This window comes from Ruegeria sp. B10, assembly GCF_056539825.1.
In genome coordinates this window covers 1-57,671 of record NZ_JBQFVP010000004.1, presented here as the reverse complement: position 1 = coordinate 57,671, position 57,671 = coordinate 1, and the positions used below count along the sequence as shown (strand labels likewise).

General features: G+C 55.9%; 46 protein-coding genes, 2 tRNA genes and 1 pseudogene (1 of these 49 running past the window's edge). 22 read left to right on the top strand and 27 right to left on the bottom strand.

Going from position 1 to position 57,671, the window contains the following annotated elements; translation table 11 throughout:
- A protein-coding gene (locus tag ACR0J4_RS06625; protein ID WP_170642718.1) for a hypothetical protein crosses the window boundary here: on the top strand, nucleotides 1–165 show its 3' portion. Its footprint begins 366 nt before the window's first position; 165 of the gene's 531 nt are visible here — the last part of the coding sequence; its start codon lies off the left edge, out of view; its stop codon occupies nucleotides 163–165.
- Nucleotides 166–213: 48 nt separating this feature from the next.
- Here ACR0J4_RS06625 and ACR0J4_RS06620 read toward each other — a convergent pair whose 3' ends face one another.
- From ACR0J4_RS06620 to pgsA, 3 genes are read right to left on the bottom strand one after another with little or no spacing between them, the layout of a single operon-like run.
- The gene (locus ACR0J4_RS06620) at nucleotides 214–657 is read right to left on the bottom strand and encodes a molybdenum cofactor biosynthesis protein MoaE (RefSeq protein WP_170553826.1); all 444 of its coding nucleotides are present in this window, start codon (nucleotides 655–657) and stop codon (nucleotides 214–216) included.
- A 1-nt stretch (nucleotide 658) separates the two neighbouring features.
- A complete protein-coding gene (moaD, locus tag ACR0J4_RS06615) occupies nucleotides 659–904 on the bottom strand; it encodes a molybdopterin converting factor subunit 1 (RefSeq protein WP_170553829.1) in 246 nt (81 codons plus the stop codon).
- A 3-nt stretch (nucleotides 905–907) separates the two neighbouring features.
- Nucleotides 908–1,576 carry a CDP-diacylglycerol--glycerol-3-phosphate 3-phosphatidyltransferase gene (pgsA, locus tag ACR0J4_RS06610; RefSeq protein WP_170553832.1) on the bottom strand — a complete coding sequence of 223 codons (669 nt, stop codon included), beginning with the start codon at nucleotides 1,574–1,576 and terminating at the stop codon, nucleotides 908–910.
- A gap of 183 nt (nucleotides 1,577–1,759) precedes the next feature.
- Between pgsA and ACR0J4_RS06605 the strand changes: the two genes are divergently transcribed.
- The gene (locus tag ACR0J4_RS06605) at nucleotides 1,760–2,644 is read left to right on the top strand and encodes a DMT family transporter (protein ID WP_170642717.1); all 885 of its coding nucleotides are present in this window, start codon (nucleotides 1,760–1,762) and stop codon (nucleotides 2,642–2,644) included.
- Here ACR0J4_RS06605 and uvrC read toward each other — a convergent pair.
- The 7 genes from uvrC to ACR0J4_RS06570 form a co-directional block, all read right to left on the bottom strand.
- Nucleotides 2,641–4,515: an excinuclease ABC subunit UvrC gene (gene uvrC / locus ACR0J4_RS06600; RefSeq protein WP_170642716.1), complete on the bottom strand. Its 1,875-nt coding sequence runs from the start codon at nucleotides 4,513–4,515 to the stop codon at nucleotides 2,641–2,643. The two genes, ACR0J4_RS06605 and uvrC, sit on opposite strands and share 4 nt — an antisense overlap.
- A 290-nt stretch (nucleotides 4,516–4,805) precedes the next feature.
- A complete protein-coding gene (locus tag ACR0J4_RS06595; protein ID WP_170642715.1) occupies nucleotides 4,806–5,585 on the bottom strand; it encodes an SDR family oxidoreductase in 780 nt (259 codons plus the stop codon).
- 20 nt (nucleotides 5,586–5,605) lie between these two features.
- A complete protein-coding gene (locus ACR0J4_RS06590; RefSeq protein WP_170747352.1) occupies nucleotides 5,606–6,577 on the bottom strand; it encodes a calcium/sodium antiporter in 972 nt (323 codons plus the stop codon).
- Nucleotides 6,574–6,744 (bottom strand): hypothetical protein, encoded by a 171-nt coding sequence (locus ACR0J4_RS06585; RefSeq protein WP_170553847.1) that lies wholly within the window; start codon nucleotides 6,742–6,744, stop codon nucleotides 6,574–6,576. Before ACR0J4_RS06585 ends, ACR0J4_RS06590 begins: the two co-directional genes overlap by 4 nt.
- Nucleotide 6,745: 1 nt before the next feature.
- Entirely contained in the window at nucleotides 6,746–7,543 is a 798-nt protein-coding gene (locus ACR0J4_RS06580) for a S49 family peptidase (protein ID WP_170642713.1), read from the bottom strand.
- Nucleotides 7,544–7,746: 203 nt separating this feature from the next.
- Entirely contained in the window at nucleotides 7,747–8,508 is a 762-nt protein-coding gene (locus ACR0J4_RS06575; RefSeq protein WP_170379180.1) for an ABC transporter permease, read from the bottom strand.
- Nucleotides 8,505–9,434: an ABC transporter ATP-binding protein gene (locus tag ACR0J4_RS06570; RefSeq protein WP_170553853.1), complete on the bottom strand. Its 930-nt coding sequence runs from the start codon at nucleotides 9,432–9,434 to the stop codon at nucleotides 8,505–8,507. Before ACR0J4_RS06570 ends, ACR0J4_RS06575 begins: the two co-directional genes overlap by 4 nt.
- A gap of 126 nt (nucleotides 9,435–9,560) precedes the next feature.
- Between ACR0J4_RS06570 and ACR0J4_RS06565 the strand changes: the two genes are divergently transcribed.
- Nucleotides 9,561–10,670, top strand: coding sequence for a CaiB/BaiF CoA transferase family protein (locus ACR0J4_RS06565; RefSeq protein ID WP_170642712.1), 1,110 nt, complete (start codon nucleotides 9,561–9,563; stop codon nucleotides 10,668–10,670).
- 57 nt (nucleotides 10,671–10,727) lie between these two features.
- On the opposite strand, the gene hemE is transcribed toward ACR0J4_RS06565, so the two are convergent.
- Complete coding sequence (hemE, locus tag ACR0J4_RS06560) at nucleotides 10,728–11,762, bottom strand: uroporphyrinogen decarboxylase (RefSeq protein WP_170642711.1); 1,035 nt, start codon at nucleotides 11,760–11,762, stop codon at nucleotides 10,728–10,730.
- A 105-nt stretch (nucleotides 11,763–11,867) separates the two neighbouring features.
- Between hemE and hemC the strand changes: the two genes are divergently transcribed.
- The gene (gene hemC, locus ACR0J4_RS06555; protein WP_170642710.1) at nucleotides 11,868–12,830 is read left to right on the top strand and encodes a hydroxymethylbilane synthase; all 963 of its coding nucleotides are present in this window, start codon (nucleotides 11,868–11,870) and stop codon (nucleotides 12,828–12,830) included.
- A gap of 214 nt (nucleotides 12,831–13,044) precedes the next feature.
- Here the strand turns inward: hemC and ACR0J4_RS06550 are convergent, their stop codons facing one another.
- The 6 genes from ACR0J4_RS06550 to ACR0J4_RS06525 are packed head-to-tail and all read right to left on the bottom strand — an operon-like array spanning nucleotide 13,045 to nucleotide 18,491.
- Complete coding sequence (locus ACR0J4_RS06550; RefSeq protein WP_170642709.1) at nucleotides 13,045–14,316, bottom strand: aminotransferase class III-fold pyridoxal phosphate-dependent enzyme; 1,272 nt, start codon at nucleotides 14,314–14,316, stop codon at nucleotides 13,045–13,047.
- 33 nt (nucleotides 14,317–14,349) lie between these two features.
- A complete protein-coding gene (locus ACR0J4_RS06545; RefSeq protein ID WP_170747353.1) occupies nucleotides 14,350–15,453 on the bottom strand; it encodes an enolase C-terminal domain-like protein in 1,104 nt (367 codons plus the stop codon).
- Nucleotides 15,450–15,707 carry a cupin domain-containing protein gene (locus ACR0J4_RS06540; RefSeq protein WP_170553940.1) on the bottom strand — a complete coding sequence of 86 codons (258 nt, stop codon included), beginning with the start codon at nucleotides 15,705–15,707 and terminating at the stop codon, nucleotides 15,450–15,452. Before ACR0J4_RS06540 ends, ACR0J4_RS06545 begins: the two co-directional genes overlap by 4 nt.
- 23 nt (nucleotides 15,708–15,730) lie before the next feature.
- The gene (locus tag ACR0J4_RS06535; protein WP_170642707.1) at nucleotides 15,731–16,837 is read right to left on the bottom strand and encodes an enolase C-terminal domain-like protein; all 1,107 of its coding nucleotides are present in this window, start codon (nucleotides 16,835–16,837) and stop codon (nucleotides 15,731–15,733) included.
- The gene (locus tag ACR0J4_RS06530; RefSeq protein ID WP_170642706.1) at nucleotides 16,834–17,412 is read right to left on the bottom strand and encodes a dimethylsulfonioproprionate lyase family protein; all 579 of its coding nucleotides are present in this window, start codon (nucleotides 17,410–17,412) and stop codon (nucleotides 16,834–16,836) included. Before ACR0J4_RS06530 ends, ACR0J4_RS06535 begins: the two co-directional genes overlap by 4 nt.
- On the bottom strand, nucleotides 17,409–18,491 hold the full coding sequence (locus ACR0J4_RS06525; protein ID WP_480541094.1) for an alcohol dehydrogenase family protein: 1,083 nt from the start codon (nucleotides 18,489–18,491) through the stop codon (nucleotides 17,409–17,411). Before ACR0J4_RS06525 ends, ACR0J4_RS06530 begins: the two co-directional genes overlap by 4 nt.
- Before the next feature lie 137 nt (nucleotides 18,492–18,628).
- Between ACR0J4_RS06525 and ACR0J4_RS06520 the strand changes: the two genes are divergently transcribed.
- From ACR0J4_RS06520 to ACR0J4_RS06470, 11 genes are all read left to right on the top strand, one after another.
- Nucleotides 18,629–19,516: a MurR/RpiR family transcriptional regulator gene (locus tag ACR0J4_RS06520; RefSeq protein WP_170553877.1), complete on the top strand. Its 888-nt coding sequence runs from the start codon at nucleotides 18,629–18,631 to the stop codon at nucleotides 19,514–19,516.
- Between the two features lie 182 nt (nucleotides 19,517–19,698).
- Nucleotides 19,699–20,361, top strand: a complete 663-nt coding sequence (locus ACR0J4_RS06515) for a DUF4129 domain-containing protein (RefSeq protein ID WP_170642705.1) — start codon at nucleotides 19,699–19,701, stop codon at nucleotides 20,359–20,361.
- Complete coding sequence (locus ACR0J4_RS06510) at nucleotides 20,358–21,668, top strand: hypothetical protein (protein WP_170642704.1); 1,311 nt, start codon at nucleotides 20,358–20,360, stop codon at nucleotides 21,666–21,668. Before ACR0J4_RS06515 ends, ACR0J4_RS06510 begins: the two co-directional genes overlap by 4 nt.
- A complete protein-coding gene (locus tag ACR0J4_RS06505; RefSeq protein WP_170642703.1) occupies nucleotides 21,658–22,614 on the top strand; it encodes an AAA family ATPase in 957 nt (318 codons plus the stop codon). The genes ACR0J4_RS06510 and ACR0J4_RS06505 overlap by 11 nt, the downstream gene beginning before the upstream one ends.
- Nucleotides 22,615–22,649: 35 nt before the next feature.
- Nucleotides 22,650–23,894, top strand: a complete 1,245-nt coding sequence (locus ACR0J4_RS06500) for a DUF58 domain-containing protein (protein ID WP_480668342.1) — start codon at nucleotides 22,650–22,652, stop codon at nucleotides 23,892–23,894.
- On the top strand, nucleotides 23,894–24,889 hold the full coding sequence (locus ACR0J4_RS06495; protein WP_170642702.1) for a stage II sporulation protein M: 996 nt from the start codon (nucleotides 23,894–23,896) through the stop codon (nucleotides 24,887–24,889). Before ACR0J4_RS06500 ends, ACR0J4_RS06495 begins: the two co-directional genes overlap by 1 nt.
- Complete coding sequence (locus tag ACR0J4_RS06490; RefSeq protein ID WP_170642701.1) at nucleotides 24,886–25,779, top strand: RDD family protein; 894 nt, start codon at nucleotides 24,886–24,888, stop codon at nucleotides 25,777–25,779. Before ACR0J4_RS06495 ends, ACR0J4_RS06490 begins: the two co-directional genes overlap by 4 nt.
- 117 nt (nucleotides 25,780–25,896) lie before the next feature.
- Nucleotides 25,897–26,700 (top strand): hypothetical protein, encoded by an 804-nt coding sequence (locus tag ACR0J4_RS06485; protein WP_170379212.1) that lies wholly within the window; start codon nucleotides 25,897–25,899, stop codon nucleotides 26,698–26,700.
- Between the two features lie 146 nt (nucleotides 26,701–26,846).
- Nucleotides 26,847–30,032 carry an adenylate/guanylate cyclase domain-containing protein gene (locus ACR0J4_RS06480; protein WP_170642700.1) on the top strand — a complete coding sequence of 1,062 codons (3,186 nt, stop codon included), beginning with the start codon at nucleotides 26,847–26,849 and terminating at the stop codon, nucleotides 30,030–30,032.
- A 484-nt stretch (nucleotides 30,033–30,516) separates the two neighbouring features.
- Nucleotides 30,517–32,148 (top strand): sigma-54-dependent Fis family transcriptional regulator, encoded by a 1,632-nt coding sequence (locus ACR0J4_RS06475; protein WP_480668341.1) that lies wholly within the window; start codon nucleotides 30,517–30,519, stop codon nucleotides 32,146–32,148.
- Between the two features lie 148 nt (nucleotides 32,149–32,296).
- On the top strand, nucleotides 32,297–34,096 hold the full coding sequence (locus ACR0J4_RS06470; protein WP_170642699.1) for an NAD(P)/FAD-dependent oxidoreductase: 1,800 nt from the start codon (nucleotides 32,297–32,299) through the stop codon (nucleotides 34,094–34,096).
- A gap of 101 nt (nucleotides 34,097–34,197) precedes the next feature.
- Here the strand turns inward: ACR0J4_RS06470 and ACR0J4_RS06465 are convergent, their stop codons facing one another.
- From ACR0J4_RS06465 to ACR0J4_RS06445, 5 genes are all read right to left on the bottom strand, one after another.
- Nucleotides 34,198–36,717: a cation:proton antiporter gene (locus tag ACR0J4_RS06465; protein ID WP_170642698.1), complete on the bottom strand. Its 2,520-nt coding sequence runs from the start codon at nucleotides 36,715–36,717 to the stop codon at nucleotides 34,198–34,200.
- 396 nt (nucleotides 36,718–37,113) lie between these two features.
- The gene (locus ACR0J4_RS06460) at nucleotides 37,114–37,416 is read right to left on the bottom strand and encodes an SH3 domain-containing protein (RefSeq protein WP_170553906.1); all 303 of its coding nucleotides are present in this window, start codon (nucleotides 37,414–37,416) and stop codon (nucleotides 37,114–37,116) included.
- A 786-nt stretch (nucleotides 37,417–38,202) separates the two neighbouring features.
- Entirely contained in the window at nucleotides 38,203–39,096 is an 894-nt protein-coding gene (locus ACR0J4_RS06455; protein ID WP_170642697.1) for an NAD(P)-dependent oxidoreductase, read from the bottom strand.
- A 439-nt stretch (nucleotides 39,097–39,535) separates the two neighbouring features.
- Nucleotides 39,536–39,685, bottom strand: a complete 150-nt coding sequence (locus tag ACR0J4_RS06450; RefSeq protein WP_480668340.1) for a hypothetical protein — start codon at nucleotides 39,683–39,685, stop codon at nucleotides 39,536–39,538.
- A gap of 999 nt (nucleotides 39,686–40,684) precedes the next feature.
- Nucleotides 40,685–40,774: transfer RNA gene (locus tag ACR0J4_RS06445), tRNA-Ser, on the bottom strand.
- Between the two features lie 724 nt (nucleotides 40,775–41,498).
- Here ACR0J4_RS06445 and ACR0J4_RS06440 point away from each other — a divergent pair.
- Nucleotides 41,499–42,291: pseudogene (locus tag ACR0J4_RS06440) on the top strand (IS5 family transposase).
- A gap of 4 nt (nucleotides 42,292–42,295) precedes the next feature.
- On the opposite strand, the gene ACR0J4_RS06435 reads toward ACR0J4_RS06440, so the two are convergent.
- The 4 genes from ACR0J4_RS06435 to ACR0J4_RS06420 all read right to left on the bottom strand — a co-directional run bounded on the left by ACR0J4_RS06435 (nucleotide 42,296) and on the right by ACR0J4_RS06420 (nucleotide 48,856).
- Complete coding sequence (locus ACR0J4_RS06435; protein ID WP_170747355.1) at nucleotides 42,296–42,997, bottom strand: hypothetical protein; 702 nt, start codon at nucleotides 42,995–42,997, stop codon at nucleotides 42,296–42,298.
- Between the two features lie 172 nt (nucleotides 42,998–43,169).
- On the bottom strand, nucleotides 43,170–44,027 hold the full coding sequence (locus ACR0J4_RS06430; protein ID WP_170747356.1) for a LysM peptidoglycan-binding domain-containing protein: 858 nt from the start codon (nucleotides 44,025–44,027) through the stop codon (nucleotides 43,170–43,172).
- A 48-nt stretch (nucleotides 44,028–44,075) separates the two neighbouring features.
- A complete protein-coding gene (locus ACR0J4_RS06425; RefSeq protein WP_170747357.1) occupies nucleotides 44,076–47,453 on the bottom strand; it encodes a FecR domain-containing protein in 3,378 nt (1,125 codons plus the stop codon).
- A 23-nt stretch (nucleotides 47,454–47,476) separates the two neighbouring features.
- Nucleotides 47,477–48,856, bottom strand: coding sequence for a tetratricopeptide repeat protein (locus ACR0J4_RS06420; RefSeq protein ID WP_480541041.1), 1,380 nt, complete (start codon nucleotides 48,854–48,856; stop codon nucleotides 47,477–47,479).
- Between the two features lie 127 nt (nucleotides 48,857–48,983).
- Here ACR0J4_RS06420 and ACR0J4_RS06415 point away from each other — a divergent pair, with 127 nt between their 5' ends.
- From ACR0J4_RS06415 to ACR0J4_RS06390, 6 genes are all read left to right on the top strand, one after another.
- Nucleotides 48,984–52,037, top strand: coding sequence for a CHAT domain-containing protein (locus tag ACR0J4_RS06415; protein ID WP_480541039.1), 3,054 nt, complete (start codon nucleotides 48,984–48,986; stop codon nucleotides 52,035–52,037).
- A 687-nt stretch (nucleotides 52,038–52,724) separates the two neighbouring features.
- Complete coding sequence (locus tag ACR0J4_RS06410; RefSeq protein ID WP_170747359.1) at nucleotides 52,725–52,937, top strand: helix-turn-helix domain-containing protein; 213 nt, start codon at nucleotides 52,725–52,727, stop codon at nucleotides 52,935–52,937.
- 168 nt (nucleotides 52,938–53,105) lie between these two features.
- A complete protein-coding gene (locus tag ACR0J4_RS06405) occupies nucleotides 53,106–53,561 on the top strand; it encodes a hypothetical protein (RefSeq protein WP_480668338.1) in 456 nt (151 codons plus the stop codon).
- Nucleotides 53,552–54,766: a tyrosine-type recombinase/integrase gene (locus ACR0J4_RS06400; protein WP_480668337.1), complete on the top strand. Its 1,215-nt coding sequence runs from the start codon at nucleotides 53,552–53,554 to the stop codon at nucleotides 54,764–54,766. Before ACR0J4_RS06405 ends, ACR0J4_RS06400 begins: the two co-directional genes overlap by 10 nt.
- Nucleotides 54,759–55,841, top strand: coding sequence for a site-specific integrase (locus ACR0J4_RS06395; RefSeq protein WP_170747361.1), 1,083 nt, complete (start codon nucleotides 54,759–54,761; stop codon nucleotides 55,839–55,841). Before ACR0J4_RS06400 ends, ACR0J4_RS06395 begins: the two co-directional genes overlap by 8 nt.
- A 133-nt stretch (nucleotides 55,842–55,974) precedes the next feature.
- Nucleotides 55,975–57,624, top strand: a complete 1,650-nt coding sequence (locus ACR0J4_RS06390) for a recombinase family protein (RefSeq protein ID WP_170747363.1) — start codon at nucleotides 55,975–55,977, stop codon at nucleotides 57,622–57,624.
- Here the strand turns inward: ACR0J4_RS06390 and ACR0J4_RS06385 are convergent.
- Nucleotides 57,581–57,657: transfer RNA gene (locus ACR0J4_RS06385), tRNA-Met, on the bottom strand. The two genes, ACR0J4_RS06390 and ACR0J4_RS06385, sit on opposite strands and share 44 nt — an antisense overlap.
- Nucleotides 57,658–57,671: the final 14 nt, after the last annotated feature.

Here is a 57,671-nt window from a genome sequence, read left to right as displayed (position 1 = left end):
GGAGGCTACATTCTGGCCAACAACCCGCAATTCGTTGAGGACGTCATGAAAAAGTACGACATGACAGTCTTCCCGGAAAAAGAGAGCGGGTTTACCGTAAGTCTTGATGGTACCTTGAAAGCGATCGAGGCGGCGCGGACCTGTAATACGGAACAGAATAGCTAAGCTATCCCGTTTGGCCCGGCACTTGGAAACGGGTGCCGGAGCCGACCTCTACCACCGCGTCAGCGCGTCTTCGTCTTCGTCCTTGGCGGCCACCCATTCGGCACCTGACTTGGTGATCTCTTTCTTCCAGAACGGTGCACGGGATTTCAGGTAGTCCATCAGAAATTCTGCCGCTTCGAACGCATCCTTGCGATGCGGTGCGGCTGTCGCGACCATCATGATCCGGTCGCCCGGAGCCAGCCTGCCGTGGCGGTGGATTACCAGAACATTGCCCAAAGACCAACGCTGCTTGGCCTCTTCCGCGATCTTGGTCAGCGCGCGTTCGGTCATGCCGGGGTAATGTTCGATCTCCATCACATCCAGATCGCCCGAGGCCAGATCGCGCACGACACCCGTAAAGGTCACGATCGCCCCGTTGGCGTCGTCGCCCGCTGCAAAAGCGTTGGCTTCGGTCCCCAGATCAAACGCCTCTTCCTGAACCGCGATCCGCATCTCAGCCGCCCGTCATCGGCGGGAAGAACGCAACCTCACGCACACCGTCCAGAGGGGCGTCAAAATCGGACAGCTCCTGATCCAAGGCCACCCGAAGCGCTGAAAGATCAGCAAAGGCCGCGGCATAGCGATCCTCGCGTGCGCTGAGTTCGGCTACCAGATCGGACACGGTCGCAGCTTGTGTTTCGACCTTTTCTTTCGGCAGGCCGATGCGTTCGCGAACCCAGGCGAAATACAGCACGTCCATCGGTTAGCTCTCCTTCAGATGCGGCATGGCTTTACGTAGGTAGTCATAGCCGCTGATCAATGTCAGCGTGGCGGCAATCCACAGCAGCCACAGGCCAATGCGTCCTGACCAGAACGTCCCCTCAAGGTGCCAGCGGATGTTGTTGATATCCTCAGCCTCTCCGGTCAAGACCTGATCTATAATCGTGGGATCCATGCCGAAGGTCGCCATGACGAAGTTGTGCTCAAAAATCCCCTGCGAGAACAGTATGGCGATGGCAAACATCTGGGCCGTGGTCTTCCACTTGGCCAGCTTCGTCACCTTGAGCGTTCCGGCAACATCACCCAGATATTCACGCAGGCCTGAGACGAATACTTCGCGAAACAGGATCACGGTGGCCGGCAGCACTAGCCACGGGGTCCAATGCTCGGTCGAATAGCCAACAAGGATCATCAGCGCGATCACCACCATGGCTTTGTCGGCAATCGGATCCAGCATCGCGCCCATCTTGGTTTCCTGCTTCCAAGCCCGCGCCAGATAGCCATCGAACCAGTCGGTGATCGCGGCGGACATGAACAGGATCAGGGCAAACCAGTCCGCATAGGGACGGGTGAAATACAAAAACATCACAGCCAGACCGGGCGCGGCCAGCAGGCGGAGCAAGGTCAGGATATTGGGCAAGTTCCACTTCATGAACCGACACTACATCGCCGCCCAAGGACAGAAAAGACAGACAAATGAAAAACTGACCCGTTCACAGAGGGTTGTGGGGGAAAAAGTCAAAGGGTCGCAACCAGGAACTCTCGGCCAGATACAGCTTGGCCCGCGGCGGCTTTGCGGTCAGATTGGCGCACGGCCCAGCAGCGACGGAAGACCATGACCGCACATATTCGAACCGACCCCCGATCAAACCTCATCGGAAGCGCATGGATGATCGCGGGCATGGCACTTTTCGCGCTCGAGGATGCGCTGTTGAAAGGCGCCTCGGCGCATTTGCCGATCTGGCAGATCCTGATCCTGTTCGGTGCCGGTGGCGCGATCATCTTTGCCGCTGTCGCCCTGCTGCGTGGCGCCAGCTTGTTGCATCGGGATGTGCTGTCACGGCCCATGAAAGTGCGCGTTCTGTTCGAGATTCTAGGACGGATGTTCTACGTGCTGGCGATCACGCTTACACCTCTGTCTGCGGCGACCGTGATCCTGCAGGCGACCCCTCTGGTCGTGGTGGCAGGTGCCGCGTTGTTTTTCGGCGAAACTGTCGGCTGGCGACGGTGGAGCGCGATTCTGGTTGGTCTGATTGGCGTCGTGGTCATCATTCAACCGACCGGAGACAGCTTCTCGGCCCTGTCGATCCTGGCTGTTCTGGGTATGCTTGGCTTCGCCGGGCGTGATCTGGCCAGCCGCGCCGCCCCCGCGACACTGGGGACCGAGGTCTTGGGCTTCTACGGCTTCCTCTGCATCATCGTCGCCGGTCTGGCCTATCAGTTCTGGGAAGGGGTGCCGATGGCTCCGCTGGACCTGAACGCCAGCCTGCACGTTGGCGGAGCGATCCTGATGGGCACGGCCGCCTATGCCTCGCTCATGAAAGCCATGCGAACGGGTGAGGTCTCGGCCGTTACGCCGTTCCGCTATTCCCGCCTGCTGTTTGGCGTCGGGCTGGGCGTGGTGACGTTTGGCGAAACACTGGATCAGACTATGTGGATCGGCAGCGCACTGATCGTGGCCTCGGGGCTGTATATCCTGTGGCGCGGCCGAAAGGCCTAGCCCTTGTCGTGGAAGAAATCATAGACCTTCTGCGCCAACCCGGCCGAGATCCCCTCGACCGCTTTCAGATCCGCAAGATTGGCCCGGCTGACCGCCTTGGCACTTCCGAAATGAGTGAGCAGAGCACGTTTGCGAGCGGCCCCTACACCGGGGATTTCATCCAGTGGCGTCGCGCCCACGGCCTTGGCCCGTTTCGCGCGGTGGGTACCGATGGCAAATCGGTGCGCCTCATCCCTCAAGCGCTGGATGAAATACAGCACGGGGTCGTTACGCTTCAGGGCAAAAGCACGCTGACCGATCCGGTGGAATTCCTCTTTGCCGTGATCCCGATCAACGCCCTTGGCGACGCCGACCATTGGGATGTCTTCGACGCCATGCTCGACCATGATCTCATGCACGGCACTCACCTGCCCGGCCCCGCCGTCGATCAGCAGGAGATCGGGCCACATGCCCTTTTCACGATCCGGGTCTTCCTTTTGCAGGCGGGTGAAGCGGCGGGTCAGCACCTCTTTCATCATCCCGAAGTCATCGCCGGGCGTCAGATCATCACCGCGAATGTTGAACTTGCGATAGGCGTTTTTCATGAAGCCCTCGGGGCCAGCGACGATCATGCCGCCGACTGCATTGGTGCCCTGAATGTGAGAGTTGTCGTAGACCTCGATCCGACCCGGCGGATTGTCGAGATCAAATGCCTCAGCCACACCACGCAGCAGCTTGGCCTGCGTCGCACTTTCAGACATGCGACGGGCCAGAGATTCACGCGCGTTGCGCAGGGCCCCGGCGACCAGTTCCTGTTTCTCACCGCGCTTAGGCACGAGGATTTCCACCTTGCGTCCGGCTTTCTCAGTCAGCGCTTGTTCCATCAGGTCAGCGTTTTCGATCCCGTCCGACAGGATCAGTTGACGCGGTGGTTCCTTGTTGTCGTAGAACTGGCCGAGGAACGCCTCCATCACCTCAGCCGGGGACACATCGGCGCCGACCCGAGGGTAGAAATCCTTGTTCCCCCAGTTCTGGTTCGCGCGGATGAAGAACACCTGCACACAGGCCTGCCCGCTATCCATATAAAGGCCAATCACATCCGCCTCGGTCACGCCGCGCGGGTTAATGCCTTGACTGGTTTGAACCTGCGTCAGCGCCCGGATACGATCCCGCAGACCGGCGGCACGTTCGAACTCCATCGCCTCCGAGGCGGCCATCATCTGTTCCGCTAGTTCCTCTTGCACCTTGGTGGACCGGCCCGAGAGGAAGCGTTCGGCATCCTTGACGCTTTCGCGATAGTCGGATTCCGAGATCAGCCCGACGCATGGCCCTGAACACCGCTTGATCTGATACAGAAGACAAGGGCGTGTGCGGCTATCGAACATGGAATCCGAACAGTTGCGCAGAAGGAACGCTTTTTGCAGCTGGTTCAGCGTCCGGTTCACTGCACCTGCGCTGGCGAAAGGGCCGAAATACGCGCCTTTCTCTTTCTTCGCGCCGCGATGCTTTTTGATCTGCGGATAGGCATGATCTTTGGCGACCAGAATGTTCGGGAAACTCTTGTCGTCGCGTAGCAGCACGTTGTATTTGGGCTTGAGCTGCTTGATCAGGTTCTGCTCCAGCAGCAGCGCCTCGGTCTCGGTCCTTGTGGTCAGGAACATCATCGACGCGGTCGAGGCGATCATTTTCTCGATCCGTCCCGAATGCCCCGGGCGCGTGTAGTTCGACACCCGCGCTTTAAGGTTCCGCGCCTTGCCCACATACAAAACCCGACTGTCCGCATCCAACATCCGATACACACCGGGCGAGCTGTCCAGCGTTTTCACATAGCGCTGGATGCAGGCATAACCGGTGGGCTGAAGCTCGGGTGTCGATTCGTCCTGGGTTGTCATGGGCCTGAGATATGATTCTCTGTCTATGGCTGCAATCTTGGGCGCTTCAGTTCAAGAGAAAACAAATCCACGGTTTCTGTGGATAAGTATGAAGATAAGTTTCCGTGAGCGTAGAATCTTCCTTGTTTCCTTGCTTGTTCGTCAATTTGCACAAAAAACAGGCATATACTTAAGCGATTGTTTTTTATCGATATTTTTTTACACGCTTAGCAAGTGTATGAAAAATAAGACGTTTTTGTAACGACTAAGTAACGCCAATGAGAGCGGTGCAAAACTTGCAGCGGATTTACTTATTCTACGCCCAGCACATCCGGCGTTTGCCATCCCAAATGCTGCCCACCATCCACGCACAAAAGCTGCCCAGTGACAGCATGCGCGTCCAGAAAATAGCCCAGTGCTGCGGTGATATCTGACGGGTTCGAGCCCCGCTCCAGCACTGTGTTGGCGCGCTGGGTTTTGAAGTGCTGTTCGCTCTGACGATGTCCCTGCATGGTCGGTCCGGGACCAATGGCGTTGACGCGGATTGCGGGTGTCAGCGCTTGGGCAGCCGTGCGCGTCAGCGCCCACAGGCCCATCTTGGCGATGGTGTAGCTCATGAATTCGGGCGTCAGTTTCCGCACCCGCATATCGACCATGTTGACGATCAAGCCGGAGGCCTGCGGCTCTCCCTGCGCATCCGTCTCGGGTTCCAACCCCTGTTCGGCCATGGCCTGAGTCAGAACGAAGGGCGCGCGCAGGTTACTGTCGAGATGCCGGTCCCAGCTTTTGCGCGTGGCCGTACGGATATTGTCATACTCAAAAACCGACGCGTTATTGACTAGACAAGTGATCGGCCCGCCCAGAGCCTCAGCCGCGCGAGGCAGCAGGGCGGTTACCTGCGCCTCGTCCAGAAGATCGGCCTGTAACGCCACAGCTTTGCGGCCCAGCGCCTGAACTTCTGCAACCGTCTCAGCCGCGGGCTGTTCCGAGGTCGCATAGTGTACGGCGACATCATACCCGCGCCCTGCCAGATAAAGGGCCATGGCTCGGCCCAAGCGGATGCCGGCTCCGGTTACTAGCGCTCGGGACATGGATACCTCTTTCCGTCAGATCACATCAGCAATGTGGTGACATAAAGCGCATAAAGGAAAGTCAACACCAGACCCCAGATCCGCGAAATATCCTGTTTGAAGAACACAAACGGGATCAGCAGCAGCGAGGCGCCCAGCATGACCCACAGGTCGAATTCAAGGAATTCCGGGTCGACTGGGATGTTTCCGAACCACGTGGCAATACCGACGATTGCCAGCAGGTTGAACATGTTCGAGCCGATCACGTTGCCGAGCGCAACGTCCGCCTGGCGCCGTAGCGCCGCCATAACGGTCGTTGCCAGTTCAGGCAGAGACGTTCCGACAGCCACAAGTGTCAAACCGATCACCGTTTCGGTGATCCCGTACATCAGGGCGATTTCGGTGGCGTTTTCGACCAATAGATGCGCGCCCATAGGTAGACCGATCAGGCCAAGGACCACGTAGATTGAGATCTTCCAATAAGGCATGTTCGGATCGGCCTCTTCCAGACCGTCCAGTTCTTCGTCGTCGGCGCATGCCCCGGCTGCATCAGCGCAGGCTTTGCGATGCGCCTTGGCTTCGCGAAACGCGTTCCACAACACCAGCCCAAGGGCAACCAGCAGAATGGCACTGCTGATCAGATTGAACACGCCGCAGAAGGCCAGGCCGATGAAAAGAACGCTCGCCAACAGCATGAAGACGTAGTTCTTGCGGCTATCGCATTCGCTGGTGTGCAGCGTTGCCAACAAGGCAGGAAGACCCAGAACCAGAAGGATATTCGCCGTATTGGAGCCAACGACGTTGCCCAAAGCGATACCCGGCGCGTTCTCCTTCACCGCGCTGATCGCAATCAGCAACTCAGGTGCCGAAGTGCCAAAGGCAACGATCGTCAGGCTGACGATCAAGGCGGGGACACCCAGCCGCAGGCTTAGGTTCACCGCACCGCGTACAAGTGCATCGCCTGCCAGCAACAGGATCACCAATCCGAGGCCGGAGAGCAGCCATGCCGTCATGTCCGGCCTCCTTTTTCACAGGCACAGGGGCCTTTGCCGATCTTGAACCGACCGCAACGCGGACATTTGGCAGAACTCAACCGGTTTTGCCCCGGAAAGCGCAGTTTTCCGAACATCGCCAATACACCCATGGCGACCAGAAACAGAGTGACGATCTTGATGATCACGTTACAGACCGAAACGCGCGAAGGCCGCCCGCTCCTCTAGCCCCACTACGGCGTCCTGCGCCAGCGCGGCCCCGAAACGTGACCAAAGTGGTTTGCGCACGCCGTAGCGGCGGAACTTCACCTTGTCGCCGAAACGCTCCTGCATCTTGGGTTTCAGATGGGCGATGCCTTCGATCAAGCCCAGCTCCTGCGCGCGTGGCGCCAGCCAGATTTCGCCTGTGAACAGATCAGCATCTGCGTCCAGCTTGTCGCCACGACGGGTTTTAACATGGGTGATGAAATTCTCGTGGATGTCTTCCAAAAGGCGTTCCAGCCGCGCGACATCCTCTTCCTGTTCCGGGCGGAACGGGTCGAGCATGGATTTCGATTTCCCGGCCGTATGAACGCGCCGCTCAAAACCTTGTTTCACCAGAAACTCATGTGCGCCGAACCCGGCCGAGATCACCCCGATCGACCCAAGGACCGAGCTGTCGTCGGCCCAGATCTCATCCGCTGCCGCCGCCAGCCAATACCCACCCGACGCCGCAACGTCTTCGACAAAGGCCACGACCGGTATCTCAAGCTCTTCCGACAGCCGCCGGATACGCGCGCCGATCAGAGAGCTTTGCACAGGCGACCCGCCGGGCGAGTTGACCTCGAGCGCGACGGCCACGGGCTTGCCTTTGCGAAAGGCCTTCTCCAGCACAGGTGCCAGCGAGGTATCATTCAACGCGCCGCGTCCGGCCATGCCTATGGCACCGGACAGGCGAACGATGGCCACGACGGGCGGTTTTTTGACAAAAGGCAGGCTGAGTTTCATGGGTGCCGATGTAGAGTGCCCCCATCGGCTAAACAAGGGACTCGCGGAACGCAAAACGCGGCGTTAGACAATTTCCTCACACCGATGGGCAAAAATGCAACGCCCCAAAGCGTTTTGCGTTTTAGCTGAGACAATGCCACCGAGATGCGCGTCGACCGTAGGGAGAGGCAGCGCATTTCGGTTCAAATCAAACGCAAAGCGATCTAGCTGCGGATGCGCCAGCCTGTTTTGAAGATCCACCAGATGATCGCAAGACACAGTCCGGTGAAGGCCACGATGGCCAAAAGACTGAAAACGATCGGCACATCTGCAAGACCATAGAACGACCAGCGGAAGCCGGAAATCAAGTAGACCACAGGGTTGAACAGGGTGATCGTCTGCCACAGCGGCGGCAGCATCGAGATCGAATAGAACGTGCCGCCCAGAAAGATCAGCGGCGTGACAACCAACTGCGGAACTAACGACATCTGTTCAAAATTGCTGGCCCATATTCCGATTATGAACCCCAACAGCGAAAAGCTGAGGCAGGACAGCACCAGAAACGCGGCCATCGCCAGCGGATGCTCGATCCGGATGTCGACGAAGAATGTCGCGGTCGCAAGGATCACCAGACCGACGAATAGCGCCTTGGTGGCCGCCGCGCCTACATAGCCTATGACAATCTCGATGAAATTGACCGGGGCCGACAGCAATTCATAGATCGTTCCGAGAAACTTTGGAAAATATATCCCGAACGACGCGTTCGAAATCGCCAGCATGACCACCGACAACATGATCAGCCCGGGCACGATGAATGCCCCGTATGAGACGCCCTCAACCTCTTGAATTCGGCTACCGATGGCCGTACCAAAGACCACGAAATACAGCGAGGTCGACAAGACCGGCGACAGAAAGCTCTGGGCCAAGGTGCGGAAGAAGCGAGCCATCTCAAACCGGTAGATGGCGGCAATGGCGGTCCAGTTCATGCGGCCTCTCCCGATACCAGATTGACGAAGATCTCTTCGAGACTGGATTGCCTTGTCTGCACATCCCTCAGAACCAGCCCCGATTGGGCCACGTCATTCAGCAGCGTTGTGATCCCGGTCCGATCCGCATTGGTGTCATAGGTATAGATCAGCGCATCGCCATTTCCGTTCAAAACCAGATTATGCGCGGCCAAACCGTCCGGGATTGCCGCGATCGGCTCGGTCAGCATGACCTCGATCTGTTTCTTACCCATCTGCGCCATCAAGGTTTTCTTGTCCTGCACCAGCAGCAGCTCACCTTTGTCGATGACACCCACACGGTCAGCGATGGCTTCGGCTTCTTCGATGTAGTGCGTTGTCAAAATGATGGTGACGCCCGCCTGCTTCAGCTCGGCGACGATCTCCCACATATCCTTGCGCAGCTCGACATCGACACCGGCTGTCGGCTCATCCAGAAACAGAATGCGCGGTTCATGGGCCAAGGCCTTGGCGATCAGAACGCGACGCTTCATGCCCCCGGACAGTTCCTTGATCGCGTTCTTGCGTTTATCCCACAACGACAGTTTGCGCAGGATCTCTTCGATCCGCGCGCTGTCATTGCCATAGCCAAACAAACCTCGGGAAAACCGGACCGTATTGTAGACCTTCTCGAACGGCTCCAACGCAATCTCCTGCGGCACCAGCCCGATCATTTTGCGGGCGGCGCGGAACTCGGCCTGTATATCATGCCCACCAACCGAGACACTGCCCGAGGTCGGCGTGGTAATCCCGCAAATGGTCGAGATCAGCGTCGTCTTCCCCGCCCCGTTCGGCCCGAGCAGAGCAAGGATTTCACCTTCCTCAATGTCCAGCGACACGCCTTTCAGCGCCTCAAACCCGTCCGCATAGGATTTGCGCAAATCCTTAATCGACAAAATGGTGGTCATGCCTGTTTCCCCGTTCTGGCAGAGACCCTATCGTTTCGCCTCCCGGTGGAACAGGCCAATTTCGCACAGAGCTCTGCGCAGAATTGCTGTAGGGTCCGGGGAACGCTGCACATACCGGAGAGATCCATGCTGAACGGAATACGCATTATCGAGCTCGAAGGCCTGGGCCCCGGCCCCTTCGCCGCCATGCTGCTTGCCGATCTCGGCGCGGATGTGATCACCATCCATCGCAAGGGCGGCAGTGTGACACCCGGCATGCCAGAACGCTCGGTGCTGGACCGGGGCAAACGGTCCATTGCGCTTGATCTCAAGGATGCAACCGACCTGAACACCGCCAAGGACCTCATCACCACCGCCGACGCACTGATCGAAGGCTTCCGCCCCGGCGTGATGGAGAAGCTGGGACTGGGCCCCAATACCTGCCATGCACTGAACCCCAAACTGGTCTACGGCCGCATGACCGGCTGGGGACAGGACAGCCCCTTGTCACACATCGCCGGGCATGACCTGAACTACATCGCCCTTTCGGGCGCTCTCTGGTACGCGGCGCAACCTGAAACACCCCCACAAACCCCCGCAACCCTTGTCGGCGACATTGGCGGCGGCGCGATGTATCTGGTCACCGGCCTCCTCGCCGGTTTGCTCAACGCCCAGCGCACCGGTCAAGGCACCGTCGTCGATGCGGCCATCTACGATGGTTCGGCGCATATGATGAACCTTCTGATGAGCATGCGCCAAACCGGCAACCTGTCCGAGATCCGCGGCCAAAGCCTGCTCGACGGTCCACATTGGAGCCGCACCTATCGCTGCACCGATGATGGCTTTGTCACGGTCCAATGCCTTGAGCCAAAATTCTACGCCGAATTCCTGAACATTTTGGGCCTGTCACAAAACCCCGACTTTCAGGAGCAATTCAACCCCAAGCTCTGGCCCGACCAAACGAAGAAACTGACAGACCTATTCCTGACCAAACCCCGAGACCACTGGGCCGCACTGTTTCACGACACCAATGCCTGCGTCGCCCCGGTCCTTGACCCGATTGAGGCACAAAACCACCCCATGAACACCGCCCGCCAAACCTGGCAAACCGTGGATGGCACCCTGCAAGCCGCCGCCGCGCCCCGTTTCTCAACCACGCACTGGAGAGCCAAACCCAGCCCGGCCCGAGGCGAACACACCCAAGACATCCTCGAAGAACTCTCCGCCCAGACCCGATCTGCCCCTTCATCTGGCTAAAAATATCCCGGGGGATGAATTGGCCGAAGGCCAAGAAGGGGGCTGGCCCCCTTCCTTTTATCGCCCGCGCACCGTGTCGATCATCAACTGCACGTTCTCAGGATCCGCATCCGGCGTAATCCCATGGCCGAGGTTGAAAATATGTGGCCCTTCGGAGAACGCCTCAACAATCCGCCGCGTCTCATCCACCAGCGCCTGACCGCCCGTCACCATATGGGACGAGGCCAAGTTCCCCTGCACACAACCGTCCACCTGCACATGCGCCGCCGCCCAGTCAGGCGCAACCGAGTTGTCCAGTGCCACACAATCCACACCAGTTGCCTTGGCGAACCCGACATAGCCATCGCCCGCCTCGCGCGGGAAGCCAATGACCGGAATACCGGGATGGCGCGCCTTGATGGCCTGAGTGACCATGCGGCACGGCTCAACCGCGTATTTCTGGAAAGCCTCGCCTTTCAGCGACCCGGCCCAGCTGTCAAAGATCTTGACCACCTCGGCCCCGGCCTCGATCTGAGCCGACAGATACTCGATCGTCGCCAGTGTGATCCGCTCCAACAGAGCCTCGAACAGGGCGTTATTCTCCTCGCGCAGCGCATGCGCTGGACCCTGATCAGGCGTGCCGCGTCCTGCGATCATATAGGTCGCGACAGTCCACGGCGCGCCTGCAAATCCGATCAACGTGGTCTCGGACGGCAATTCCTGCGACAGAATACGCACGGTTTCATAGACCGGGGACAGGGTCTCATGAATGTCCTCAACCGGCTTCAACACGTCAAAGTCGAATTGCTGCGTGATCGTCGACAGGCGCGGGCCTTCGCCTGTCACAAACCACAAATCCGCACCCAGCGCTTGGGGAACCAGAAGGATGTCAGCAAACAGGATCGCCGCGTCAAACCCATAGCGGCGAATGGGCTGCAACGTCACCTCGGCCGCCAGTTCAGGATTGTAGCACAGCGACAGGAAATCTCCGGCTTGCGCGCGGGTTGCGCGATATTCCGGCAGATACCGCCCGGCCTGACGCATCATCCAGATCGGCGGAATGTCCTGAACCTCTCCGGCCAGTGCCCGCAGCAATTTCTTCGTCTCAGCCATCATCGCCCTCAATCTTGCGTTTCGCCCACGGGTCGACGCTCAGTGGCAATTTGTCAAGCGTTGCCCCCATTGTCAGGGCAATGTGACGCGACTAAAGCTGTGCCCATGACACTGACTCTGCCCACCCCCGCATCGCCGCTGAAAATTGGCACCCGAGGCTCTCCGCTGGCTTTGGCACAAGCCTATGAGGCCCGTCAAAGGCTGCGCGATGCATTTGGGCTGAGCGATGAGGCATTTGAGATCGTGGTGATCAAAACCACAGGCGACAACCGCGCCATGATCGACGCCGACCGCCCGTTGAAAGAGATCGGCAACAAGGGCCTCTTCACCAAGGAAATCGAAGAGGCGATGCTGCGCGGCGATATCGACATCGCCGTCCATTCCACCAAAGATATGCCTGTTGAACAGCCCGCTGGGCTGGTGCTGGATACGTTTCTGCCGCGCGAGGATGTGCGCGATGCGTTCATTTCCCCGCAATTCACCTCAATCCACGACCTGCCCGAGGGCGCCGTTGTCGGCACCTCATCCCTGCGGCGTCGGGCACAATTGCTGAACCGTCGCCCAGACCTGAATGTGGTCGAATTTCGCGGCAACGTTCAGACCCGCCTGAAGAAACTGGCGGACGGCGTGGCTGATTGCACCTTTCTGGCCATGGCCGGCATCCGCAGGCTCGGGATGGAGGACGTCCCTGCCACCGCGATTTCGACGGACGATATGCTGCCCGCCATCGCGCAAGGCGCGATCGGCATTGAACGCCGCGAAACAGACAGCCGTGCCGCCGAACTGCTTGAAGCAATTCATCACGCTGAAACCGGTCAACGGCTGACAGCGGAGCGTGCGCTGTTGGCCGGGCTGGACGGGTCTTGCGAGACCCCCATCGCCGGGCTTTGCGAAATCGAGAGCGGCCAAATGCAGCTGCGGGGCGAAGTTCTGCGCCCCGACGGGTCCGAGGCCATTGCGGAACACACTACGGGCGCAATTGAAGACGCCACCGAGATGGGCCGGGAAATGGCCGACACTCTGCTTCGTCAGGCAGGCCCCGGTTTCTTCGATTGGAAAAAATCCTAAATTATTTTAGCCAAAGTGAACTTGTTCACTGTGGCATTCCGAAAAGACAGGCATTAATAGGCCATACCGGTTGCAAGACTGGATAGCCTCGAAAGTATCGAAAGTTTTCAGATTGTTGGTGTTTTAACAAGTATTCGAGGGGGCGAGGCTACGCCCAGACTGCAATAGGTGAACGGGTCGCTGTCAATTTCGACAGCGACCCGTTTTCTTTTGATTAACCCAGTGCCGCGACCGCTTGTTTCACAGCTTCGCGCGTTTGCTCCAGGTCGGCCTCGGTCACCGCCAGAGACGGGTAGAGTTTGCCCGGCGATTTGAAAATCCCATTCTCCCGAAGGACATCATTGTAGAGCGCATTCCGTTTGGGGTCGTCATGCCGCGCGCTGCGGTAGTCGCGGCAGGGGTTTGCCGTGAAATAGACATCAAACAGCGTTTCATCGCCGCAGATCTGATGGGGAATGCCCGCTTTGGTTAGCTCATCCACCTGCATCTGCTGCAAAGCCGCGCCGGTTGCGCGCAGCTGGTCATATGTCCCTTCGCGCCGCAGAATCTCCATCGTTTTCAACCCGGCGACCGAGGCCACAGGGTTACCTGACAGAGTGCCCAGCTGCATCAGCCATCCGGCCTCACCCACCTGCGATTTATCGAAATGCTTCATGATCTCAGCGCTTGCGCCCAGCGCGGCCAGAGGGAATCCCCCGCCGGTGATTTTACCCAACGTGCAGATATCGGGCGTCACGCTGTACCGTTCCTGCGCCCCGCCATAGGCCAGACGAAACCCGGTGACGATCTCATCAAAGATCAGCAGCACATTGTATTTGTCACACAGCGCGCGCAGGCCCTGCAGATACCCCGGCAGCGGAGGGATGATGCGCTGCAACGGCTCGGCCATGATCGCCGCGATATCGTCATGTTCGTTCAGTAGGGTCTCGACGGCCTCAAGGTCATTGAAAGGCGCGATCAGCATCTGTTCGGCGACGCCTGAGGGGATACCGGCACTGTCCGGCACGGCCTGCGGGAAATTCACCTCACGGCTGGGGGCGAGGCTCATCTGCGCCTCGGCGCTCATGCCGTGATAGCCGCCTTCGAATTTTAGGATCTTGTCCCGCCCGGTATAGGCGCGGGCCAGACGGATCGCATACATATCCGCCTCGCCGCCCGAGGCGACAAAGCGCACCTGTTCACAGCAGGGCACAGCGTCGATGATCGCCTCGGCCAGTTCGACACCTTTGCTGTTATTGGCAAAGAAGGTCATGCCCTTGGGCAGTTGCTCCATAACGGCCTCAAGCACTTCGGGGTGGCCATGACCCAAAAGCATCGGGCCGGAGCCAATCAGGTAGTCGATGTATTCGTTGCCATCCTCATCCCAGACGCGGCTGCCTTCGCCGCGTGAGATCATGATGCCGGGGTCGAAATTGCCGAAGCCACCCGCAGGCAGAGCCGCCTTGGCGCGGTCGATCCATTCGGATTGAGTGTTGATCTTGAGCATATCACGCGATCTCCATCGTCAAGAAAATCAGAGTCAGTAAACGGCCGCCGGGGCGCCCAGAGCGTCTTCGTCGGGATGCACACCAAGGCCGGGCGTGTCGGGCAGATGCAGATGGCCGTCCACGTTGCGCGGGCCGCGCCCGCCGGCGATGTCGACGGTGATCATGTCCTGACAGGCCCAGACGGCGTGGCAATTGTCATCGGGGATGGTGGCGGCCAGATGCAGCGCCTCGGTATCGGCCAGCACGGACCCTCCGGTCGCCATGACGAACATGTCGATCCCATGGGCCAGCGCAATGTCCCGCATCCGCGCAGCCTTGGTCAGCCCACCGACCCGGTTCAGCTTGATCCCGAATATTTCGGCCAAACCATCCCGCGCGATCCGGGCCGCGTCCTGCAATGTGACAAGCGACTCGTCCACCGAGACAGGTGACGCATGTTTCGCCGATATCGCTGCGATATCGTCCAGCGTCTCGCCCGGCTGCTCGAACATCACGTTCAGGTCCTCACAGGCGCTCATCACCCTCAGGGCCTGTTGCCGGGTCCAGCCTCGATTGACGTCGTAGAGGACAATCTCACCCGGTCGGCGGAGGCTTTCCACATCCTGAATGCGCGCGATGTCGCGTTCCACATCTCCGCCGATCTTAACCGAATGCGCGATGTAACCCCGGCTACGATAGCGTTCGATGACTTCGCGGGTTTCCTCAACGGTCTTTGCCCCGACGGACGAGGCAATCGGGCGCGGCGTGCGGGAGCCTCCGCCCATCAGATCGGCAATCGGCAGGCCCGCCGCCTGACCGGCGATATCCCAACACGCCATATCAATCGGGCTTTTGGCATAGAGGTGACCGGGCAGCGCGAGGTCCATCGCGAATTCGACCTCCAGCACCTTGCGTGGATCAAGACCCAGAATGAACGGAGCCATGGTTTCGATCCCGGCCCGGATACCCGGCCCATGTGCCGGCACATAGGTGTGGCCCCAGGGCGTGCCTTCACCCCATCCCGTCAGACCCGCATCCGTTTCAACCTTCAAAATCGTTGCGTCGAGATTTTCAAACTTCAGCCGCCCACCAGACAGCCAGTAGGGATGCTCCAGCGGCAGATCGACCTGAAAAACCGTTAGTCGAGTGATCTTCATTTCAGTTCCACTTCGACAAAGGACATGGGGTGGTCCCCCGCGTTTATCACATTGTGCTCGACCCCTTGGTCCCGGCGGTAGGATGTTCCGGCAGGCACTGTCACCTCATTGACCGTTCCATCAGGCAATTCCAAACGCATGTGGCAATCGGTGACGGCGGTGATCACATAGTCCATCGCATGGCGGTGCCAGCCGGTTTCAGCGCCGGGGGCAAAGTCAAACCGAGTCACTCGTACGCGCGCGTCGTCAATCATCTGGGTTGCTTTGGCTTGGTCTCTCACAGGCGGAACTCCTCTACCGGTGCTCCGAGGCTTTCAAAATCCGGCGTCACCCCCAACCCAGGCGTATCCGAAGCATAGAGCTTGCCATTCCGAGACTCCGGGCCGCCAATTCCGGTCGACCGAGTGTTGTAGTTCATCAGGTCAGTCGTGTTCTGAAGATACTCGGGCGGGGTCGATGCCGCAAAATGCGCCACGACCGCGCTTGTGATTTCACCTCCCCACGTGTCTTCGCTGACCACGGGGATGCGGTTCTCGATCAGATAGTCCCGCACACGTCGCGCCTTGCTGAGCCCACCGAGGTTCGAGACTTTCAGACAGCAGATCTCGGCCCCACGATCCGCGACAATGCGTTGCGCCATGTGGATACCGGTCACGCATTCGTCCAGCTTCATCGGCTGTTCGGCGACTCGACGGACCTGCTGACATTCTTCATAGGTTCGGCAGGGCTGTTCGAGGATGAAATCCAGATCCCGCGTGGCGCGCGCCACCCGGATCGCATTGTCGACCCGCCAGCCCTGATTGGCATCCGCCATCGCCTTTTCGCCCGGTTGCAACAAAGGAACCGTGATGCGGATACGGTCAATATCGGCGGCCCAGTCACCCCCGACCTTGATCTGAAATTGTCGGTAGCCTTGATCGCGATAGGCATTCATCTCGGCCACGGTCTCATCTACCGCTTTTTGCGGCGCGACCCGGTACATAGGCGCGCCATCCGTCAGCTTTCCACCCAGTAGCATCCAGACTGGCTGATCACAGGCCTGCCCGAGGATATCCCAGAACGCCGCATCGAACGGAGCCTTCGCGTAGCCATGCCCCTGCACCAGATGGTCCATCAACTGCTCGATCCGGCCAACCTGACGCGGGTCTTCTCCCAGCAAGTGCGGCGCGACCAGCCGCGCCAGCGCCACAACGCCTTCAGAATGCGCGACCATGTAGTTCTCGCCGCAGGGCGTGAACTCGCCACAACCCTGCAAGCCTGCATTCGTGTCGATGACCACGACCGAAGCCGTGGCCGTTTTGATGGCGTTCCCCGCGCCCCAGACATAGGCCCCGCCGACATAGGGCAGCCCGGTCTGAAACACGCGGATCCGGGTGATCTTCATGCCGCGTCCATTCTGGGCAGATCGCCCATCCCTTCGCCACGCCAAAGCACAAATGTCAGGATCGGCTGATCCGTTGTCGTCATCGCATGACTTTGCCAACTTTCATGACGGCGTGTCTGGCCTTGACCGACAAACGCCTCCTCTCCGTCGACCTTGAACAGAGCCCCCCCGGCCAGCGTCAAGTAAAGCTCCTCCGCCTGATGGCTGTGCCAGTCATAGGCCAGACCCGGCCCCCAATAGCCGACATAACCGCGCAGCTGGGTTGAATGAAAATGACCGGTCGGGCCGAACAATTCGTAGTAGCCATAGCGGCTGAGGAACTCGGCACCGACCTCCTCCACCGTGTAGGTGTGTTTCCACTGGGCCAAATGCGCGGTCGCCTTGATCGCCTCGACCAAAGCCTGCGTCACAGCACTTCCTGAGAGGGTCAACTCGCGCACCTGATCCGCAGCAGGGATGTGGTTCGGTTCCAGTTCCGACGCCGACAGGTCAGTCGGCCATTCGCCAAAGGCGGACAGATCATGGTGCGTTTGATGCACCAACTGCGCGGCCCGCAGCACATCATCCAAGGTCATGGGATCACCACGATATTGCCGGTGTGTTGCTTGGCGATGAACGCAGCTTGCGCGTCCCGAAGCTCCTCAAGCGGATAGGTGGCTGCAAGGGCCGGTTTGATCTCACCCGCTTCAATGTACTTCACAAGGTTCTGCATGACCTGCGGGTCAATCACAGTTGAGCCTGTGAAGGTCAGATCGCGCAGGTAGAACGTGCGCAGGTCAAACTCGACCATCGGGCCAGCGATGGCGCCTGAACATGTATAACGCCCGCCCCGTTCCAGAATGTCGATCAACTTCGCCCAATAGGGACCACCGACCACGTCGGCCACCACGGTGATCTTCTCTTCGCTCAGCGCAGCACGCAGATTTTCTGGCGCGCGCGGCAGGATCATGTCTGGACCCAGTGCGGCAACATCGGCGTGTTTCGCCTCGGACGCCAACGCGATCACCCGCGCACCACGCCGCTTGGCCAGTTGCAGAAGCGCGCCACCAACGCCACCCGAGGCCCCCGGCACCAGAACCGTGTCCTTGTCCGTGACATTTGCTCGGGTCAACATGCCCTCGGCGGTGGAATAGGAACACGAGAAGGTCGCAAGCTCGGCGTCCGACAGGTTCGATGTGATCGGCACCGCGTTGACGGCCAGCGTCGTTGCGTATTCAGCAAAACCGCCATCCCGTTCGGACCCGTAGTAACCCGTTTTATTCATGTTGCCGGGATCATCCGGATCGCGCAGCCAGCCGTCGGTGATCACCCTTTGACCAATCCGCGCCGCATCCACGCCCGCACCGACGGCAACAATTTCACCGCAGATATCGGCACCCTGAATACGCGGGAAAGTAATCGGTGCGCCGCCCCAGGTCGGGTCATCCTCACCCACCTCTTCAAACGCACCGCCCGTCGTCGCATCTGTGACGGTCTTGGAGTACCAGCCCGAGCGCGTGTTCACATCCGTGTTGTTCAGCCCGCAAGCGGCAACCTTGATCAACACCTCACCCGCAGCGGGCTCGGGGCGGGGCCAGTTTTCATGCAGCACCATCTGCTCCAACCCGCCGTGACCCATGGTCACCATCGCCTTCATTGTGTCAGGCAAACTCATCCAGTAGTCTCCTCAAATTCGCCGCAGGTCGGCAGAAGTGTTTCGGGGGCCACATACCGGCGTTTTCGATCATCTTGGTGCGTCCGGTGTGCGAATCTGCTCGACAGGCTAATTTCACAAGTGTACCACGGTCAACAATGAATGACACAAATGTATCATCAATCGTTCTCGACCGTCTGGCCGAAGAGTGGGAGGCTCTGACGCCCGAGGCCCAAAAGGCCGCGCGCTATGTGTTGGAGAACCCCACCGATGTCGGTGTCTCGACCGTGCGCGAAATTGCCGAAGCCGCCAACGTCAAGCCAAACACCTTTGTCCGCATGGCCCGGCAAGTCGGCTTTGAAGGCTATGAGGATTTTCGCGCCCCGTTCCGGCAGGCGATCCGGCAGGGATCGGTCTCATTTCCTGACCGCGCCCGGTGGCTTCAGGATATCGGCAAATCCGGTGAGCTGGGCGGGCTCTACGCTGACATGATCGGCGCAGCGATCCGCAATATTGAAGAGACCTTTGCCAGGATCGACGCCAAACAACTGCAGGCCGCTGCCGAGGATATCTGGAACTGTCGCCAGATCTTCACTCTGGGCGTTGGTGTGAACAACTCAAACGCCCGCAACTTCACCTATCTCGCCTCGACCGGCATGAAGCAGTTTCACGCCATCCCCCGTTCCGGCTCGACCCCGGTGGACGATCTAGCCTGGGCGGACGAGCAGGACGTGCTGATTGCGATCACCTGCCACCCCTATCGGACCGAAGTGATCGAGGCGATCAAGCTGGCGCGCCAGCAAGGTATGACGGTCGTTGGCATCTCGGACAGCCCGGCCAGCCCGGTGATCCTGAACGCGCAGCACGGGTTTGTTCTGTCTGCTGACACGCCGCAATTCTTCCCTTCGTCAGTATCGACCATTGCATTGCTTGAGACGCTTTTGTCCTTCGTAATCTCTGTTTCCAGCGATGAGATTGTCGATCGCGTCGCGCGGTTCCACCAGCGCAGGCATGAGCTTGGCCTGTATGCGGAAGAGCCCGAATAGTCACACCCGACCTCGCTCTGCAAACCTGTCATGAAATCGCCACATGGGCGCGACAAACACGGGTCGCGTGCCCGCAGTGGTCAATCGATGCGCGAAGCGCATTCTGCCGATTGCATGCATGACGAGAGTGAACTAACGATAGCCCAATGCGTTTTTTGACGGCCTTATTTCTATCGTTTCTTTTGTGCGCTCCCACACTGGCGACAGCGCAAGAAAAAGCGCTTTCGCCGACTGAACTTAGCCCTTCGGGACAGGAATTTCTAGAAGCCGTTCGCTATCGCGGGATCGACACGGATGTAGTGTATTTCGACCCCACCCAACCAGCCCCTCCGCTGGACACCAAATTCTCACCCAAACCCGAGGCGGAGTCTCAGACCGTCTCTCTTGATACCAACTGGACGGTGGGGATCATCGCGGCACTGGTTCTGGCCTTGTTGGCATGGATCCTGTACCTCAGCGTGGGTCGAACGTCGGTTTCTTTCCGGTCGGGGGCAGGCAACGCAAAGCGCGCCGGAAAGCCGTTAGTGGACGCGCTCGAGACAGACGAGGAATTGCCCGATCTAGACGCCATCCTGAGGCAGGAGGATCGCAACCAGGCGGTCGTTGGACTGGCGCAACTGGTCCTGACCCGATGCCTCAGCGCCAATGAGGTTCTGTTCAAGCGCAGCTGGACCCACCGCGAGGCGTTGCGCAGCCTGCCGCAGAGCCTCTGGTACATCCCGGATTTACGCGCACTGGTGCTGGAAAGTGAACGGGTGCATTTTGGCCATCGCTCCATCAGCGATCCCGACTTCAACGCGCTGCTGTCGCGCATCCGCCCCATCCTGCGTGAGGTGCGCGCATGAGTGATACGGCCAATATTGCAGCACCCGAACGGGTCCGGGTCGACTGGATCATCTTTGGCATCATTGGCGCATTATGCATCGGCATTTTTCTCTATGTGATGGCCAGTCGACAATATGCGCTGCGCGACTCCTCAACCGGGTTCGACGGGCTGGAACTGTGGCTGCGCGATCAAGGCCACACCGCGCAGAGTTTTGCCGGAGGCTGGTCGCTGGACCGAAGCACCATCGGTCTGTTGATCCAGCCCATCTATGACACCCAGCCGGGCAAAGATCGGGCGCGCGCGCAGACCAAAGACGAACTGCTGCTGCAACCGGATGAGTTCGATCAGACTTTGGACGTGATCCGCGACAAGGCGCTCTCGACCCCAAGCCTTGTGATCTTGCCCAAATGGCGCTCGGGTCTGAGGTTGACCGGGTTGGGGCACCCTATCCTGTTGTCCCCCGAAGAGGGGATCGAGGGCGTGTTGCATGGGATCGTTGGCTCGGATGTCGGCAAAATCCGCTCGGCCCGCGTTCCGTTCACCGATTTTGACGTGGCCTCTGACGATGCGCTGACCGCCCGCCTCTACGCGGCGCAGGTCTTTGACGGGCAAGGCTGCGAGCCGCTGGTGGGCCGTCAGGGCGCTATGGTTCTGGGCCTTTGCCCCCTGCCCGGCGACGGTGAGCAGCAGAAGGTCCATATCCTGTCCGATCCGGATTTGTTGAACAACCATGGGCTGGCTCTGGGCGACAATGCCCGGATCGCGGCGCAGGTGCTGCCCGAGATCGCGGGCGAGAAGCGGATCATCATCGACTATAGCGACCGCAACTGGCTGACCGACCCGCAACAGCATGTCGCGCGCGAACGCACCTGGGACGATCTGAAACGCCTGTTCGAACCGCCCTTCCTGACGCTCTGGATCGGCGCGGGGCTTCTGTTGGCCCTTGCGGTCTGGCGCGGCGGGGTGCGCAGCGGGCCGGTTGCTGATCTGTCGCTAGGCCTTGGGACAGGGAAACGGACCGCTAACCGGGTCCGTGCGCGGCTGATGCGGATGACCGATCAGGACGGGGCACTGCTGTCGGATTTCATCGACACCCGCCTGCGCGCCCGCGCGGCATCGGTGTTCGGTACCTCGCACGCCCTGCGCGGCGCGCCTGAGGAGGCGTACCTCAACTATATTCGCGCCCGAAAACCGGACCTGACTGCAAAACTGGAAGATCTGATCGCATCCATCCGCGCCCTCCCCCCGCATCTGGAGCCGGAACACGCCATTCCCTATGTGGACCAATTTGAGTTGATACTGGAGCAACTTGCCGATGACGCTTGATGAATTGTTTTCCCATGCCGAAAGCCTCAGGGCTGAGATCGGCAAAGTTGTGCAAGGCCAGGAAGAGGCGGTTGATCTGCTGCTGACAGCGCTGTTTGCGCGAGGTCACGTGCTGCTTGAGGGGCCTCCGGGCACCGCCAAGACGCTGCTGGCGCGCAGCTTTGCTGGGGCACTGAACCTTGAGTTCGGGCGCATTCAGTTCACACCTGACCTGATGCCAGGCGACGTTCTGGGCACCTCGATCTACAATTTCCAGACCAGCGAGTTTGTTCTGACCAAGGGCCCCGTCTTCAGCCAGATTCTGCTGGCGGATGAGATCAACCGCGCACCGCCCAAGACCCAGGCCGCCTTGCTGCAGGCGATGAACGAACGCATGGTGACCATCGACGGCACCGACCATTCGCTAGGGTCCGAGTTCGTCGTTGTCGCCACCCAAAACCCGATTGAACAACAAGGCACCTACCCGCTGCCCGAGGCGCAGTTAGACCGTTTCCTATTCAAGGTAAACCTCAGCTTCCCGCCCGAAGACGTGGAACTGTCGATCCTTCGTCAGCACGCCAATGCACCGCTGGATCCCATAGGCGCAACGCAAACGGTGCGCCCTCTGCTGGAAGCTCCGACGATGGCAGCGGCCCGGCAGTTGATTGATGAGATCGTGCTGGATGACGACATTCTGGCCTATATCCTGCGTCTGGTGCGCGCCACACGGGAAAGCGCGGATATCGCCTTTGGCGCCTCGACCCGCGCGGCGGATGCCATCGCCGGAGCGACCCGTGCAACGGCAGCCTTAAACGGGCGCGATTTTGCCATTCCTGATGACGTCAAAACCCTGATCATCCACGCGCTGCAACACCGTATTGTGCTGTCCCCAGCTGCCGAAATCGAAGGGCGCGGGCCGCAGCAGGTGTTGGAGAACATCCTCAACCAGATCGAGGCCCCCCGCTGATCCGTCCCTCGCGCATATTGCTGGTGGCGGCCTGCGTGGCGCTTGGCCTGTTGCTGGTCGCCGTCGTCATGGGCGACGCAACCCGCACCGTTGCCGGTGTGCCATGGGTGGTTCTGTGTGTGCTGGCAATAGGTGACCTGCTGCTGTCCTGGCCGCGCCGCCGTTCGGTCTCGGTCGAGCCGTTGGGTGATATCTTCGTGGGCGAACAGGATGAGATCGCCCTGACCGTCACCCCAGCGACCTCGGGCATGACCGGGCAGGTACACTGGCCCGAAGGGATCGAAGGACCGACCCGGTTCGACCTGTCCAGCGGCCAGGTGCGCATTCCGTTTCGCGCCATTCGCCGGGGAAAATGGCGCCTCTCGCATCTATGGCTCAGCTGGTCTTCCAGGTTCAAACTGTTCGAATTCGTCCCGAAAATCTCTTTTGGTCTTGAAATAGCGGTCGTACCCAACATCCGCCGGGTGCAATCGGGTGAAATTTCGACAACGGTCCAATCCCGCCTGTTCGGCGCAAAGGAAAACCGCGCCATCGGGGAGGGCACCGAGTTTCATCAATTGCGGGATTTCGTCCCCGGCATGGATGCGAACTCAATCGACTGGAAGCGGTCCGCGCGGCATCGGTCTTTGGTAGCCAAAGAGGTTCGGGCCGAGCGCAACCACCATGTCATCATCGCCTTGGACAACGGCTATCAGATGCGCGAGGAGATTGCGGGCCTGCCCAAGATCGACCATGCCATCACCGCGGCACTTGCCACCGCCTGGGCCGCAGCCATCGGGGGGGATCTGGTCGGGCTCTATGCCTATGACGCCAAGCCGCGCATGTTCCTACCCCCCGAACCGGGCCGCGCAGCGTTCACCCGACTGCGCAGCCGCACAGCCGAGCTGCAATATGAAAGCGTCGAGACCAACCACACCCTTGCCATGACCGAGCTGAACGGGCGCACCCCGAAACGCAGCCTGATCATCGTGTTTTCGGATTTCGTCGACACCACCTCGGCCGAGCTGATGGTCGAGAACATCAACGCGCTGGCCAAGCGGCACCTGATCGTTTTCGTCACCCTGCGCGATCCGATCCTCGAGGCGCAGGTCAACACGGCTCCGCAGGACTTGAACGACGTGGCCGAGACCGTCTCGACCGGGCAGCTTCTGCGCGAACGCCGCCTTGTACTGGAACGGCTGCAACAGATCGGCGTGACCGTAATTGACGCCGAACCGGGCGAGATCTCGGCGCGGCTGATCTCGGCCTATCTGGAAATCAAAGCGCGAGAGATGATCTGATGTCTGATGCTGATCTGATCCGCTCGGCCCGGTTCCGGCAGGAACGCGAAAGCGACTGGAGACGCTTGTCCGATCTCGTTGACAAGGCCGAAGGTCAGGGCCTGCACCGTATGAGCTTTCAAGAGGCGCGCGATCTGGCCGACCTCTACCGGCAGGCCACAACATCCCTGTCCATCGCGCGCGAAATCTCATTGGATCGCGGGTTGCTGGAATATCTCGAGGCGCTGACAAGCCGCGCCTATCTGAGTGTCTACGCCCCGCAACAACGGCTGGGCGGGATCATCCGCAAGTTCCTGACCAGCGGCGGGCCGCAAGCGATGCGGTCCTCGTGGCACGTCACATTGCTGGGGTTTCTGTGCATGGCGGCTGGTGCCATCGCCGGGTATTTCTTCTACTTCGACAATCCCGAATGGTTCTTTGTCTTCATGCCGACCGAACTGGCCGGAGGGCGCGGGCCGGACGCCAGCACGGACTACCTGCGCTCGGTCATTTACGGAGAAGAGGACGGCTCCGGTCTGGGGGCTTTCGCCACTTACCTGTTCTCGCACAACACGCGCATCGCGATCTTTGTATTCGGATTGGGGGCGTTCCTATGTGCGCCAACGGTTCTTTTGCTGTTCTATAACGGATTGATTTTGGGCGTTTTTTACGCACTACACATTGATCGGGGATTGGGCTGGGACCTGTTTGGCTGGCTGTCGGTCCACGGCGTGACCGAGCTGTCGGCGATCTGCATCGCAGGCGCGGGCGGTTTGAAACTGGGCCTTGCCGTACTGTTCCCCGGCCAGCTCACACGCCGCGCGGCATTGCGGGCCGCCGGGCATGACGCAGTGAAACTGGCGCTGATCGCCGCCATGATGCTGGTGGTTGCTGCGCTGCTGGAAGGCTTCGGCCGGCAGTTGGTACAGGACCGCACCACGCGCATCGCCATCGGCTGGGGGATCGGCGCGCTGTGGTTGCTGTGGTTCTGCATGGGCGGAAGGAAGCGGTCATGACGCAACCCAAGCTCGACCGCCTACTGCCCCCCGAAGGTGTGCCGCTCTATTTCCGGGTTGCGGGTGTGGGCGTGCGTATGGCCGCCCAATTCGCTGATATCTTGATCACCGGGGTGGGTGCCATCGCCCTCTTCTTGCTTTTGCTGGCCATCGACGTTGTCCCGCCCGAGGCGCTGGTGGCCGTTGCTGCGATGCTGTTCTTCATCATCCGCATCCCCTACTACGCTGCGTCCGAGCTGGTGTGGAACGGCCAGACCATCGGTAAGCGCATGATGAAGATCAAGGTTGTCTCGGCAGATGGTCAAGCGCTGACGACGCAATCGCTTGTCGTTCGCAACCTGATGAAAGAGGCCGAGATTTTCCTGCCTGGCACGCTGGTTCTGACCCTGAATGCCGAGGCTCTGATCCCGTCTCTGATCTCGCTGGCCTGGATACTGGGCGTGGTTGCGGTGCCGGTGTTCAACAAGCGCAGCCAGCGGTTGGGGGACATTATCGCAGGCACCTATGTGATCCACCTGCCTAAGCCGATCCTGCTACCCGATATGTCCAAAGCGATCAAACCCGCCACCGCGACCCAGCCCCGGTTCCAGTTTCTGACCCATCAGCTGGAACATTACGGCGCGTTCGAGTTGCAGACCCTCGAAGGGTTTCTGCGCGGCGCAGCACGCGCGACCGGGCCCGAGGCACACAAACGGAAAAAGGAAACCATGGCCGCAATTGTCGAGCAGGTCCGGCGCAAGATCGACTATGCCGATGCGGTACGACCAGAAGACCAGCCTGCCTTTCTCGAGGCCTTCTACAAAGCACAACGCGCCTTTCTGGAACAGCGCCAGTTGTTTGGCGACAAACGCGCCGATAAATTCCACGCCGAGGCAGAGAAACAAGGCTAACCACGCCTGTTGCAGATTTACCCAAGCGAGAAGCAGAAAAACGAAACTCGTCTTGAGGATGAACCCGTTCTAAAGGCTCTATCAGAGACAGAACACAAAAGTAGTTTGGAACAAAAAATGACAGATACAGCCAACTCCGAATACCCCGAGGCTCACATGCCTCTTGGCGTCGGCACCATTGTCGGCGAGACGTTTTCGATCTTTTTCAAAAAGATCCACCTTGTGCTTCTGCTGGGATTCATTCCGGCGCTGATCGAAGTCATAGTGAACAACTATGCGGTGGGGCAGTCTCTCGATGACATTGGCACCGCCGGTTTCGACAATACCGCCTTCTATTCTGGTGTGATCGTGTCGGCTCTGATCACATTGCTCGCATATGCCGTCACCACGGCCGTGATAATACAGTTCGCCTATGACGCAAAATTGGGGCGCGCGGCGCGTATTGGCAGTTATTTCTCGGCGGCTGTCGTCAACCTGCCTGCCATTGCAGTTCTGTCGATCGTAACCACGATCTTGTATTTTATCGGACTTGTTTTTCTGGTCGTGCCGGGTATCTGGATCTACGCCGTATTCTCCGTCATCGTACCGGCCATCGTGATCGACAGGGCCGGGTTCGGCGCGATGGGACGCAGCGCGACTCTGACCAAGAACTACCGTTGGCCCATCATCGGCGCGCTGATCCTGATGGGTCTATGTATTGTGCTGGTCGTCATGGTAGTCACATTTGTTTTCGCGGCTGCGTTCGGGTTCTCCGGAATTGCTGATCCAACGGCATCTTTGGGTCCATGGGCCTTCTTCGAGGCCGCACTCAACGCGATTGCCTATGGTTGGCTCAGCATCACCATCGCGCTGATCTTTGCCCGCTTGAAAGAGATCAAGGAAGGCGTCAGCGTCTCGGATCTGGTGGACGTGTTCAAGTAAGTCCAAGCCCCGCAGCTCGGTCACAGGGCTGCGGGCATCCGCGCATCTCTGCGTGACATTTTCGCGTACATTTCATAGGCCAATCGCACCAACATGTCCGCAACGGCTGGCGGCGCGCGCTTTGCTGCTGTATCACTCCGGTGGTAATGCAGGACGGCGGGGTCATATCTACACAACAACAGGGCGATCTGGGGCAGCGGCGCCAGGTCTCGGTCCTGTTTGCGGATATGGTTGGCTATACGTCGATCGTCTCGAAACTGGACGAAGAACAAGCGTTGGAGTTTGTGCGTCTGGTCTACGACACCCTCTCGGGAGCCGTATCTCAGCATGGCGGCACGGTCCGCGACTTTGCCGGGGACAGCATCATGGCGCTGTTCGGCATCCCTGACGCGCTAGAGGACCCGGCCGAACGGGCCTGCCGCGCCGCCGACGCCATTCATCACGCTTTCCATGCTTCCGCCCAAAAGATCGAGGCCCGCTTTGGTGTGCGCCCTCAGATGCGGGTCGGCATCAGTTCCGGCACGGTTCTGATGGCCGCCGTACAGGGCGCGGACGGGCCTGCAACAGCGGTGGGAAGCACGGTCAACATGGCCTCACGGATCGAAAACCTGGCCCCATCGGGTGGTACGCTGATCTGCGACAAGACCCGCAGCCTTGTCGAATGGGTAACTGAGCTGCGCTTTGATGGGGAACATCAGCTCAAAGGTCTCGCTGCCCCTCAGAAACTGTGGCAACTACAATCCGTACGAGCCGATGCCTCGCGATTTGATGCCTCGGTCGCGCGTGGTCTCAGCACCTATGTGGGGCGTGACAGCGAGCTGACCCAATTGGCCGACGCGCTGGCTCAGGCGCGCAACGGCGTTTCGGTGGTGGATCTGGTGGCGGAACCAGGCTTGGGAAAAACCCGGCTTGTGTTCGAATTCCTCAACCGCCTGCCCCGCGATCAGATTGACGTCCTGACTGGCTATTGTTTTGCGGATCGGCAGCAGGTTCCCTTCCTGCCGATCATCGAGATTGTCCGAACCGGATTCCGCATCAAGGATCAGGACAACCCGACCCGCATCGCCTACAAGATTGAGACCGGCCTGAAGGCTTGGGAGTGCTTTTCTCAACAGAACCTAGGTCTGCTGATGAACCTGCTGGGTCTAACGCCCCCTCCGGACGCATTGGACGGGCTTGACGGCGTTCTCATTGGCCTACGCACCCGTGAACTACTGCCTGAACTGCTTAAGGCGCGATGCGCCAAGCAGCCCGTGATCCTGTTCATCGAAGACAGCCATTGGATCGACAGCGCCTCGGAAGAGCTGTTGCAGGGCATCGTCAACCGGTCGGACCTGACCAACCTGTTGCTGATCCAGACCCACCGCCCGGAATACACGCCTGCTTGGCGCGATGACGACAAGGTTCGAACCATCGCGCTGAAACCTCTGGTGACCGAGGATTTCGCCAACCTGGCGCGCAACCGGCTGGGCGTAACCACTCTGCCTGTGGGGCTGGACAGGCAACTGGCCGAACGTGCCGGTGGCAATCCGCTGTTTGGCGAAGAAATCCTAACCTATCTGCTGGAACAAGGCAGTCTGCGGGTCGACGCTGCCGAAGCGCATCTGGATATCGACATGGCGCAAGCCGACCTGCCGGCCAGCATGTTGAACCTGCTGACCGCCCGCGTTGATCGTCTGTCGACCGAGGATCGGGACCTGCTGCAAGCCGCCGCCGTAATTGGGCGACGGTTTGATCCGGGTCTGCTCTCACAACTGGCCAAAGACCCTGCTGAAACCGGTGACGCCCTGCAGCGACTTCAGGCTCAGGACGTGTTGTATCGCGACGAAAACTCCTCGGACTACGTGTTCAAGCATGTCCTACTGCGCGATGCTGTATATCAAAGCCTTGTCGCCACTCGCCGCGCGGGCCTGCATCTGGAAGTGGCCGAGTGTCTGGTCCTGCGCAACGCAAACCGCCTGCAGGAAGTGGCCGAAATGTTGGCCTACCACTACGGCCAGACGGACCAGACCGACAAAGCGTTTCGATATACGGCGATGGCCGGGGACAAGTCTCTGGGCGTCTATTCGCTAGATGAGGCCAACAACTACTACACGGCAGCCTATGCTCTATACGAAAGCGACCCGGACTGCGCTTCAAAGACCGAGTTCGCTGAGTTTCTGGCCAGCTTTGCGCTGTGTTCGAACATCTCGCTCAGGGTCAAAACGATCATTGACCTTGCCGGATCCGTGCGCCCCATCCTTGAACAGGTGGGCGACAGCTCTCATCACGCTCTGTTCCTGCACCATTATGTGTCCTGCCTTGTCTGCAACGGCAAATACCGCGAAGCCCACTGGGTTCAACAGGATCTGACCGCCATGGCCGAACGCCTTGGCGATCCGGCCTCACGGGCCTATGCCATGGTGAATGAGCTTTCGGTGTCGATCTATTTCTCGCCGATTTCAAACGCCGAGTTCGAAGCAAAGGCACGCGTGATCGAGGCCGAGCTGGAAAAGATCGAAGACGCCTATATCCAGAATTTCTACCTCGCCACCATTGGTTGGAACGAATTGACCCGTGGACGGGTCGCCCGCGCACATGCCACTGCAGACAAGATGATTGCGCTGGGCAAGAAGACCAACGACCCAAGGGCTTTGGGCTATGGCACAGCGATGAAAGCCCTGATCGCCATGGTCGCCGATGACCACGAAAAAGCGCTGGCCATCGCGGAAGAGGCGCACAAGGCTTCAAAAGTCGAGTTCGAACGCGCCATCGCCGAGGCCGCCCGCGTATCCGCCATGGTGCCTACGGAAACACCCGGCGCGATCGAGATCATTGAGGCCCATATCGCCAATTGCAATGAACACGGCTGGACCCTGTTCACCATGGGCCCGGCAACGATGCTGGGAGTAGCCTATGCCCTCAAAGGACGCATCGCTGACGGGCTACGGCAGATCGAGCGTGCCGTTCAAAAACGCACGGACGAAGGCACTAAAGTGTCGGCCGATTGGGCGCGTCTGTTCCTATGCGAAATGTATCTTGCCATCCTGACCGGTGAGGGCGGAGCGTCAGCTGGCGTCTTTCTCCGGAATTTCCGCTCGATCCTTTGGGTGCTGTTCTTTGGCGAAAAGAAACTGGTTGCTATGCTGGACGAGGTGCGCAGCAACCCCCAATTCGACGACAAAGGGCACTATATAGCCCGCTGCGACATGATCCTCGGGTTGCTCTATAAAGCGCGCAAGAAGAAGCAATTGGCCGTGCAACACCTGAGCAAAGCCCGCGTCATCGTTGAGACTGCGGGCCAATCTCCGATGCTGTCCCGGATCGACACGGCTCTGGCCGAGTTGGCCTAGAAGTTTATCCGAAATGTGCCAATATTTAAGGTTGCGGCGGAGTGGAAGTGCGGAACTATGCCTGCAAGTTACTGAAAGGTATATATTGAATTTGAAAAACAGTGGGTTAAACTATTAAAGTACTGAACTGAACTTGGTGTCTAGCGGAGCAAAGCCCAAGGTTAGAATGCTAGAATTCTCGTTTCGAAACACATCGCTGCCACTCATACAAATTTCAGAGAATGACAACTCTGAGCCTAAAGGGCCCAACGCTGCGCTTTCGACGCAGGTCAGCTTGACAAGGCAAAGCGCCAAACGTCTGCCAGACGAAATTTGAACATAGGCGCGAAGCCATACTCATGCTATTTTTAAGATGGGTTTGTAGGGCGGGAAGCTGTTGGATCGCCAGCATTCAAAAGAGATTGACCGCGTCTTAAGCGGTTTCGATACAGGGCGAGACCGACTTGTCGCGGATAGCTGGCAGCGCTGTGTTGAAACCTACGGTATGGATCCCTCACGACAAGAACCTGCGCACATCCTGCCTGACACCAAATTCCGAGAACATCTGGAGCAATCCGAACGTCTGATCGCGACCGCGCGTTCGGGGCTGCAATCGCTGTTTGCGCAGGTGGCAGGGCAGAACTACGTCCTGCTGCTTGCGGATGCAGATGGCGTCTGCGTCGATTTCTTTGGCGACCGGAACTTCGAGGAAGAGCTCAGAACTGCGGGTCTTCATCTGGGTTTCAAGTGGACGGAAGAGTTGGCAGGAACGAACGGAGTGGGGTCGTGCATTGTTACAGGTCAGCCAGTGACCATCCATCAGGGCGATCATTTTTCGATCACGCATACGCCGCTGTCTTGCACGGCAGCGCCTATTTTTGACACCAAAGGAGCTCTTGCGGCTGTTCTGGATGTGTCATTGTTGCGTGGACCCTCACCAAAGGCGTCGCAGAATCTGGCCATGACATTGGTGACGAACTCCGCCCGTCGCGTCGAAATGGCAAACCTGATGGCATCGACCCGGCGAGATTGGGTCCTGCGCTTTTCAGCCAGCCCCGAGTTTCTTGAGGTCGATCCCGAAGCGGCGGTTGCAGTGGACGGAGGCGGCAAGATCATCGGTATGACCTCGGGGGCCCGACGTGCGCTGGACCCGGACAGTTCGGGCCACCTGATTGGGTCGCAATTGCAGGACTGGCTTGAAATCAGCGTTGATGACATGCCCGAATTCATGCGCGGCAGACCGTCTGAAGACCGCGTTTTACACCTCAAGGATGGGCGCGCGCTCTATGGTCATGCCGTTGCTCCACAGACGCCGCAGATGACGGCAGCTCTGCGCAAACGGGAAAAGGCTCTGCCTGGCGCCCTTGGTAGCTTTGCAGGGCCGGATGCGGGCCTTCAGCAACTTTTGAACAAAGCGGCCCGTCTTGCGCCGACCAATCTGCCGCTTTTGCTGACCGGTGAAAGCGGGACGGGCAAGACCAAGCTGGCGCGCGCGATCCATATGGCTGATCCTGCGACACAGGATTTCCACACCGTGATCTGTTGCGATACGCCAACATTCAATTTCTGCCATGGTATCGAACCCGGCACACTGTTCCTGCGTGGCGTTGAAGACCTGAGCGAGCCTGCTCAGGCCTCTCTTTTGGCAGTGCTTGAGCGGCGGGCTGATCTGAGGATCATCGCCTCATGTCGGCAGCCCCCGGCGGGATTGCAGGGCAGTCTGCGCGAAGATCTGCTGCACCGGATTGCGGGGGCCACATTGTCTCTACCGCCTTTGCGCCACCGTGCGGATCTGGATTGGCTGATTGATCGTCTGCTCCGACGGTTTGCCAACCACGATATTCGCCTGTCAACCGCTGCCCGCGCGGACCTGAAATCACGGTTGTGGCGCGGCAATATTCGTGAACTGGAACATCTGCTGCACAGTTCGGTCGCCCTGTGTCAGGACAACATCATCGACTTAACGGATTTGCCCAGCCCGGCACTAGCCCCTACGCAAAAGCAGGACTCAGATGATCTGGAAACACTTCTGCGTGCTTGCGATTGGAACATGTCCCAACTGGCAAGGCGCCTTGGTGTGAACCGATCGACGATCCTGCGCCGTATGCGAAAAGCCGGGCTTAGACCGCCCGCTTAAACGCATATGTACCCGTGTTGCGCCCTTGTTGCGCGCGCAACAAGCAATGGCGTTTTTGGACCGCACCAAGTGTTTATGCGCCAAATCCGCTTGCCCGAAGGGTTTCGGATTTGCCAGCCTTCTGCTCCGTGGAGATAGGGAGGATGACATGCTCGACACAACACTCTCGGATCAGGTTCAGGGGTTTCTGGATGACTTCGGTTCGGCTTTGTCCAAAGGAGATATCGATGCCGCCTGCGAAATGTTCCAGGACGATTGTTTTTGGCGCGATCTGGTCAGCTTTACCTGGAATATTAAAACGGTCGAAGGTAAAGCGCAGGTGGCAGATATGCTGTCGCATCAGCTGGCCACAACCAAGCCGAGCGGTTGGAAAATAGCCGAAGGTGAAGTTCCAACTGAAGAAGGCGGAATAACCACCGCTTGGATCGAGTTCGAGACCGAAGTGGCACGCGGCTACGGGTTGATCCGCCTCAAGGATGGCAAGATATGGACCCTGCTGACCACGATGGTCGAGCTGAAAGGTCATGAAGAACCCAAAGGGTTCAACCGTCCACTTGGGGCCAAGCACGGCGCGGGCAAACACAGGACCACATGGGCAGAAGAACGGGTGCAGGAAGAGGCTGAACTGGGCTACAAGACACAGCCCTACTGCGTCATCATCGGCGGCGGTCAGGGTGGTATCGCCATGGGCGCGAGGCTGCGTCAGCTGGGTGTGCCGACGATAATCGTTGAACGGAATGACCGGCCGGGCGACAGTTGGCGCAATCGCTACAAATCCCTCTGCCTGCATGATCCGGTTTGGTACGATCATCTTCCTTACATCAAGTTCCCGGAAAACTGGCCCGTCTTCTCGCCCAAGGACAAGATCGGTGACTGGCTTGAGATGTACACCAAGGTGATGGAGTTGAACTATTGGACGCGCACGACGGCCAAATCCGCCACGTTCGATGAAGACAAGGGCGAATGGACCATCACTGTCGACCGGGACGGTGAAGAGGTTGTACTGCGGCCCAAGCAACTGATCATGGCGACAGGGATGTCCGGCAAGAAACGCATGCCTGATTTTCCGGGTATGGATGTTTTCAAAGGCGAACAGGTGCATTCGTCGGAACATGAAGGCCCGGACAAATGGGCCGGTAAAAAGGTCGTTGTGGTGGGGTCCAACAACTCGGCCCACGACATCTGCGCGGCGCTTTGGGAAAACGATGCCGATGTGACAATGGTGCAGCGGTCCTCAACCCATATTGTCCGCTCGGACACCCTCATGGAAATCGGACTGGGCGATCTCTATTCTGAACGTGCGGTGCGGTCTGGCATGACGACCGAAAAGGCCGATCTAATCTTTGCATCGCTGCCCTATCGCATTCTTCATGAATTCCAGATTCCGGCCTATGCCGCGATGAAAGAACAGGACAAAGAGTTCTATGATGGCCTTGAAAAGGCCGGGTTCTGGCTGGACTGGGGCGATGACGACAGCGGGCTGTTCATGAAGTACCTGCGTCGCGGATCGGGCTACTACATTGATATCGGGGCCAGTCAGTTGATCATTGATGGTGAGATCAAGCTGAAACGCGGCCAGGTCACCGCGCTTGATGAAACCGGAGTCATACTTGATGACGGCACGCATCTGGATGCCGATCTGGTGGTCTACGCGACGGGGTATAATTCGATGAACGGCTGGGTCGCAGACCTGATGGGTCAGGATATGGCAGATCGACTTGGGAAATGCTGGGGCCTGGGTTCTGACACAACCAAGGACCCGGGGCCTTGGGAAGGCGAGCAACGCAATATGTGGAAGCCGACACAGGTTCCAAACCTTTGGATGCATGGTGGAAACCTGCATCAGTCCCGGCACTATTCACAGTTCCTGTCGTTGCAAACAAAAGCCCGAATGGAGGGTATCCCGACGCCTGTCTACGGCCTGCAAGAAGTATATCACCTCAGTTAAAGCACGCGCTTCGAACAAAAAGTGGACATCGCGCCATCGCGAAATGAAAAAACAGTTGTAGCGGTTCCATTCTAATTGATGAGCTTTCTTTACAGCTATCCTTAATCAGGAGAATCTTCATGCTCGTCCAGGTCCAAAACCGCAGGGTCGATCATGCGTTTGCTCGCGCTCATCCTGACTGAGTTCCGCATGGCTTTACTCCGCCGGAGCAATCTCCGAAAACGCGCTTCGTCGAGCACAAGCAATGTCGAAGGTGCCAACACCCGCACGTTCACGCGACGGGGCCGTTTCATTAGCATGGCCAATTGCCCAAACATTTCGCCACGACCTAACCGCGTGATGTGTCTGCCGAACTCCACTTCGACTGCCCCAGAAGCGATAAAAAACACACTCCGGGTCAATTCATCTTTGGAAAGGATCGTGTCACCCGCGTTGGCGTAACGGGTACGAAGCGCTCTACTGAGTTTTCGCAATGAAGCTTTGTCGAGATCAGAGAATAGTGGAAACTGCCTGACCAGATCCCGCCCCTTGAGGGCGATGTCAAGTACAGGACGCCCTTCGGACAAAGCACGTCGTGCCGCCACTTCCTGCATCAACACTGAATAGAGCTCTTCGCCTACCAGGCCATCCTCGCGCATGACCAAGTATTCTCGCTCCTCCAGTCGCAATGCCGTCCTTCGGATGAACCGCCGCTCCAGCTTTTCCGCGTAGCCTGGATATTGGAGCCGCAATCCTTCAAGCGCTGTCTCAACCGCCTCGGATCGGCGCTCCAACAGGTCGTCTAGCAACTCCGCAACCCGGCGACCGTGGATCCGGCGTATACGACCACGGACAAACCCATCGAGATCCCGAAGGATCAGACGTTGCATGAGCAGTCTTTCGAACCTGTCTGCTGTTATACGAGTGAGCGGAAACGAGATTCGTAGGCGGTTGTGCAGGAACACGGCGATCCGAAAAGACTTGCCATAGACGACAGATCGATTGGACGCGCGCTGATAGCCGATCCGACCACCGGTCCTTGCGCCTTCAATGAGCCGATCAGCATCGGACAGAATTTTTTCGCTGAGAACTGATGACATGGTGCGCTCTCGCATTCGGGCCAATACGGAATCCCGCTCTGCACCGGCCAACGCAATAAGGCCAAGCGTAATCCGGTCACGATCCAGGATCTCCGCGCTGTCTTCGGCGGCTTTTACAGCCTCGTCGAGGCGTTCGCTAAATTGTTTGGCTTCGTTTCTTACAATTTGGTGGGTCAGGTCGTAGTTTTCCGCAGTGCGAGACACATCCTCGCGGACTGATTGCAAGGCGACTGCGACCACCTGGCGCGACAATGCCGTATCAAGCGGAGTGAGCTTGTCGAGTCCTAGCTTTGTGATCACCGTTCGCAAGGTTGTCCCTTGGACAATCAGTGTAAACAGCGTAAAGCCAGTGGCCAAAATACCGACCAGACGCTTGGTTTCGAGCGGTACTTGAGTGCTTTCGGTGACTGCCAGTGCCAATGCCAAAGTCACGGCGCCCCGCAACCCACCCCAAAGCATTGCAGTGCGATAGGGGCGTTCCACAACTGGCGACAGACCGATTGTCGTGAGCAAGGGCAACAAGCCGAACAAAACCGCCGCCCGCGCTAGTGTTGCAGCAAGAACCACCACTGCCAGCAGGCCAAAGTCAGACGGCTGCACCCCTTCCAACAGTCTCGGTATTAACAATGCTGCAAGAATAAAGATCAGTGCTCCGGCCCAATGTGCCAGAAGATCCCATACTTCTTGCAGATTTACCCAAGCAACCGGTGACAAACGACCGGGGCCGGTGAGGTTGAGCGTTAGACCTGTGACCACTACTGCGATAACACCCGAAGCCCCGACGCTTTGTTCCGCAACGATATAGGCGAGGTACGGCAGTGCGACAGAAATTGAAATTTGCGCCTTGTCCCAACGGTCTACGAAAGCCATCATCCAAACCGCCAAACGCGCCATAAGCCAACCAGTGAGCGCTCCGCCAACGATCAACAGCGGAAACTGCCCCACGGCGTCACTTAGCGACGGATCAGGTCTCCCGAGCATCACAAAGCTCATGAATAGCCCAAAAAGAGCAATCGCGGCAGCATCGTTCAGGAGGCTTTCACCCTCGATTATTCGCGACAACCTGCGTGGTGCGGAGATTGACCTAAAAATGCTGACAACCGCCGAGGGATCAGTTGTTGAAACGATAGCTCCAATCAACAGGCAGGCGACGAGCGGTAAAGCACTTACCCAACTAAGCGCATAGCCAATAGAGAGGGTAGCCACAATCACTGCTACAACGGCCATCATCAGGATCGGCATCCAGTCATCCAGCATCCTGCGCAGGTTCATGCCGAGAGTCGCCTGAAAGAGCAACGTTGGCAGGAAAACATAGAGGAAGACGTCTGACCGGATCGGCAAATCAATAATCGCCTGCGCTCCCGGGTTCAGTGCATCCGTCAAGTCAGTGTTGAGAAAGAACGTTGCGCCAAGTCCGATCACTATCCCCAGGACCGCTAGGATAACGCTGTAAGGCAGGCGCATACGTGCAGCCAATGGTTCCGCCACACCGATTACAACAAAAAAAGAAGTGATGATGGTCGTAATGACGACAATATCCATTACTACGTATTACCTGAGAACTCGAATTAAGGGAAATCGCCCCTTCAAAAGGATCGGCTTTGCGGGATCAATGTGTTGGTTCAAAAACATCCAGGTTGCGCACTTGCAAGGAGTGTTTGCGTTGGCGGACCGCTCTTTGACACTAGCTCTGTAAGTGAACCGCTGGAATATATCGATCACCGCGCTTTAAAAAGTCCGCTTCCTTCACATAGCATTTGTCGGTTGAGCGCGCCGCAACGTACACTAAGGGTTCGGAGCAGTCGCTCGCTGCCATTCGGTTGAATAGCTACCATGCTTGCAATATTGGCCGAATTTAGGACAACACCTTAACCGACTCAATTTTGGTTCTTCTGACAAAATCTGGGCATCTAAGTGGGCACCGCAACATAGTTATACCTACAACTTTCGCAAATATGCCCAAGAGACAAATCCTTTTAGACCACGCGCACGTTGCAAGGACACGCGGCACCAACGGGTGTCGCCGGTCTGCTCGCAACTGTGAACTTTTAATGCTGTTCCATTTGGAAGGCCCACTATCACGTTGAACCCTATTCCCGGTCCTGCACGCAATTTCAGCATGTCTCCGTCTTCAACGCCAAAAACCTCGTACTGTCCGAGAGAAGCTGCCGTTGCGGATTGAGTTAAGACAATTGTGCCTAGGGAAAATGCCACTAAGGGCAAGAAGACTGCACTTCGCATAATGTTAACCCGCCTGTTTCCTCAACTGCAATCCTAGCGCCTCTGATCATCAAGCGTAACTCCCTGATCGAAGACTGCGCACGTTTAAACGGACCATTGAACTAAGACTTTTAAGTATGCCGAAGGTCAGGTTTGGGCTCAACTTGGTCATCTGACCATTTTTCTCAGATGACAGCTTATGAACGAAAAGTAGACACATAAGGGCATGGCAGTGCGGGTTAGGGCCTGCCTCTAATGTCCAAATACTCTTTATCAGGCTCTTGATATCCAGCTCCTTCATGGCTGCACACCCTCACAACAATGATTATGAAGAGTGCCATCAGGATTGCTCTGGCACTTGGGGTTTGGAGCAAGTATTTCATTATTCTTTTTTATTGTTGCGTGAGTGACTTGGCAAAGAAGTCCGGCGCCTTTTCATTCAGCCCGTCAGTTGAGCTCAACTAACCGGCAGCAGGCCGCATTTGGAAGCGGTTCGGAGGAGGTCAATTGATAGGTTTTTGCTCCGAGCGCCAACAGTTCGTGAGCATCCGTGATTTGAGGTATCCGGATTTCAAAGCAACAAAAGACAACCACTCTGTAAATTTAACGACGTCAGAGTTAGTAACGCGGTTTTGCGAAGGCTTTGATGCTAAGAAGGAAATGACGCAGGATTAAACCTTCGATTCAAACGCCAAGGTAAAAAACTTCTCAGTTCTAATCCTCAGCATGATTGGCGGGACTACCTGAAATCCTTGTTTCCGCACCTTAGAGAGTTCGCATTTAACTGCGTGCGTAATGCGACCAGAATTAAACCTTGGATACGCCGTTTCTCGCAGCCACGAAATCGACAAGGTGAGGAACATAGTCGTTCGGTCCGTCACCTCCAGCGGCGAGCGCCATTGCAAAACTGTTTTTTGCGGCGTTTCCGATTGGATTGGACAGCCCCACTTCATCTGCCATGGCTTCGAGGTAACGCAAATCTTTTAGAGCATTGGACAGAGTGAATTTGTGAGACTCTCGATTGCCTTCAACGGCGTACCCCATGAAGGTTTGATAAAACCCGCAATCCATCCTGCTGCCACGAATGACCGAGTCGAATTCCTTGGTGGATATTCCTACTTTTTCGGACAGTGCCAACGCTTCTGAATAGAGCGCCGCGTATCCCAGTGAAAGAAAGTTATTCAGAAGCTTCATTTTGTGCCCTGCAGCACATGGGCCAATGTGAACGATGGTCTTTGCCCAAGCTGCGATAACGGGCTTCAACCGCTCAAAAACAACAGGGTCAGCGCCGACCATGGTCGCCAGTTCTCCGTTCTGTGCTTGCACGGGCGTCCCGCCCAACGGCGCGTCCGCCATGTGGTGACCGGCCTGCGCTAACTTCTTTGCCAGTGCCATAGTGGAATTCGGGTCTGACGTGGAACAATCCACAATGACGCTACCGGTCTGCATGGTTGGCATCATGGCCGCGACAATTGCCTCGACCTGAGGTGAACCGGGTGCACAAATATGGATAACTGAGGAAACTGCCGCGAGCTCCGCGAGGTTTTCTGCCTCCGTCGCACCCTGAGCGACCAAGTCACCGACAGGGCCACGGTTTCGATGAGCAACCACATTAACTTTGAAGCCGGCTTTTAGCAGATTTGCGGCCATACCCTGACCCATCAAGCCAACACCAACAAATCCTATCGTTTCTTCGCTCATCGAGGTCTCCCTTTACCATTCACGGAGAGTCAGTGTGGACTAGTACAGAATGAAAAAGCAATGGTGGCTTAACTTTGCTTCGTGAACCAAGGCGCAGGACGCAGCGAATGAACGTTTCTAGTCCTTTTCGACAGATGCTGCGCTTGAACCAAGTGTCTGCATTGTGCTCGAAACAGTCGTTCCTTGAATTCAACTTTAAGTCTGCTCTGCGCGCTATCCGGTCATTCAATCTAAACGTATGAAGGCAGAAGAATGGAACAAATCGGATCGCTCCCATCTGGATCGCCAGCATTTCTTCGATCTCGTCTTGCGGTTTAACCCCGGCAACAACCGACATCACGAAGTTCGATGTTGTCTCCGAGACAGAACTGTCCTGCTGTCCGGGAGTCGCGACTTGATCCATAACGCCTTCGAAGAACGGGTAGTCTGCTGTGCCAAGCTAATGCATCGCCAACCCCAAGATTTCTGCCGCCTCGTTCATCGACAGAAACACCTTGCCGTTGTTGCTACCGTTAGAGCGGGAGTGAAGCTCCAGCCAGAGCTTCACTGCAGGTCCGGACAGAGCCCGCCATGCAGGAGATTTGATCATGGCGTAGGGCAGAGGGACTTATTGGCCCTCATCTGACCGTTTGCCCTTCGGAGATCGACGCCTACTCATCGCGGCACCTCCTCTGGAAATGCTCGGGAATGGCATCTGACTTCGGAACGTCGCAGCCGATATGCGCCCGGACGAGCCGGGTCAGGCCGGATTTGGACACACAGTACCCTCGCGTGTCCCATGCTGCTCCCCCAGCAGGAAATTGGGGGCTCTGGCGCTGAAACAGCCATTGGACGCCGTCCCGACATACGGCGATGCGGTAGACACCATGGCGCAAGAGCTCGCCGCTGTAGTTGTCAGCGATTTCTCGATGATCAGTTCGGGGAAGCGAGCATGTGTCTAGCCCCCTGTCGTGTGAGGTATTGATCGACTTGGAAAGGGAGATATCAGCCATGCTCGATCCTTCCTTTCCCTACGATCACCCGTTCGACCGGGTGGCTCAGGGGCGACCAGTAGTACCGGCGCTTGTTTTTTCTTGTCGGCGCGGGGCATCCTGTGGCATCAACTGGACTTGCTAGGTTGGCAGTTGATGTCACTGGAAAAGCCCCATTTCCGCGCTTGGAGTTGGGGTTTCTCACTATGTAGCCTGGTTGTCGGGATCGGTGTGCCGCGCCGCCAGCCAGGCGTTCAGATCCGCGTTGTAACAAGCGATCCTCCGTCCGATGCGGATAAGCCGAAATCCGTGCGCAGCGGAACACCCTTGTGGTTCTCGTGTCTTTTGACCGTTACGCGCACGATCCAGCGCCGCGCATCAGAGGGATCAACAAAAAGATACAGTCCAGAACCGTCGCCATGCCGACCCAGGCCAAGATTATCTACCAGCTTCCCGCAGAGCGCAGCCATTAAAATACCACAAAATATACCACTCAATGAGATGTACTAAGGTTAACTTAGTAACGCTCAAGATGATACGATGAGATAGTAAACGCTGATAATTTATAGCTAAACGGCAAGTTAGAAAGGACGCGCCAATTATCCGAAATAGGTTTATGGCGGAGACGAAGGGATTCGAACCCTCGAGACGGTTTCCCGCCTACTCCCTTAGCAGGGGAGCGCCTTCGACCACTCGGCCACGTCTCCACGGACGGGTATATCCGTGCAAGCAGCGGAAGTACAAGGGCATTTCTTCAGGGATTGGATTTTTTTACAGACCCGCGCGAAGCTGTTGAAATAGCACGAAATAGCGATTTTTGACTGGGGGCATTCACCTGTTCAAGCTGCGCATTACTGTTCACAATCATGATCAAACAAAAAGGGATCGAAGCCTGTGCGAGTGGCCGTTGCATGTTGCACTAGTTCAAAGACTTTAGATCACGCGGCGGTCGCAGTATTCGGCTAACACCGTCGAAAAGGGTGGTGTGGGTTCTGACTATCCTCAGATCACCGAATGAAAGGTGTTGTCAAGATGGATCACGAACCGGGCATGGACCGGACACAAAAAACGGTTCAGGGCGGCTTGTTCGGTACTTTGTTCGACTGTGATGTTTGCGGGAGTAGGAATTGAACCTGTGACCTTCAGGTTATGAGGCTGACGAGGTTAGGACGTTAAGCAATTGATCCGGGGATCAATTGTAGTCTGAACGGGCTGTTTTGGATTTTCTAACGCTGGTTGCGGGAGAGCGCAACCACCGTTGCCGAACGCAATTGAAATGCCAATTTTAGGGCTTTGGGCTTAACGTTTCAGAACCTCTGTCGCTGAGCGCCAGCAATTGAGTTTTGGCCAAATCCAAACAGATACTTAGGTTCAGGACCCATTGCTTTCCGCTTTGCGGCGTGTGTCACGGTTCAAAAACGAACGGTGAACATGTCTGATCTCTTCTTGCTTACGGATGCGCAAATCACGCATCTGGAGCCCTTCGTCCCGAAGCACCATGGCAAGCCGCGCGTCGATGACATGCGTGTGTTGAGCGGGATTATCTTCATAAATCGCAATTGCTTGCGGTGGCGGGATGCCCCTGCTGCCTATGAACCGCAAAAGACGCAGTACAATCGATGGAAACGGTGGAGCGACAAGGGCATCATTCGCGCGAATGATGGCTGGCTTGGCCACTGAGTACCGCGAACAGAAGACCGTGGTGATCGATGCGACCTATCTGAAGGCTCAGCTGAAAGCGACCAGCACGGGCATCAAAAACGGGGGGCGGACGCCTGATTGGCTGAACCAAGGGCGACATGAACACCAAACTGCACGTCATCTGCGATAGTCAGAGACGCCCGCTGAACCTGTTAACAATCGCAGGACAGGTCAGCGACTACATCGGTGCTCGGGATCTGTTCAGCGGTATACCGAATGCCGATTGGATACTCGGAAATCGCCGATACGATGCCGTTTGGTTCCGAGAAGCGTTGCAAGACACAGGTATACGCGTTTGTACCCCGGTCGGAAGCAGCGCAAGACGACGGTGAAGTACGACAAGGGCCGACACAAACGCCTCAACCGGATCGAGATCATGTTTGATAGGCTCAAGTGTTGGCGCCGTGTGGCAACCCGATACGACAGGTGCCCGAAGGTCTTCCTCTCAGCAATCGCCCTCGCAGCTCTCGTCATCAGTTTACTATTAGTCCTGACCCTAATTTCACGTGAACATAGAAGTTAATAACTCACTTTCGCATGGCTACCTTAAGACTTCTTTTTAAAGTGCTGTCTTTCAATTTGGCTTCAGCACCGAGCTCGCCATAGTGATTCTCGTATTTCTTAATCAAACCCTCAACCTCTTTTCGGGTCTTCAGAGATACCTTGGGGTTCTTGTGAACTTGCTTCAATTCATCCTGCAGCATAACTTTGTACTTCTCCAGCAGCCGAAGCCTCTTTGACACTCCTTCCCAAATTTGTACGTCACCGGAAAGGTTCTCCGAGTACTTCGCGGAGACCATGTTCCAAACCTTCCGACGGTTTACTTTAGGCAAAAGTTCCCAATCGTCGCTGGCAAGCGCGTTTACACAAGATAGCATGTCAGAGTATTTCTTAGGGTCTCCAGCATTTGCTCCAGTGGCTTCCACGAGTTTTGGAATCGGGGATTTTATGCGCTTTAGAACATCGTTAATCGTATCTATCGTCACATAACCTGTGTATTCGCGCGCGTCTTTTTCGACCTTCTCAATGATTTTCCACATCGGGATTGTTTCAGGCTGCGCTTGCAGCCCTTTCTTCATCTTCATGAGGTTTGTTTTTCCCAATCCCGCATAAATAGCCCCCCGATTCGGGATTGGCATGATCACTTTGCTATACTTTGAGAGCCAATTTTTGAATTCTTTCAAGTTTTGCTTCTGTCGGCATTCTACGGCAGCGTTTCTATCCATCATTCAGCCTATCATTCAGTGGAAAGCTTTCAATCTTCTGTATGCTACGGCCCTACAAACACTTCTTATTTCGAAACACACCTGTTGATAAATGGCTATCATCGAAAACGCTGCATTGCCGCGAGATTTAGATTATCGTTAAGACTTGAAACAAGATTGATTCTAAGGAGATAGTTTAGAGTGACGCAATTTGCTTCAAGAGCTTTTTGTCATCACTAATAATGGCTCGAAACTTTTTCAATTGTACTTCTGAGCTTTTCTTTATCTTGCTTGTCTGCACTTGCAGGTCTTTAGCAGGGTCCCATGTTACAGCCCGAGACCAAGCTGCCCAAGCGTCTTCAAACTTTCCTTTGGCTATATCACGAACTATCCGGGATTCACTCAATTTGACATAAGTTCGCGCCCAAAAAGAAGGGCTAGTATAGTCAACCCAGGCTTGGAAATAGGCCGCACCAAGCTGCTCAGCAGTAGAGCTAGACGATTTCATTTTTTCCGCGATTGGCTTAAGTACTGGTTTGACGACCGCGTCCTCAAGGTAGTCGTTGCGGAACTCCATCATTTGTTGATAAAATTCTTTGTTGGCCTTAGCGATTTCGTCGCCGCTCTTTTTCATTGCAACAGACGCCTTCGAACCTACCTTGTAAATTCCATGAGTAAGGCTGATCAGTGTTGCTGCCAAATCGACCGCATCACCCGTCGATTTAGCTTTTTTGAGAGCCGCGCTAATTTCCCGCACCTGTGCATCTCTGGATTTTTGGATATCTGAGCAAATCTTTTCGTAGGCCGCAATTCTACGTTCGTAGCGTGATATCAGCGCCTTTTTGGATTTAATACCTTGCGATGTATCCAGATGACTAGGGATTAAAATCTTGCTACCAGGTGTGATGATTGCGGGATTTGGATTTTCTTTTCGGAATTTTGCGTTGATCCCAGCATTATAGATCTCTTTGTACGACCTAAAGCCATAAACTCGAGCAATTTTATCTAGTGTTTCACCCTTTTTGATCACATGGATACGAACTCGTTTAGACATAGCACCCCCCAAAAAAAGAAAAATAAAAAGGCGTTCCCGATCTTATGTTTATTCGCCAGCGAATGACCCAACAGCACGAAAACCACCGCTTACTCCATCACTTAAGGCAAATCCACCTACGAGGCCGCCGGGGGCAATTAGCGTACCACCACCAACCGTTAGATGTTCGACAGCGCCAACAAAGCTTCCATTCAACTCACCTGATATTCCGCCACTTCCAGTTACAAAGCTAGTATAGCTATCAAAACCGTCTTCTAAAGCTAACGAACTATTCCCCGCCACGGTCGCTCCACCGATTGACAATTCTGCTTGGCCTGTGCGGGACCCAAAGTTAAAGGTGTCTGAAAATGTGCCAGTCTGAGTTGAGACGATTCCACCCATCACGACATTGCCGATGGCGTGACCCGAATACCGAACAGTCGTAGAAAGACCGTTATCCATTGCATCTTGGACTGACCCGTTTATCAAATCAGTTTCATCTCCTGACAGTTCGTTACCCGCAGCGAAAGTTCCCAAATGGACATGTTCTCTGCTCCCAGAACCCATTCCAGTGTCGATGTCACCAAAAAAGAATCCCCACTTCACATGCTCATATCCATTCGTGGTCGATGAGACAGAGGCACCGATGCCTTCTGCTACAAGACCGCCAGATATCAACGCTGCATCACTCGCACCATCAGTACTGCGAGCCCCAAATTCAGTGTCGCTGACATACGCACTCGCTCCACCTTCGCCTCCTAAAGTTAAGTCGTCGATTGCAACTTGGAAACTATTGGACGCGGCGTCGAAGTTGGAAAAAAACAAGTTAGGGCCCGCAAGGGTATCTGGAAGCAAATCTGGGTTTCCCATGGGTCGGATTGTCGAGCCTCCGGGAGTTTCCACGTCGACAAGGCCCACCGCATACCCAATGGTTTCACTCGGCGCGAAGCCAAAGCCGGTTCTGTTTCCAGGCAATGCTTCAGTTCCTGTCGCGACGCCCAGTCTCAGAGCGGCGTATTGCACTGGTGCAAGCTCTTCAATCTGTTCCGGTTCGAGCCCATCTGTTGATCCAACAGGGCTTTCGAACCCGTTTCCAAGGGACCCGCGGGCTTCGACATCGTCGAAGATCGTTCCAGTATTTTCCAGCACAAAGAACCCTAGGCGACCGGGTGTTGGGGATCCTGGGCTTCCTATGTTCGGATTTCCTCCTCCCGCCGCGGTACTTTGGAAGTCAGAATAAAGAAGAACGGGACTCTTTGACGTTCCGCTCGAATTGATCCCTCTCGTAGATCCAATGGCACGGCTGAAGATCAGAGCATCAACAATTTGATCGTTGCCATACCCCTCAGTTCCTCCGTTTAGTTCACTCGTGAATCGATAGCGGACTTCCCCTATTGTTGCCGAGATTGTTGATACCTGCCGACCCTCCGCATCGTTCCGGATACCCAAGTCAGCATACAAAAGTTTGGATGTATTTGGCGCAGTCTCACCGTCATCTACAATGACCGGCCCGTCCGGATTTATGATAAGCAAATCGCTTTGCGCCAACTGGGAAAGATCTAGAGAAAACGTAGATTCACTATAGTCATCAGCCAGTTCTAGCCAAGTCTCCCCGCGAAAGAAGGCGCGATCTCCGTCAGAAAGATCCATTCCAGCAGTAAGGTCAGATAGACTGTCGGCGGCAAGGAGTTGGCTTCCCATTCCCGCCGCGAGGTGGAAACGGTCGACACTCTCTCCGGGCACGCGATTTTCAATGACTTGATCTAAGTCTCCGGCAGAAAAAATGTAACGGCGCGATTCAGATGGGTCGTGAACCAAAGCCGCTGCGTCACTGTTGCCGCCATAAACTAGGATATCTCTCCCGTATTCGAAGTCAAAATTCTCACCGTTTAAAGAAGGAGTGTTTTCGATGGCTTCGACAAAAGCAATTTCGGTTTCCGTTTCATCGATAAACCCGTCATCGCCTCCGATTTGACAATCTCGAATTGAATCACAGCGCCAGTTAAACGCTGCTAACAAGTTCATGTCCAAGAAGATAAAATTGTCCCTGCGGTTTAATGTGGTCGAACCAGGAATAACTCTATCGAAATCCGTCCCAAAATTGATACCTTCGACGGTTACACCAGTACCCTTGTGCCAAATACCACCAATTGCCGGCGTATTGATCCCGGGACGAACTCCAAATGTTGTATCGGCACGAATAAAGTCTCCAGACCCGATATTGTAGATAGAATTTGTAGAAAGGAGTCCCATTGGGAGGCTTTCGAATCTTATTAGCCCTTGATCTGTATCCAAACTAAATTCGTTTGGCGGCAGTTGCGCAACAATGCCGGACGTTGCAGAGCCGTAGTAATATCCAACGGCACGCGAGCCGTCGCCGGTAGTAATCGAAGTTAGTACGTCAACGTTGTCTATTGCAATACTTGCGTCTCGCGTCGGAAATACTCTGTTTGCAATCGGTCCAAGGAATATTTCTTCAACAAATGGATATCTTATACCAAGCTGTTCAGGAGGGTTTCCGGTAGAATAGTTCTGTCTTATCAAAGCGCGATTTGTGTTTACTGTTGTCGTATCTGTTTCCACAACAGGTATAGATGAATCCCCTGTGGATGGGCTGAAGCCTCCACCCGCAAGATCAAACGAAAAGTCGATTGGTTCTGGCGGCGGGGATGAACCTGAAGAACCTCCGCCATCAGATTCGGAATTTCCCGATTCGTTTGCGCTGGTATCGAAACCAACGGCATTGTCCAAACGAGAAACTTCTTCAACGGCTTCAGCAATCTGAACATCTTCGTCCGAAACCGATACATCCTCAGTTAATTGTTCACTCTGAACGCCAGAAGAACTCCCCCGCGTCGAACCCAGCCTGGGTGTCGTTCCCGTCTGCAGCCCTCTGCTAAGTGAATTTAGATCGTTCACGATATCTTGGGTGCTCATGCGTCGTGGGGCGGTGGCTCGCCCATTGCTAGCGACAATCTGAAACCCTGTGCGATAGATCGTTTGGCTACGCCCCCCGCTCGACACCAGTATTTCTTTGCCATTCAGCAAGTGTGTGCGAGTACTTTCCGAGCCTACTTGAATGAACGCAGATCCGGACTTGAGTGAGAGAAGCGCATGAGGCGTCATGATTGAGATATTTTGCGTTCGGTTCGACAGCCCACCTGTAACTCTCAAAGTCCCTCGCTCGACGCGAATAGCAATTGGTTGGTCTTTCGATGTGATCACGGTGACAAGACTGCCAGGGGCAATGACGACCGATGTACCATCCACCAAAATGACTTCGGCAGTCTCATTTTCGCCCGTCTCGACAGTTCGAGATTGAGAAGAACCGAGGACAAACTGCTTCATACGGTGATCGGACGTTGCTGCACTAACTGCTAAATCAGTGGTCGATACTGCGAACGCTCCGGCGAGAAGTACCGCAAATTTTGTAAATGAAAACTTCATGTTCTTCCCTCCCATATTCAAACTTAAAATGACTTTGTCACCGAAAATGCCAGGTACGTATTGTCAAAGGTATCCAGCGAATAATTTGAGTTTTGGTCGAAATGACCAAGTTCGAGTTGTAGCTCTACGCTGTCTGTCAGCGGAACGAACATTGACGTCCTTAAGACTACCCTTTCATCTTTTTGTGATGCATTGTCATCGATAGCGGGGTCGGGCTCGTCATACTTACGCTGCCCGTAACCTACAGCTGCAGAAATTTTCCAAGGGTCTTCCGATTTTCCAAGCAACGGTGAAATTTCTCGAAGGACTTCCACAAAGAAACCGCTATCCCGGTACGCTTCGAAGCCTTCTTCTGCAGATTTGTCAGAGTAAGCAAATACGACGTTTAGCCCCGTCTTTTCCGTCAGTAGCCTCGAGTAACGAAGAGAGAACCCGCTTCTTCGACCGTCGCGATTGTCGTTTGACGGGTCCAACGTAGTCGCGTGATAGTCTTGATCGAAAGTAAACGCACTGAACTCAAAGCTATTCTGCGCATTTGGAACAGCACGAAACTTAGCGACCCAACCATCTTCACTAACATATCTTTCATCATCGCGACGCAGCGAACTCGTGGAATATCTTAGCGCTAACTCGGCGGGGAAGCTCAAGGCTCTTGTCAAATTGAGATCGGTCCCGAATGCGATACCCCCGCGAGACAGGTTCAACTGAGTTTGATCGCGGTAACCTCGTGCAAATAAGTCTACGTCCAAAGCGAGCAAGTGACCTGCTTGAAGACCCAGATCGTACTTCAACTTTCCAGATAGTCCAACAAAGGCAGATACGTCCGACTGGTCGGTAAAATCCGGCAGAACAACGAAACCCCTGACTTCGGTTCCGTTGTCTGGACCCGCATTTGCATTTGAATCTACGATCAATCCGGCTGCCGCTCGCCCAGTTAATCGCCACCTGGAATTTGATTGTTCAGCAATGGCGAGAAGTTCTTCCGCTCTCTCTCTCACAGCAGGCGGTGCATCAGGTGATTTCAGTGCCTCGCTTATATAGTTCTCGGCTAGCTTGGGAGCGCCCTGGCGCAGATATAGGACACCAAGTTCGAGCTTAATGTTCGCGAGTGTAGGGTTAAGCAGCAGTATTCTTTCAAATGCAGAAATCGCAGTTTGGAAGTCACCTGTTTGAGCAGCGATTTGCGCCAAACGAAACGAGGCCTCTGGGTCTGAGGGATTTCGTTTAACTCTGTCTAACGCTGACAAATACTCTGAAGGTATTTGATTTGATTGCGCAAATACCGCCCAACTAGTGGCGCTAAGAATACAAACAGAAACCAGAAAAACCCGAATCAAACTAAAGCGGGAAGGGCACCTACTAAGCAAAAATGAAACCAAAATCTCACCAATCCCTCTGTCCAAAACCCTTTGCAAAGACGCTAAAAAACTCTGCTATAGTCTACGAATGCAATGTGTTGAGTCAATCTGCCAACTACTTTTACGCTCCCCAAGCGCCTTTGCGACCATTCTCCTAACTTTTTTTTTAGGAGTGACTCCGCCTGGAAACGCGCAAACACAGCAACCTGATTTGATCAATTTGCTCGGTGCGGCGCGCGCTTTAGGAGCTTCTGGAAAATCAACTGAAGCAATCACACTTCTGGAAGACATTCTCTCGAAAATCCCGAGGTCGAATGACCGGGAAACCAATAACCACGCATTTTTACTAAACGAGATAAGCGTCTTGAAACGCACTGCTGGTCAATTCCACGAAGCTCTTGAGGATGTTCTACGCGCTGAAAAAATTTTGATTAGTAGTGCTACAGAAAATGAACTTTTGGTCGCTGTCATTCTAAATTCTGCTGAGGCTTTGAGCCTGTTAGGAGAGAGCGAAAAGGCAAACAGTAGGTTCCATCAGGCTGTAACTCTTTCAGAAAGGCTAGAAATTGACAGCCTCATCACTCATTCACGAATTCGATTTGCAGGAAATAGCCTAGAGCTTGGAAGCTGGGAAAAAGCAGTAACTGCAGTTGAACCGTTACAGCATCTAAACGAGCGGCAGGCGACGCAAGTTGCAACCATTCTGGGTCAAGCATACCTTACTTTACGACGGCCAGAACAAGCCCAAACTTCAATTGATGCTCTTGAACAAGTCGATCAAACCGACCCGCAAGTTGCACTTATCAACGCTAGAATAGATCTTCAACTTGGAAACGTTCAGGGATCTTTGGATAAGCTAAAGGCTCTTCTGGAGCAAATAGACGAAAGCCAATCCGCTCTTTTGGCTTCAGCCCGATACAACCTATCGGAAGCCTACTTTCAGATGGGACTACTACAGGAAGCGTACGCCAATAACGAACGCGCAATGGTGATAGCCGAGGAAAGCTTACACAACAACGAGACACTAGTTGGTCAAACGCTGCATAGACGGGCAATGTTCCTTGGATTGATCGGAGACATCGAAAATTCCATAAGGGGATTCGAGGTCGCCGCATCTGCTTTTTCCGACAACAGCGCTCGAAGCCGACGCGCGAGGTTCTACACAGAATTGGAACTTACCAGGGCATTGAGTTTCAGCAATAGGACAGTCGAAGCCGTAGCTTTAGCACGCAATTTGGTCTCTGAAGCACCAATTATCTTCGGTGAGCAGGCGATCGAAAATTTGTTTGCATTGACCAATTTGGGGTCTTTGCTAGTTGAAATGAGGGAACTAGAAGAAGCCAAATCCCTACTACGCAATTCTCAAATGCTTGCGGTGGAGGGAAGATTTTCCAAGCCCGATCTCGCACCAACCAAGATGAGCCTCGGAAAAGCTTATCTGTACGATGGAATGCTTGATGAAGCTGAAAATGTCTTTTTAGAGTTGCTTCGAAACTATGAGGAGTTTGGGGCAGCTGAAAGTGTTGAAAAGTCTGGTGAAATTAGGCGGTTATTGAGCGAAACTTACTATTCTAGAAACGACATTGGAGATATTGAGAAAGCTGCGCATTTGTCGCGCACTAATATTACTGGAATCAAACAAAGACTAAAGGAAGTCGCCAAGTCGACTACCTACGCTCGACAGTTTTCGTCATCGTCTATTGATCTTCAAATAGGCAACACTCTCACGGTATTGAACGAGTACCAACGAAGAGGCTTCGCGAGTAGCGAAGAAATGTTTGAAACCGCTCAACTCGCTCTTCTGAATGAGGCTGCAACTGCAACTAATGGGTTTCTACGACACTTCAAAGCTAAGGACCCGGAGTTAGCAGAACTGTTCACTGAGCGGCACGCTGCATCAGCTCAGATCCGCGCCCTAACAATTCAACCGGATCAACAAAAACAAAAGGTTCTCGATCAAGTCAAACTACATATTCAGGATATTGACAGTCAGATTTTGAATGCAAACCCTGATCTAGTGCCTTACTTGTCGCCATCCGTCATCACTTTAAACGCAATTCAACCGCTGCTGGATCAAGATGAAGCTCTCTGGACCAACTTTTCGTTTGAAGGCGGCACATTTATTTTCCTTATTACGAGAGATGAGCTTCTTGTTGAATCGACAAACACCAGCATAGAGAAAGTCGACCAACTTGTAAGAAAGCTCAGGGAAAATATGGACCTTGAAGGTCGCTCCACACCGCCACCTTTTGACTTTAATTCCTCCACCCGACTGTACAATATATTGTTTGGTCCTTTTGACAGAATACTTAAAAAAAAGAAAAAGCTGCTTGTTGTCCCACAAGGTCCAGCGCAACAGATTTCTCTTGCAGTCGCGACTAGAAGTTCCGCACCAATCGGAAAAACACCTGAAAAAGCAGATGCGCGTTTCTTGGGGCTAACGCATTCGATTACAGTCTATACTTCGGTTGCGAACCTCCTGTTTTCCAAGTTAAATCCATCCAAAGATGTTGAACTAAAAAGTATAACAGGATTTGCAAACCCGTCGTTTTCAAACCGTTCTTCAGACACCGGAGTTCTCAGCCGCGATCCTGAAATCAATCCCAAAGCGTTGCGGTTTGGCGGCACTGTAAACTACTTTGAGCCATTGCCGGAAACAGAGCGCGAGTTGGATCTAATATCCAGATCACTGCCGGGTTCTTCCTCTACATATTACACCGGGAAAGATGCGTCAGAAGAGGTTTTTAAGTTACACGAGATCAAAGGTGACGTTCTCGTTTTTGCAACACACGCAATTGTCTCTGGTCAGTTTGGCAACTTGCGAGAGCCAGCACTAGTTCTCAGTTCGCCTGCAGAAACCTCCGACATTGATGATGGCTTTTTAACAGCGAGCGAAATTGCTCAAAAGCAGATCGCAGCCAAGATCGTGGTGCTATCGGCATGCAACACAGCATCCGCCTCAGGACAATTTGGAGCTCCGGGTTTGTCTGGGTTAGCGCAAGGTTTTTTTGAAGCTGGCGCTCAATCTTTGGTGGTGAGCCATTGGACAATTTCCACCGTTTCACCTCTTTTGCTAATGCCTAGTTTTTTTGAAGGTATTTCCAATGGGCTAGCAGCGGATGAAGCGATGAAAGAGGCAATGATTGAGGTGTCAACAAGGGAAGATTTGAAAGTGTTAAGGCATCCCGCAATTTGGGCACCATTTTCTATTGTAGGCAGCTATTGATCGCTTCACGCTGGTAGTCTTTGCAGGGCGCTATAAAGCCGGGTCGGAATAGAACCGGTTGCCATTTGCTCTGAAGAGATCGGGGGCCGGGTTGACACATATCGGCGTTAGCCGACTGGAGTGGCCTCGTCGCTTGTCAGAGAGAGGAGGTATCCAGGCACTCACCCGGCACCCTTGCACATGACGGTATCACGTGCGGATAGCCACCCCAAGCCAAAATAAGATAAAAGTACATAATTTCATTCGCTTACACATGTAGAACTCGATCTGGTCTCTGAGTCGGTAACCGCGGAGTAGCCACACCGTGCGTCCTTGACAGGCAAGCAACTGCCCTTACGCTTCAAGAACTTTCAACTTACCGGCCGTGATGGCTGGGCCGCCAATATTGGGATTGGACAGGACGGTTTCTCGTCCTCGACGCACTCGATGGCAATGATCCTGATCTCGTTTGAGGTCAGTGTTTTGTCGTCTGGAGTGCGCTCCGAAGCCAGAACATCGCGATCATTGTCTCGAGCGGTTCCTTAAAAAGGAACGTATCGATGACGTGTTCGTCTTCTGCTCCCACGGGCAACCCGCCCAATTTCGCTATTCCTGAACCCCTGATCAACCTTGTGCGGCTGTTGGCACGCGAGGCTGCACGCTCGGATTTCGCAACCCGTTGCAACGGTGAAGACCCAGAGGTGGATCATGGTTGATCTGCCGATTTCAGAGGATGCCGCTTATCTCAGCGTGCGCGATGTCGCTGCGCTGTTCCGTATCAGCACCAAGACCGTTCGCCGCTGGATCAAATCCGATGATCTGCCTGCAACTCGGTTGGGCCGCGATTGGCGCATCGCGCGCTGTGATTTGCATGCCCTTGCCAAGCAACGCGGCAATCAGGCAGCGGCCCATGTTCTCTAAAGCTCTCACAAATCTCGGCTTTTCCGGCGTTCGGGAAAACGGGGTCATGGATTTTGGCTATAAATTCATACCCTTGTTTTCCCGAATGTCCGCAAGAGGGCCGCCATGGGTCAGCATGTCCTCGTCTGTCCCCTTTTGTCCCCACTTTCAAAACCGAAGAGGTTTATCATGACACATCACCAAGAGATCCAGCTACCAACGACGCTGGCCGAGGTTCTGGACGTTCTGAAGTCCAATCCTGACCCCAACAAGAAACGTCAACAGTCCAAGCTGTCCGCCATCTCGCGCGTCAGTACATACATGAACCGTCCTCCGTCGGACATTCCGACAGACATCCCGCAACTGCGCAAACTGCTGGCATCGTTGCATCCCGCCGCCTGCGGGGTGAAGCCCAACACCCTCAGCACCACCAAAAGCGATCTGGCCAGTGCCCTGCGTGCGGTCGGGGTGTTGCAGGATTTTGAAGCCAAATCTGAACTGACTCCGGAGTGGGGCGCGTTTCTGACGACTGTGCAATCCACCCATCAGGTTTGGGGCTTGATGCGGTTTGCACGCTTTTGCAGTGCTCGGTCGGTCTTGCCCGCAGACATGCGTTTCAGACGGCTCTCGACGCAGTGCTGCTGAAGAATGAACCGGCCAAGTACATTCAGTCCATGATCGATACATGGAACCACGTGATTGACAAACACGGTCTCGATCTTCCCCGGCTGGACCGCTTGTCGTCGGACCGCTACGTGGCTCGCCCGTTGACGGACTACCCGGAAAGCCTGCAAGCAGAGATCAAAGCCTATATCGACCGCTTGGCGCAACGTGATCTGTTCAGCGATGACGGGCCCGACAAACCGCTGCGTCAGACCAGCCTGCGCAATACCGAAGCCCATCTGCGGCAGATGCTCGACGCGCTGGTGTCTGCCGGACAGCGCTCGGAACACTTCGTTAGCCTGTCGGAACTGATCACGGTGCCTAATCTCAAAACGGCCTTCCGGACGATCATCGACCGGCGCGGAACCGACGGCCTGCCTTCTGGGCTGAGTAATGTTGCAGCAACCTGCATCGCCATTGCACGGCATCACCTGAACGTACCCGAAGACGTCCTTAAGGCGCTCAAAGACATTCACAAACGCGTTGCAACCAGCCCTCGCGGTATGAGCCCCAAAAACGCCGAGCGCCTCGCTCAGTTCAACGACTGGGAGAATGTCGCTCTGTTGCTAGGCCTTCCGGATACGTTGATGGCACGGGCGGATGACAAACCAACCTGTCGTGACAGCGCTCTGGCGGCGATGCACGCTGCGGCACTGACGATCCTTCTGAGCTGTCCCATGCGTGTCAAAAACCTCGCGAACCTTGATTTGGACAAGCATTTGATCCCTGCCCGCTCGGGGACGCACACCTATTATTCCATCCGTATCGAAGGGGTCGAGGTTAAGAATGGGGAGCCGATTGAGGTCAAACTGAACACCCGCAGTTCCAAACTTCTGCACCGCTATATCATGCAATTCCGACCGCAGGTGTCGCAAGCCGGTGGGCGCGCTCTGTTCCCGCGCAGCAGCGATGGGAAGCCACGAGCACCCAGCAACTTTGGTAGCGAACTCACCCAGCGAGTCTTGCGAGAGACCGGTCTGAAGGTTCACCCGCATCTGTTCCGCCACATCGCAGCCAAGCTCTATCTCGAAGAACGCCCCGGTGACTTCGAGACCGTCCGCCGTCTGCTCAAACATAAACGACAACAGACCACGATGGATTTCTATGCGTCGCTTAGCAATCAGTGGGCACATGATCACTACGACGATGTGGTTCTGTCCAAGTGGAAAGGTAAGACCGATGACTAACGGCATTCCTCTTGTTCTTCTTTATCAAGATTGGCCCGAGGCGGATAAAACCGCCTGGGAGGCCCTGTTCGCGGAAGGTGACATCTTTGACGGTACAGGCCCCTGCGCGAGCTGGTCCGAAGGCAGCCGCACCAAACGGCGCCAGAGCTACGGATACTGGCTGTCATGGATAAAGCGTCATCAGCCTGCCCTTTTGGATCAACCGCCGACAGATCGCATTACCAAAGATGCCGTGCGGGGATATCTGGAAGAAGCGGAAGCGCGCGTAGGCCTCATGACCCGCAAGAACATGATTTGCGATCTGTATGTGCTTGCAAGGGCCATGCACCCGGCAGGAGACTGGGACTGGTTGAACAAACTGTCCAACCGCCTGGTACATCTAGCGGACCGGAAAAGCCTGCCGAAGCCAGTCGCCCTCTCGGCGGCAGACATTCTTAACAAAAGTTTGCAGCGGCTCGAAGATGTGGAGAATGATCCGTCCCTCACTGATCTGAAGCGTGCAATTCACTTTCGCGCGGGTCTGATGTTCGCCTTTCTAATCTCGCGACCCGTGCGCCGTCGCACGTTGCTGGCGCTGACAACGGACCAGCATCTGCGCAAAAACGCCGAAGGGTTCGAGGTTCATCTTTCGGCGGAAGACACCAAAGACAAAAAAGCGCGGTGGTTTCCTCTACCCAAGGTTCTGGTACAGCCGATGAAGTCTTATCTGGATATTCATCGTCCGGTCCTCCTTGGTTCTAAGACATCCAATGCACTCTGGATCAGCCAGTATGGAGACCCGATCACACCAGATGGCCTGTCGCGGGAACTGCCGAAAGTGGCGCGGCGCATGCTGGGCGTTGAGTTGCGACCGCACAAATTTCGGCACATTGCGGCGACCAGCGTCGCCGAGACGGACCCGGAACATGTCAACATCATCCGGGATATCCTCGGGCACGCGACGCTGGACATGTCTCAGAAGCACTACAATCGTGCCACCGGACTGTCTGCCTGTGACGACTATCAATCTCTCTTGCAGGCAAAGATGAAGACCTTGGGTGGCAAGCTGTCGGCAACCTCGTCCAAACGGCGCTAGTCGATAGAGTTAAAGACTTGTAATCAAGCCATTTTCTGTTGCAACGGGTTGCAATCGAAAGTGGAAGACACGGCCCAATCCATGCCTATAATGGGTTGGGCCAACTTGTTTCTCAGTCCGAAAGGCCCGACCCATGCGCGCCGCCATTTACGCCCGCTACTCCACCGATCTTCAAAGTGACGCCTCCATTGAGGACCAGCATCGACTGTGCCTGCGTCTGATCAGTGGCAATGGCTGGCAAGAGGCAGAGACCTATTCCGACCGGGGGCTGAGCGGAGCGTCCCATCTGCGTCCCGGATATCAACGGTTGCTGGAGGACGCTCGACGCAACATGTTCGACGTCGTTGTGGCTGAAGGTCTCGACCGCATCAGCCGTGATCAGGAGCATATTGCCGCCTTCTTCAAACAGATGCGGTTTCAGGGCATCCCAATTGTCACCGTGGCAGAGGGGGAGATTTCCGAGCTGCATATCGGCCTCAAGGGGACCATGAGCAGCCTGTTCCTGAAAGACCTGGCTCAAAAGACCCATCGTGGGCTTGAGGGGCGTGTGCGCAAAGGCAAATCAGCCGGTGGTATCACCTACGGCTATGACGTTGTGCGAGACATGGACGCAGACGGGTCCGTCACCACAGGGGAACGGCGGATCAATGAAAGCCAAGCCCAGATCGTTCAACGTATCTTTCAGGATTACAACCTTGGGCTAAGCCCACGCAACATCGCTGCCCATCTAAACAATGAGGGCATTCCCGGACCTCGGGGCACATGGGGCGCATCGACGATCTACGGCAACCACCAGCGTGGCACTGGCATCTTGAACAACGAACTTTACATCGGGCGACTGGTCTGGAACCGGCAGCGTTTCGTCAAAGACCCGGACAGTGGTAAACGGCAAGCTCGCCCAAACCCGCCGGAAGACTGGGTGATTGAAGACGTGTCCGATCTGCGCATCGTGTCCGATGACCTTTGGAACGCGGTGAAGGCACGGCAGGAACAAACGCGCAACGTCGCGATCAGCGATGGCATCAGGAAGCTGGGCCGCACCAAGCGGGCACAGCATCTGTTTTCCGGCATGCTGACCTGCGGGTGTTGCGGCGGTGGTATCATCCAAGTCGGAAAGCAGTATTACGGGTGCTCCACTCATAAGAATAAAGGCACCTGCGATAATCGGCTTACGATCAAACGCTCGGAATTGGAGGATCGTGTTCTGTCCGGCCTCAAGGAACAGTTGCTGCACCCTGATCTGATCGCGGAATTCACCAACGCCTATCAAGAGGAATACAACCGTCTTGCCGGGTCCATTCAACAGGAGCGGATTAACGCGACACGTGATCTGGCGCAGGTCGAGCGCAAGATCGCACATCTCATCGACGCCATCAGTGATGGCATGTTTCACGCCAGCATGAAGGAAAAACTGACAGCGTTAGAAGCACGCAAATCCGAACTCCAAGATACCATCAATTCGGCATCAAATGAACCACCAGTATTGCTGCACCCCGGTCTGTCCGACCTCTACCGAGAACAGGTCGCCAATTTGACCACGGCATTGCGCGATCCCTCATCGCAAGCTGAGGCAATATCCATCATTCGCGGTCTGTTGTCAGAGATTCGATTGATCCCGGAAGACGGGGAATATGCGATTGAGCTTGTTGGAGAGTTGGCGGGCTTGCTCGCGTTGGGAGCACCCCAGAACGAACAAAGCCGCCCAAGGGCGGCTTGTTCAACACTGTGTTCGACCGTGATGGTTGCGGGAGCAGGATTTGAACCTGCGACCTTCAGGTTATGAGCCTGACGAGCTACCGGGCTGCTCCATCCCGCGACACTTTGCGTTGG

Excerpts from the sequence above, each read along its gene's own strand:
- pgsA (WP_170553832.1), bottom strand. The coding sequence starts at position 1,576 with ATGAAGTGGAACTTGCCCAATATCCTGACCTTGCTCCGCCTGCTGGCC.
- ACR0J4_RS06535 (WP_170642707.1), bottom strand. The coding sequence starts at position 16,837 with ATGAAGATCACCCGGATCCGCGTGTTTCAGACCGGGCTGCCCTATGTC.
- ACR0J4_RS06575 (WP_170379180.1), bottom strand. The coding sequence starts at position 8,508 with ATGAACTGGACCGCCATTGCCGCCATCTACCGGTTTGAGATGGCTCGC.
- ACR0J4_RS06475 (WP_480668341.1), top strand. The coding sequence starts at position 30,517 with ATGGATCCCTCACGACAAGAACCTGCGCACATCCTGCCTGACACCAAA.
- ACR0J4_RS06470 (WP_170642699.1), top strand. The coding sequence starts at position 32,297 with ATGCTCGACACAACACTCTCGGATCAGGTTCAGGGGTTTCTGGATGAC.
- ACR0J4_RS06395 (WP_170747361.1), top strand. The coding sequence starts at position 54,759 with ATGACTAACGGCATTCCTCTTGTTCTTCTTTATCAAGATTGGCCCGAG.
- ACR0J4_RS06530 (WP_170642706.1), bottom strand. The coding sequence starts at position 17,412 with ATGACCTTGGATGATGTGCTGCGGGCCGCGCAGTTGGTGCATCAAACG.
- ACR0J4_RS06480 (WP_170642700.1), top strand. The coding sequence starts at position 26,847 with ATGCAGGACGGCGGGGTCATATCTACACAACAACAGGGCGATCTGGGG.
- ACR0J4_RS06465 (WP_170642698.1), bottom strand. The coding sequence starts at position 36,717 with ATGGATATTGTCGTCATTACGACCATCATCACTTCTTTTTTTGTTGTA.
- ACR0J4_RS06450 (WP_480668340.1), bottom strand. The coding sequence starts at position 39,685 with ATGATCAAATCTCCTGCATGGCGGGCTCTGTCCGGACCTGCAGTGAAG.
- ACR0J4_RS06580 (WP_170642713.1), bottom strand. The coding sequence starts at position 7,543 with ATGAAACTCAGCCTGCCTTTTGTCAAAAAACCGCCCGTCGTGGCCATC.
- ACR0J4_RS06460 (WP_170553906.1), bottom strand. The coding sequence starts at position 37,416 with ATGCGAAGTGCAGTCTTCTTGCCCTTAGTGGCATTTTCCCTAGGCACA.
- ACR0J4_RS06565 (WP_170642712.1), top strand. The coding sequence starts at position 9,561 with ATGCTGAACGGAATACGCATTATCGAGCTCGAAGGCCTGGGCCCCGGC.
- ACR0J4_RS06520 (WP_170553877.1), top strand. The coding sequence starts at position 18,629 with ATGAATGACACAAATGTATCATCAATCGTTCTCGACCGTCTGGCCGAA.
- ACR0J4_RS06455 (WP_170642697.1), bottom strand. The coding sequence starts at position 39,096 with ATGAGCGAAGAAACGATAGGATTTGTTGGTGTTGGCTTGATGGGTCAG.
- moaD (WP_170553829.1), bottom strand. The coding sequence starts at position 904 with ATGGACGTGCTGTATTTCGCCTGGGTTCGCGAACGCATCGGCCTGCCG.
- ACR0J4_RS06425 (WP_170747357.1), bottom strand. The coding sequence starts at position 47,453 with ATGAAGTTTTCATTTACAAAATTTGCGGTACTTCTCGCCGGAGCGTTC.
- ACR0J4_RS06430 (WP_170747356.1), bottom strand. The coding sequence starts at position 44,027 with ATGTCTAAACGAGTTCGTATCCATGTGATCAAAAAGGGTGAAACACTA.
- hemC (WP_170642710.1), top strand. The coding sequence starts at position 11,868 with ATGACACTGACTCTGCCCACCCCCGCATCGCCGCTGAAAATTGGCACC.
- ACR0J4_RS06605 (WP_170642717.1), top strand. The coding sequence starts at position 1,760 with ATGACCGCACATATTCGAACCGACCCCCGATCAAACCTCATCGGAAGC.
- ACR0J4_RS06550 (WP_170642709.1), bottom strand. The coding sequence starts at position 14,316 with ATGCTCAAGATCAACACTCAATCCGAATGGATCGACCGCGCCAAGGCG.
- ACR0J4_RS06525 (WP_480541094.1), bottom strand. The coding sequence starts at position 18,491 with ATGAGTTTGCCTGACACAATGAAGGCGATGGTGACCATGGGTCACGGC.
- ACR0J4_RS06595 (WP_170642715.1), bottom strand. The coding sequence starts at position 5,585 with ATGTCCCGAGCGCTAGTAACCGGAGCCGGCATCCGCTTGGGCCGAGCC.
- ACR0J4_RS06570 (WP_170553853.1), bottom strand. The coding sequence starts at position 9,434 with ATGACCACCATTTTGTCGATTAAGGATTTGCGCAAATCCTATGCGGAC.
- ACR0J4_RS06405 (WP_480668338.1), top strand. The coding sequence starts at position 53,106 with ATGACACATCACCAAGAGATCCAGCTACCAACGACGCTGGCCGAGGTT.
- ACR0J4_RS06435 (WP_170747355.1), bottom strand. The coding sequence starts at position 42,997 with ATGATGGATAGAAACGCTGCCGTAGAATGCCGACAGAAGCAAAACTTG.
- uvrC (WP_170642716.1), bottom strand. The coding sequence starts at position 4,515 with ATGACAACCCAGGACGAATCGACACCCGAGCTTCAGCCCACCGGTTAT.
- ACR0J4_RS06510 (WP_170642704.1), top strand. The coding sequence starts at position 20,358 with ATGAGTGATACGGCCAATATTGCAGCACCCGAACGGGTCCGGGTCGAC.
- ACR0J4_RS06490 (WP_170642701.1), top strand. The coding sequence starts at position 24,886 with ATGACGCAACCCAAGCTCGACCGCCTACTGCCCCCCGAAGGTGTGCCG.
- ACR0J4_RS06620 (WP_170553826.1), bottom strand. The coding sequence starts at position 657 with ATGCGGATCGCGGTTCAGGAAGAGGCGTTTGATCTGGGGACCGAAGCC.
- ACR0J4_RS06545 (WP_170747353.1), bottom strand. The coding sequence starts at position 15,453 with ATGAAGATCACTCGACTAACGGTTTTTCAGGTCGATCTGCCGCTGGAG.
- ACR0J4_RS06505 (WP_170642703.1), top strand. The coding sequence starts at position 21,658 with ATGACGCTTGATGAATTGTTTTCCCATGCCGAAAGCCTCAGGGCTGAG.
- ACR0J4_RS06390 (WP_170747363.1), top strand. The coding sequence starts at position 55,975 with ATGCGCGCCGCCATTTACGCCCGCTACTCCACCGATCTTCAAAGTGAC.
- ACR0J4_RS06495 (WP_170642702.1), top strand. The coding sequence starts at position 23,894 with ATGTCTGATGCTGATCTGATCCGCTCGGCCCGGTTCCGGCAGGAACGC.
- ACR0J4_RS06540 (WP_170553940.1), bottom strand. The coding sequence starts at position 15,707 with ATGATTGACGACGCGCGCGTACGAGTGACTCGGTTTGACTTTGCCCCC.
- hemE (WP_170642711.1), bottom strand. The coding sequence starts at position 11,762 with ATGGCTGAGACGAAGAAATTGCTGCGGGCACTGGCCGGAGAGGTTCAG.
- ACR0J4_RS06590 (WP_170747352.1), bottom strand. The coding sequence starts at position 6,577 with ATGACGGCATGGCTGCTCTCCGGCCTCGGATTGGTGATCCTGTTGCTG.
- ACR0J4_RS06410 (WP_170747359.1), top strand. The coding sequence starts at position 52,725 with ATGGTTGATCTGCCGATTTCAGAGGATGCCGCTTATCTCAGCGTGCGC.
- ACR0J4_RS06485 (WP_170379212.1), top strand. The coding sequence starts at position 25,897 with ATGACAGATACAGCCAACTCCGAATACCCCGAGGCTCACATGCCTCTT.